This window comes from Azospirillum sp. Marseille-Q6669, from assembly GCF_965111635.1.
The window spans coordinates 318,820-373,764 of record NZ_CBCOOP010000006.1; the positions used below are offsets into that span (position 1 = coordinate 318,820).

Annotated in this window: 54 protein-coding genes (1 of these 54 only partly in view); 21 read left to right on the forward strand and 33 right to left on the reverse strand. The window is 69.6% G+C overall.

The features are described 5' to 3' along the window. Window positions 1-610: 610 nt before the first annotated feature. Window positions 611-1,573, forward strand: a complete 963-nt coding sequence (locus tag ACWPXE_RS30005; protein ID WP_237907760.1) for a replication initiator protein A — start codon at window positions 611-613, stop codon at window positions 1,571-1,573. A 10-nt stretch (window positions 1,574-1,583) separates the two neighbouring features. On the opposite strand, the gene ACWPXE_RS30010 is transcribed toward ACWPXE_RS30005, so the two are convergent. Further along, a complete protein-coding gene (locus ACWPXE_RS30010) occupies window positions 1,584-2,465 on the reverse strand; it encodes a LysR substrate-binding domain-containing protein (protein WP_454020744.1) in 882 nt (293 codons plus the stop codon). A gap of 114 nt (window positions 2,466-2,579) precedes the next feature. Between ACWPXE_RS30010 and ACWPXE_RS30015 the strand changes: the two genes are divergently transcribed. Beyond that, window positions 2,580-3,626: a YeiH family protein gene (locus ACWPXE_RS30015; protein ID WP_454020745.1), complete on the forward strand. Its 1,047-nt coding sequence runs from the start codon at window positions 2,580-2,582 to the stop codon at window positions 3,624-3,626. Here the strand turns inward: ACWPXE_RS30015 and ACWPXE_RS30020 are convergent. Both ACWPXE_RS30020 and ACWPXE_RS30025 read right to left on the reverse strand, forming a co-directional pair. Then, entirely contained in the window at window positions 3,619-3,849 is a 231-nt protein-coding gene (locus ACWPXE_RS30020) for an Ada metal-binding domain-containing protein (protein WP_454020746.1), read from the reverse strand. The two genes, ACWPXE_RS30015 and ACWPXE_RS30020, sit on opposite strands and share 8 nt — an antisense overlap. Window positions 3,850-3,993: 144 nt before the next feature. Further along, window positions 3,994-4,518, reverse strand: coding sequence for a hypothetical protein (locus tag ACWPXE_RS30025; RefSeq protein WP_454020747.1), 525 nt, complete (start codon window positions 4,516-4,518; stop codon window positions 3,994-3,996). Between the two features lie 280 nt (window positions 4,519-4,798). On the opposite strand from ACWPXE_RS30025, the gene ACWPXE_RS30030 reads away from it, so the two are divergent. After that, entirely contained in the window at window positions 4,799-5,452 is a 654-nt protein-coding gene (locus ACWPXE_RS30030; protein ID WP_454020748.1) for an HAD family hydrolase, read from the forward strand. Between the two features lie 97 nt (window positions 5,453-5,549). Further along, window positions 5,550-5,747: a hypothetical protein gene (locus tag ACWPXE_RS30035; protein WP_035683083.1), complete on the forward strand. Its 198-nt coding sequence runs from the start codon at window positions 5,550-5,552 to the stop codon at window positions 5,745-5,747. 71 nt (window positions 5,748-5,818) lie between these two features. Here the strand turns inward: ACWPXE_RS30035 and ACWPXE_RS30040 are convergent, their stop codons facing one another. After that, a complete protein-coding gene (locus ACWPXE_RS30040) occupies window positions 5,819-6,919 on the reverse strand; it encodes a lipid II:glycine glycyltransferase FemX (RefSeq protein WP_454020749.1) in 1,101 nt (366 codons plus the stop codon). A 444-nt stretch (window positions 6,920-7,363) separates the two neighbouring features. Next, the gene (locus ACWPXE_RS30045) at window positions 7,364-7,588 is read right to left on the reverse strand and encodes a hypothetical protein (RefSeq protein ID WP_454020750.1); all 225 of its coding nucleotides are present in this window, start codon (window positions 7,586-7,588) and stop codon (window positions 7,364-7,366) included. 179 nt (window positions 7,589-7,767) lie between these two features. Between ACWPXE_RS30045 and ACWPXE_RS30050 the strand changes: the two genes are divergently transcribed. Both ACWPXE_RS30050 and ACWPXE_RS30055 read left to right on the forward strand, forming a co-directional pair. Beyond that, window positions 7,768-8,790 carry an AAA family ATPase gene (locus ACWPXE_RS30050; protein ID WP_454020751.1) on the forward strand — a complete coding sequence of 341 codons (1,023 nt, stop codon included), beginning with the start codon at window positions 7,768-7,770 and terminating at the stop codon, window positions 8,788-8,790. Beyond that, window positions 8,780-9,637, forward strand: coding sequence for a ParB/RepB/Spo0J family partition protein (locus ACWPXE_RS30055; RefSeq protein ID WP_114861549.1), 858 nt, complete (start codon window positions 8,780-8,782; stop codon window positions 9,635-9,637). The genes ACWPXE_RS30050 and ACWPXE_RS30055 overlap by 11 nt, the downstream gene beginning before the upstream one ends. Window positions 9,638-9,900: 263 nt before the next feature. Here ACWPXE_RS30055 and xsc read toward each other — a convergent pair whose 3' ends face one another. From xsc to ACWPXE_RS30130, 15 genes are all read right to left on the reverse strand, one after another. Next, a complete protein-coding gene (gene xsc, locus ACWPXE_RS30060) occupies window positions 9,901-11,676 on the reverse strand; it encodes a sulfoacetaldehyde acetyltransferase (protein ID WP_454020752.1) in 1,776 nt (591 codons plus the stop codon). Between the two features lie 49 nt (window positions 11,677-11,725). After that, complete coding sequence (locus ACWPXE_RS30065) at window positions 11,726-12,094, reverse strand: hypothetical protein (protein WP_454020753.1); 369 nt, start codon at window positions 12,092-12,094, stop codon at window positions 11,726-11,728. 38 nt (window positions 12,095-12,132) lie between these two features. Beyond that, window positions 12,133-13,083, reverse strand: coding sequence for a dimethyl sulfoxide reductase anchor subunit family protein (locus tag ACWPXE_RS30070; protein ID WP_454020754.1), 951 nt, complete (start codon window positions 13,081-13,083; stop codon window positions 12,133-12,135). A 13-nt stretch (window positions 13,084-13,096) separates the two neighbouring features. Beyond that, window positions 13,097-13,852, reverse strand: a complete 756-nt coding sequence (locus tag ACWPXE_RS30075) for a 4Fe-4S dicluster domain-containing protein (RefSeq protein ID WP_454020755.1) — start codon at window positions 13,850-13,852, stop codon at window positions 13,097-13,099. Next, on the reverse strand, window positions 13,849-16,845 hold the full coding sequence (locus tag ACWPXE_RS30080; protein ID WP_454020756.1) for a molybdopterin oxidoreductase family protein: 2,997 nt from the start codon (window positions 16,843-16,845) through the stop codon (window positions 13,849-13,851). Before ACWPXE_RS30080 ends, ACWPXE_RS30075 begins: the two co-directional genes overlap by 4 nt. A gap of 104 nt (window positions 16,846-16,949) precedes the next feature. Then, on the reverse strand, window positions 16,950-17,858 hold the full coding sequence (locus ACWPXE_RS30085; protein WP_454020757.1) for a succinate--CoA ligase subunit alpha: 909 nt from the start codon (window positions 17,856-17,858) through the stop codon (window positions 16,950-16,952). Continuing rightward, a complete protein-coding gene (gene sucC / locus ACWPXE_RS30090) occupies window positions 17,855-18,979 on the reverse strand; it encodes an ADP-forming succinate--CoA ligase subunit beta (protein ID WP_454020758.1) in 1,125 nt (374 codons plus the stop codon). Before sucC ends, ACWPXE_RS30085 begins: the two co-directional genes overlap by 4 nt. An 11-nt stretch (window positions 18,980-18,990) precedes the next feature. Continuing rightward, complete coding sequence (gene sauS / locus ACWPXE_RS30095; protein ID WP_454020759.1) at window positions 18,991-20,418, reverse strand: acylating sulfoacetaldehyde dehydrogenase; 1,428 nt, start codon at window positions 20,416-20,418, stop codon at window positions 18,991-18,993. Window positions 20,419-20,464: 46 nt separating this feature from the next. Continuing rightward, window positions 20,465-22,033, reverse strand: a complete 1,569-nt coding sequence (locus tag ACWPXE_RS30100) for a tripartite tricarboxylate transporter permease (protein WP_454020760.1) — start codon at window positions 22,031-22,033, stop codon at window positions 20,465-20,467. A 24-nt stretch (window positions 22,034-22,057) separates the two neighbouring features. After that, window positions 22,058-22,594 (reverse strand): tripartite tricarboxylate transporter TctB family protein, encoded by a 537-nt coding sequence (locus ACWPXE_RS30105; RefSeq protein ID WP_454020761.1) that lies wholly within the window; start codon window positions 22,592-22,594, stop codon window positions 22,058-22,060. Window positions 22,595-22,646: 52 nt separating this feature from the next. After that, entirely contained in the window at window positions 22,647-23,636 is a 990-nt protein-coding gene (locus ACWPXE_RS30110; protein ID WP_454020762.1) for a Bug family tripartite tricarboxylate transporter substrate binding protein, read from the reverse strand. Window positions 23,637-23,687: 51 nt separating this feature from the next. Then, complete coding sequence (locus ACWPXE_RS30115; RefSeq protein ID WP_454020763.1) at window positions 23,688-24,686, reverse strand: bifunctional enoyl-CoA hydratase/phosphate acetyltransferase; 999 nt, start codon at window positions 24,684-24,686, stop codon at window positions 23,688-23,690. Between the two features lie 14 nt (window positions 24,687-24,700). Continuing rightward, window positions 24,701-25,573, reverse strand: coding sequence for an IclR family transcriptional regulator (locus tag ACWPXE_RS30120; RefSeq protein ID WP_454020764.1), 873 nt, complete (start codon window positions 25,571-25,573; stop codon window positions 24,701-24,703). Window positions 25,574-25,783: 210 nt separating this feature from the next. Continuing rightward, on the reverse strand, window positions 25,784-26,575 hold the full coding sequence (locus ACWPXE_RS30125; protein ID WP_454020765.1) for an IclR family transcriptional regulator: 792 nt from the start codon (window positions 26,573-26,575) through the stop codon (window positions 25,784-25,786). Window positions 26,576-26,940: 365 nt separating this feature from the next. Then, window positions 26,941-27,420, reverse strand: a complete 480-nt coding sequence (locus tag ACWPXE_RS30130) for an Lrp/AsnC family transcriptional regulator (protein WP_103040629.1) — start codon at window positions 27,418-27,420, stop codon at window positions 26,941-26,943. Window positions 27,421-27,624: 204 nt separating this feature from the next. On the opposite strand from ACWPXE_RS30130, the gene ACWPXE_RS30135 reads away from it, so the two are divergent. The 13 genes from ACWPXE_RS30135 (at window position 27,625) to ACWPXE_RS30195 (ending at window position 39,779) form a co-directional block, all read left to right on the forward strand. Continuing rightward, window positions 27,625-28,005, forward strand: coding sequence for a Rid family detoxifying hydrolase (locus ACWPXE_RS30135; protein ID WP_454020766.1), 381 nt, complete (start codon window positions 27,625-27,627; stop codon window positions 28,003-28,005). A gap of 7 nt (window positions 28,006-28,012) precedes the next feature. After that, window positions 28,013-29,164 carry a PLP-dependent cysteine synthase family protein gene (locus ACWPXE_RS30140; protein WP_454020767.1) on the forward strand — a complete coding sequence of 384 codons (1,152 nt, stop codon included), beginning with the start codon at window positions 28,013-28,015 and terminating at the stop codon, window positions 29,162-29,164. A gap of 75 nt (window positions 29,165-29,239) precedes the next feature. Then, window positions 29,240-29,737, forward strand: coding sequence for an L-2-amino-thiazoline-4-carboxylic acid hydrolase (locus ACWPXE_RS30145; protein ID WP_103040630.1), 498 nt, complete (start codon window positions 29,240-29,242; stop codon window positions 29,735-29,737). Window positions 29,738-29,769: 32 nt separating this feature from the next. Beyond that, window positions 29,770-30,894, forward strand: coding sequence for an ABC transporter substrate-binding protein (locus ACWPXE_RS30150; RefSeq protein WP_454020768.1), 1,125 nt, complete (start codon window positions 29,770-29,772; stop codon window positions 30,892-30,894). Between the two features lie 128 nt (window positions 30,895-31,022). Next, entirely contained in the window at window positions 31,023-31,940 is a 918-nt protein-coding gene (locus tag ACWPXE_RS30155; RefSeq protein ID WP_145626239.1) for a branched-chain amino acid ABC transporter permease, read from the forward strand. Further along, window positions 31,921-32,988, forward strand: coding sequence for a branched-chain amino acid ABC transporter permease (locus ACWPXE_RS30160; protein WP_454020769.1), 1,068 nt, complete (start codon window positions 31,921-31,923; stop codon window positions 32,986-32,988). Before ACWPXE_RS30155 ends, ACWPXE_RS30160 begins: the two co-directional genes overlap by 20 nt. An 8-nt stretch (window positions 32,989-32,996) precedes the next feature. Beyond that, window positions 32,997-33,764 (forward strand): ABC transporter ATP-binding protein, encoded by a 768-nt coding sequence (locus ACWPXE_RS30165; protein WP_094307113.1) that lies wholly within the window; start codon window positions 32,997-32,999, stop codon window positions 33,762-33,764. Next, the gene (locus ACWPXE_RS30170; protein WP_454020770.1) at window positions 33,754-34,491 is read left to right on the forward strand and encodes an ABC transporter ATP-binding protein; all 738 of its coding nucleotides are present in this window, start codon (window positions 33,754-33,756) and stop codon (window positions 34,489-34,491) included. The genes ACWPXE_RS30165 and ACWPXE_RS30170 overlap by 11 nt, the downstream gene beginning before the upstream one ends. Window positions 34,492-34,510: 19 nt before the next feature. Next, window positions 34,511-35,041 carry an L-2-amino-thiazoline-4-carboxylic acid hydrolase gene (locus ACWPXE_RS30175; RefSeq protein WP_454020771.1) on the forward strand — a complete coding sequence of 177 codons (531 nt, stop codon included), beginning with the start codon at window positions 34,511-34,513 and terminating at the stop codon, window positions 35,039-35,041. After that, window positions 35,038-36,237 carry a M20 aminoacylase family protein gene (locus ACWPXE_RS30180; protein WP_454020772.1) on the forward strand — a complete coding sequence of 400 codons (1,200 nt, stop codon included), beginning with the start codon at window positions 35,038-35,040 and terminating at the stop codon, window positions 36,235-36,237. Before ACWPXE_RS30175 ends, ACWPXE_RS30180 begins: the two co-directional genes overlap by 4 nt. Then, window positions 36,234-37,538, forward strand: a complete 1,305-nt coding sequence (locus ACWPXE_RS30185; protein ID WP_454020773.1) for an NAD(P)/FAD-dependent oxidoreductase — start codon at window positions 36,234-36,236, stop codon at window positions 37,536-37,538. The genes ACWPXE_RS30180 and ACWPXE_RS30185 overlap by 4 nt, the downstream gene beginning before the upstream one ends. 244 nt (window positions 37,539-37,782) lie before the next feature. After that, on the forward strand, window positions 37,783-38,577 hold the full coding sequence (locus tag ACWPXE_RS30190; RefSeq protein ID WP_454020774.1) for a tetratricopeptide repeat protein: 795 nt from the start codon (window positions 37,783-37,785) through the stop codon (window positions 38,575-38,577). After that, window positions 38,484-39,779, forward strand: a complete 1,296-nt coding sequence (locus ACWPXE_RS30195; RefSeq protein WP_454020775.1) for a tetratricopeptide repeat protein — start codon at window positions 38,484-38,486, stop codon at window positions 39,777-39,779. The genes ACWPXE_RS30190 and ACWPXE_RS30195 overlap by 94 nt, the downstream gene beginning before the upstream one ends. Window positions 39,780-39,785: 6 nt before the next feature. Here the strand turns inward: ACWPXE_RS30195 and ACWPXE_RS30200 are convergent, their stop codons facing one another. The 4 genes from ACWPXE_RS30200 to ACWPXE_RS30215 all read right to left on the reverse strand — a co-directional run bounded on the left by ACWPXE_RS30200 (window position 39,786) and on the right by ACWPXE_RS30215 (window position 42,119). Continuing rightward, window positions 39,786-40,898, reverse strand: coding sequence for an FkbM family methyltransferase (locus ACWPXE_RS30200; protein ID WP_454020776.1), 1,113 nt, complete (start codon window positions 40,896-40,898; stop codon window positions 39,786-39,788). Between the two features lie 138 nt (window positions 40,899-41,036). Then, entirely contained in the window at window positions 41,037-41,279 is a 243-nt protein-coding gene (locus tag ACWPXE_RS30205) for a hypothetical protein (RefSeq protein ID WP_040137885.1), read from the reverse strand. Between the two features lie 110 nt (window positions 41,280-41,389). Beyond that, a complete protein-coding gene (locus ACWPXE_RS30210; RefSeq protein ID WP_454020777.1) occupies window positions 41,390-41,818 on the reverse strand; it encodes a VanZ family protein in 429 nt (142 codons plus the stop codon). A gap of 100 nt (window positions 41,819-41,918) precedes the next feature. After that, window positions 41,919-42,119, reverse strand: coding sequence for a hypothetical protein (locus ACWPXE_RS30215; RefSeq protein ID WP_014200194.1), 201 nt, complete (start codon window positions 42,117-42,119; stop codon window positions 41,919-41,921). Window positions 42,120-42,425: 306 nt separating this feature from the next. Here ACWPXE_RS30215 and ACWPXE_RS30220 point away from each other — a divergent pair, with 306 nt between their 5' ends. Further along, window positions 42,426-43,106 carry a LuxR C-terminal-related transcriptional regulator gene (locus ACWPXE_RS30220; RefSeq protein WP_237908181.1) on the forward strand — a complete coding sequence of 227 codons (681 nt, stop codon included), beginning with the start codon at window positions 42,426-42,428 and terminating at the stop codon, window positions 43,104-43,106. Between the two features lie 46 nt (window positions 43,107-43,152). On the opposite strand, the gene ACWPXE_RS30225 is transcribed toward ACWPXE_RS30220, so the two are convergent. The 6 genes from ACWPXE_RS30225 to ACWPXE_RS30250 all read right to left on the reverse strand — a co-directional run bounded on the left by ACWPXE_RS30225 (window position 43,153) and on the right by ACWPXE_RS30250 (window position 51,022). Further along, window positions 43,153-44,757 carry a sensor histidine kinase gene (locus ACWPXE_RS30225; protein WP_454020778.1) on the reverse strand — a complete coding sequence of 535 codons (1,605 nt, stop codon included), beginning with the start codon at window positions 44,755-44,757 and terminating at the stop codon, window positions 43,153-43,155. Between the two features lie 143 nt (window positions 44,758-44,900). After that, the gene (locus ACWPXE_RS30230) at window positions 44,901-45,488 is read right to left on the reverse strand and encodes a DUF6655 family protein (RefSeq protein WP_454020779.1); all 588 of its coding nucleotides are present in this window, start codon (window positions 45,486-45,488) and stop codon (window positions 44,901-44,903) included. A gap of 267 nt (window positions 45,489-45,755) precedes the next feature. Further along, complete coding sequence (locus ACWPXE_RS30235) at window positions 45,756-47,498, reverse strand: fructose-specific PTS transporter subunit EIIC (RefSeq protein WP_454020780.1); 1,743 nt, start codon at window positions 47,496-47,498, stop codon at window positions 45,756-45,758. 35 nt (window positions 47,499-47,533) lie between these two features. Continuing rightward, entirely contained in the window at window positions 47,534-48,496 is a 963-nt protein-coding gene (gene pfkB / locus ACWPXE_RS30240) for a 1-phosphofructokinase (protein WP_454020781.1), read from the reverse strand. Continuing rightward, window positions 48,493-50,454, reverse strand: a complete 1,962-nt coding sequence (gene ptsP, locus ACWPXE_RS30245) for a phosphoenolpyruvate--protein phosphotransferase (RefSeq protein WP_454020980.1) — start codon at window positions 50,452-50,454, stop codon at window positions 48,493-48,495. The genes pfkB and ptsP overlap by 4 nt, the downstream gene beginning before the upstream one ends. After that, on the reverse strand, window positions 50,342-51,022 hold the full coding sequence (locus tag ACWPXE_RS30250) for a PTS sugar transporter subunit IIA (protein WP_454020782.1): 681 nt from the start codon (window positions 51,020-51,022) through the stop codon (window positions 50,342-50,344). The genes ptsP and ACWPXE_RS30250 overlap by 113 nt, the downstream gene beginning before the upstream one ends. 248 nt (window positions 51,023-51,270) lie before the next feature. Between ACWPXE_RS30250 and ACWPXE_RS30255 the strand changes: the two genes are divergently transcribed. After that, window positions 51,271-52,299, forward strand: a complete 1,029-nt coding sequence (locus ACWPXE_RS30255) for a LacI family DNA-binding transcriptional regulator (RefSeq protein ID WP_454020783.1) — start codon at window positions 51,271-51,273, stop codon at window positions 52,297-52,299. A 194-nt stretch (window positions 52,300-52,493) separates the two neighbouring features. Here ACWPXE_RS30255 and ACWPXE_RS30260 read toward each other — a convergent pair whose 3' ends face one another. The 3 genes from ACWPXE_RS30260 to ACWPXE_RS30270 form a co-directional block, all read right to left on the reverse strand. Next, the gene (locus ACWPXE_RS30260; RefSeq protein WP_454020784.1) at window positions 52,494-53,237 is read right to left on the reverse strand and encodes a TetR/AcrR family transcriptional regulator; all 744 of its coding nucleotides are present in this window, start codon (window positions 53,235-53,237) and stop codon (window positions 52,494-52,496) included. A 91-nt stretch (window positions 53,238-53,328) separates the two neighbouring features. Then, complete coding sequence (locus tag ACWPXE_RS30265) at window positions 53,329-53,943, reverse strand: isochorismatase family protein (protein WP_454020785.1); 615 nt, start codon at window positions 53,941-53,943, stop codon at window positions 53,329-53,331. Continuing rightward, window positions 53,940-54,945 carry the 3' portion of a 2,5-dihydroxypyridine 5,6-dioxygenase gene (locus ACWPXE_RS30270; protein WP_454020786.1) on the reverse strand. It continues 41 nt past the right edge of the window, so 1,006 of the gene's 1,047 nt are visible here — the last part of the coding sequence; its start codon lies off the right edge, out of view; the stop codon is at window positions 53,940-53,942. Before ACWPXE_RS30270 ends, ACWPXE_RS30265 begins: the two co-directional genes overlap by 4 nt.

Sequence of the window (54,945 nt, forward strand, 5' to 3'; positions counted from 1 at the left end):
GGTTGCGCCGATGCGGGGACGTGGAGTCAGTGGAATCAAGACCTTGAGCCCCCTGGAGCGGTGGCGGACCAGGTCTGGGTGTCGCCGTTCTGCCGAGAAACCGGGTGGAAAACGTCGCCGTTCTGCCGAAAGATTCCAGCGCACGGCGCGTCGTGCCGGGAGGTCGGAGTCCGCCGGATGTCGCCGTTCTGCCGAATAATCTGGGCTGTGGCCCCTCGGTGACTCCGGGAATCGGCCGAGAATCGGACTCCGACTCGCGCAACCGAGTGTCGCCGTTCTGCCAATGTGCTCCCCGCGCGGCGGCCTCCGGACCCCGGGGAGTCCGGAAAGAGTCAGGGAATCCAAGCCTTTCAACGCTGTTTTGTGGCTTGTCGGGAGTCCGGACCGTCAGAACGCGGACGCTTTCGGCAGCGAAACCCTCCGGCGTGGCACAGCGTCCGGGGGAACTGGCAGAACGGCGACATTCATCCGCACGGTCACAGCGTCGTTTCCGGCCGGTGAGGAATCTTTCGGCAGAATGGCGACGTTGGCGCCTGCGCTGTGGAACATGCGGGGCGTATCGGGAATCAATACCGTAACCGCCAGCGGCGGGGCCGGGGAGATTGGGTGCATGGACGACCACAAGACCGACCAGGAAAACGCCGAACTGCTGGACCGTCCGGTCCAGCTGGCGCTGCGGCTGGATTCGCCGCTGCGCGGCGACGTGAACAACGACCGGGCCCTGATGGCCTATTCGCTGTTCGGCCTGTCGAAGGACAAGGTGGAAAGCCTTCCCACCTACGACGACGGCAAGGTGAAGATCGAGGTGCGCGCCCCGCGCGACGTCGGCGTTGCGACGATCTGGGACAAGTCGGTGCTGATCTACGCCGTCTCGCTGCTGCGCGAGAAGATGGCGGAGGGCAAGATGGGGCCGGAGGTGGGAAAGCTGCACTTCACCACCAGCGACCTCCAGCGCATCGTCGGCAAGACCGCCGGGGGCAGCGCCTACGACAAGATCGAAGGGGCGCTGGAGCGGCTCCAGGGCACCCAGATCAAGACCAACCTTGAGGCCGGTGGCGAAGGCGAGAGCGGCGCCTTCTCCTGGATCTCCGACTACAAGCTGCTGTACCGCCGTGGCAAGAAGGACGGCGAGCGGCAGGTGCGCGGCCTGACGCTGGTCCTGTCGAACTGGGTGGTGCGCGCGGCGCTGGGCAACAACCTGCTGACCTATTCGGAAGACTACTTCGCGCTGAAGCCCATCGAGAAGCGGCTCTACGAGATCGCCCGCGCCCATCTGGGCCACGGCAACGCCTTCTGGATGGCGCTGGAGCCGCTGCGCAAGCGGGTCGGTTCTGACAATGACCTGCGCAAGTTCAAGAACGCGCTCGGCCCCGTGCTCCAGGCCGACCGCATTCCTGGCTACGGCGTGCGCATCGTCGAAGCCTCGGAGTACAAGGAGCTGATGACGGCGCGCGGCGCCTCCATCGCCCGCGTGCTGAACGCCGACCTGCCGGTCATCTTCTGGCGCAAGGACGCCGGCGAGCCGGAGAGCTGGATCGACATTCCCAGGGTCGAGTTCGACGAGGTGGTCTGATTCCCCTCCCCTATTCCGCCAGCAGAAGATCGCGGAAGGTCCGGGCGGCGTGGCTCAACCCGCGCTCGCGGTGGCGCAGCAGGCGGAAGGGCCGTTCGGGCAGCGGGAAGGGAACGCGGTGCAGATGCCCGGCCGCCAGCGCGCCGCGCGCCACCAGATCCGACAGGGCGGTGGCCCCCGCCCCGGCCATGACCGCCGACAGCACCGCCTCGTTCGAGGGCAGCTCCAACGCCACCGGCAAAGCTTCCGGCGCCCTCCCCTGTCCGCGCAGCGCCTCCTCGAACTCGGAGCGGGTGCCCGACCCGGCCTCGCGCAGGACCCAGGGGGAGCGGTGCAGTTCCTCCATCGGCAGGTCACTCCGCACGCGCCAGGGGTGACCGTTCCCCACCAGCAGCAGAAGACGGTCGCCGGCCAGTAGGTCCTGGTCGAGCAACGGGTCCGCCACCTCCCCTTCCACCAACCCCAGATCGGCGGCGCCGTCCAGCACGGCCTTGGCGACCTGGGCGGTGTTGGCGGCCTTCACCGCGACGTCGACGTCCGGATAGCGCTGGTGGAAGGCCACGAGCCGTTCGGGCAGCCAATAACCGGTGATGGTCTGGCTGGCGTGGATGGCGATGCGCCCGCGCTTCAACGCCGACAGGTCGGCCAGCATGCGCTCCGCCGCTTCGGCGCGGGCGAGCACCGCGACGGCCTCCCCCAGGAACAGGCGCCCGGCCTCCGTCAGCTCGATGCGGCGGCCCACTCGGTCGAACAGGCGGACGGCGTGCCGGGCCTCCAGGCTGGAGACGGCGGCGCTGACCGCGGACTGCGTCAGATTCAGGGAGGCGGCGGCCCGAGTCACATGCTGCTGCGTGGCGACCGACACAAAGATGCGGAGCTGTTCGAGAGTCATCCGGTCCCCTGCCCGTTCAAACGTTCGATTTTATCGAACGATTCGTCCACTATAATCCGTTGGAACGAACGGTCCAGAGGAGGCAGCTTCCCGGCATCGGAATTCGAGGACGCCATGCCGAATGATCTTCTTCCATCGCCCCGCCGGACCCTTGGTGCCCTGCTGCCGGGAATTCTGCTCTGCTCCGGCGTGAGCGGCGTGGCGCTGGCCCTGCAAAGCCTGGAGGTGCGGGTTTTCGGGCAGGCTTGGCTGGAGGCGCTGGTCCTGGCGATCCTGATCGGGGTGGCCCTGCGCAGCGTCTGGGCGCCGGGGCGGCGCTGGAAGGCGGGAACGGACTTCAGCGCCAAGACGTTGCTGGAGGTCGCGGTGCTGCTGCTGGGTGCTTCCATCGACCCGGAGACGATCTTGGCGGCCGGGCCGGGACTGGTGGCGGGGATCGCCGGGGTGGTCGCCCTGGCCCTGGCGGTCAGCTACGGCATCGGGCGCCTGCTGGGATTGCCACCGCGCATGGCGGTGCTGGTCGCCTGCGGCAACTCGATCTGCGGCAACTCGGCCATCGCGGCGACGGCGCCGGTGATCGGGGCGCACGGCGACGACGTGGCCGCGGCCATCGCCTTCACGGCGGTGCTGGGTGTTCTGGTGGTGTTGGGTCTGCCGCTGCTGGTGCCGCTGCTCGGACTCACCCCCATGCAGTATGGCGTGTTCGCCGGGCTGACCGTTTACGCGGTGCCGCAGATCCTGGCGGCGACGGCGCCAGTCGGTGCGCTGAGCGTCCAGGTCGGGACTCTGGTGAAGCTGCTGCGCGTGCTGATGCTCGGCCCGGTGGTGGTGGCGCTGGCCCTGATGGCGAAGCCGGAGGGGAGCGCGCCGGAGCACGCCAAAACCCGCGTGCCGCTGCGCCGGCTGGTGCCCTGGTTCATCCTCGGCTTCCTGGCGCTGGCCGGGCTGCGGGCGGCGGGGCTGATCCCGGACGCCGTCCTGACGGCCAGCCAGACCGCGGCGGGCATCCTGACGGTGCTGTCGATGGCCGCGCTGGGGCTCGGGGTGGATGTGCGGATGCTGTCGCGGGCGGGTCTGCGCGTCACCGCGGCGGTGGTGCTGTCGCTGGCGGCGCTCGGCGCCATCGGGCTGGGGCTGATCCGGCTGCTGGGAATTATGTGAGCGTGGATGGGGTAGCGGCAGGGCGGCAGCGCTTGCAGGGGCGGAAGCCCGCCGCCTCCGCCGCAGCGGCGTCGGGGTGGAAGGAGACGTTTTCCCGCTTGGCCCGACGCGATGGACAGGACGGCCGACAATAGACGCCGGTGGTGCGCACCGCGTAGACGAAGCGCCCGTCACCATCCCGCTCCCGGCGCATCACGGCGCTCCACATCGCGTCCTCGTCCATGGCGTCCTCCCGATTCTGATGGCGGGATCGTCGCGGATGCCGCGACGGAGGGCCACCCGTTTCCTGCGTCCCGCAAAAAGACGGCCGGCAGAGGTTCTGCCGGCCGCGAGGTTCGGGGAGGGAGGGACGCGAAGCGGGGGAGCCTTACTTCTGGATGCCGATGACCTGCTGCTGGGCCTTGTTGCCGATGCCGGCGGCGAGGTTGGAGACGGTGCCGAGGTTCTGGTTGAACAGGGCGCCCGGCGCGCCGAACTGCATGGCCTTGACCTGCTGCTGGGCGGTGTTGCCGATGCCGACCGCGCTGTTGCTGACGTTGCCGGCGTTGCTGTTGAAGCCGCCCAGAGCGAAGGGCGTCTTCACCCCGCCGCCCATCCCGCCGGCCTGCACGCCAACCACCTGCTGCTTGGCCTTGTTGCCGACGCCGGCGGCGAGGTTGGAGACGTTGCCCAGGTTGGAGGCGGTGCCGAAGGGACCGGCCAGCCCGCCACCGGCCTGCACGCCGAAGACCTGCTGCTGCGCCTTGTTCTGGATGCCCGCGGCGGTGTTGGAGATGACGCCCAGGTTGCTGGTGCTGCCCATCGGGATGCCGCCGGTCATCAGGTCGCCGGCGAAGGCCGGGGCGGAGCACAGGACGGCGACGGCGGCGGCGATCAGGGTGGTGCGGCGCATGGTGTGGTTTCCTTCCGGTGTCTGGGGGAGTTGGCTTCTGGGGGATTTGGCTGCCGGTTCCGTCTGCGTCGGGGCCCGGCCTGTCCGATGACCAGACAGTACGCCCCGCCGCCCTCCCCCGCTGTGGCCTGCGCCACACTGTGAGACAGCTTTTCCGAAAGGCTCTTTCTTCCGCCCGAACCGTTGAGGCACGGGGGATTTCCTGTACGATCCCCCGACGCCTTTTCCGGCACCCGCCCCTGTTCCGTGCGGGGCCACCACAACGATGCGAGACGGCGCAATGCTTCAGACACCCGACCGGCTGGACCCGGAGGTCGTGATCTTCGATTTCGACGGCGTCATCATCGACTCCGTACCCACCAAGAACGGCGGCTTCGCCATCCTCTACGGCATCGACGATGCGGAGACGCAGGAGCGGATGCGCCGGACGATCTGGCGCAACGGCGGCCTCAGCCGGTTCAAGATGCTGGCGATCCTGGAGCGGGAGATGTTCGGGCGCGACCCTGGTCCGGCGGAGATCGACGATTTGGCCCGCCGCTACGCCGAGATCGTCGATCCGCGCGTTCCCGATTGCGCGCTGATCGCTGGCGCGGAGACGGTGCTGGACCGGCTGGACGGCACGCCCTGCCACCTCGTCTCGGGCACGCCCCACGAGGTTCTGCTGGGCACTGTGCGCGCCAAGGGGCTGGAGCGGCATTTCCGCAGCATCACCGGCTCCCCCAACGTGAAGGCGGAGGTCTTTGCGCGCATCGTTGCAGAGGGTGGACACGACCCGGCGCGGGCGCTCGCCATCGGCGATTCCCTGACCGAACTGGAGGCCGCCCGCAAGGCCGGCACGGGCTTCGTCGGGGTGGTGTCTGAAGGGCTGCCGAACCCCTTCCCGCCCGACGTGACGGTGGTCGGCGACCTGCACGGGCTCGCCCAACGACTCTGAGCGGCGGATTTGCGGTAAACGGTCGCATTGGGGTATTGTTTATGGGGCCAACAATCCATAAATGATTATGGCATCCTATGACGAAAGGGAGGTCCGTATGCCCGTGCCGAAAGAGGCTGCCGAAGCCGCCCGTGACCGTTATCTGGCGATCCTCAGCGGGTACCCTGGTATGACCCGCGCCGAAGTCACGAAGCTGTCCGACGACTACGCCATCGCGGTCAATTTCGCGTCGGGCATCCCCGACGATCTTCCAAAGGATCTGGACGGCGTGCCGGTGATCGCACGCACCCAGTGACGCTTACCCGGTAACGCGCAAACGCGACGCCCGGTCCACTGTCTGGACCGGGCGTTTCGCATGTCCGGCGCTTACGCCGGGTTGGAGGGGGTGGTTGCGTCGGCGCGCTCCGCCGGACCCTTGTTCATCGCCATCGCCATCATCTGGCTCGCCTGCGCGGTGCAGGTCGCGGCCAGCGTGCGCACCGTCTGGCCGCCTTCGACGAGAAGCCGGCTGAGCATCGGGCCGGGCGCCTCGAAGGTGCCGATGAAGACCCGCTCCTCCTCCCCCTTGCCGGCGAAGCCGCGTTTGAACAGGTGGACGCCGGGGTTGGCCTGGGCGTTGACGCCGTGCAGGTCGTAGCGCTTCCCGCCGCTGGCCTTCACCCATTGCATGGCCTTCCAGTGGACGAGGAAGGCGGCGTTCAGCGGCAGTCCGGCCTCCGCGGTGGCCGAGTTCTGCATCAGCGCGGTGTCGCCGAGCAGCGACACCACCACGCCGGCCACCGGCTCGCCGTTGTGGGAGGCCATCACGGCGTGCATCTTCATGCCGTCGGGCAGGGCGCGGTGGACCTTCGTCAGGGTGCGGCTGTCGAAGGCGCGGAAGCCCTTGCGGCGCTGCGTCTGGATGAACAGGTCGTCGATGGCGTCGAGGATCTCCGGCGAAAAGCCCTCGACGATCTCCAGACCGGCCCCCTCGGCCTTGGCGAGGCCGCGGCGCCAGTGGCGGGACAGGTCCTTGTGGATCGTCGCCTCGTCGCGGGTCAGATCCATGATGAAGGTGCGGTAGGGGGCCTTGGCGTCGCTGTGCCGCATCCGTAGCGCCTCCATGGCGGACAGCGCGCGGGCGCCCTCTCCTGCCCCGTCCTCGACGCGCGGCAGGACGCGCAGAAACAGGCCGCGGCGGCCGCTGTATTCGGCCTTCATCGCTTTCATGATCGCCAGGAAGTCGGCTGGATCGGCTTGCCGGCCCTTGGGGCGCCACAGCGGTCCCCACATGACCAGCGCAATGCCGCCGATGCCCGGCACCCGGCGGACGAGAAGCTGCGCCGCGGCGACCGGCTGGCCGTCCCGGCGCAGCACGATGTGGCTGAGGTCACGGCCGGGATGGGCGATGCGCCCGAAATCCCAGGTCTGGAAGATGTTGGCGTCGTCGAAGCCGTTCATGACGGCGTACCAGCCGCCGCGGTCCATACGGTCGATTTCGACAGCCGGTGAAGCGTCCAGGCAATCGCCCCCAAATGCGTCGGTGTGAATCTGGCGTTTCCCCAGCGAAGTCACGTCGAGCCTCTCGCGTGGTTGGTCGAATGGGCGCAGTCGGGGCGGACGTGGAACCTCGCCCGTCCCGCTTCCCTGGCCGGAGGCCAGAGCCGTCGCATCGTCGAAGGTCGAAGCTCCGCGGAAGGTCTTAGACAATTCACGCGCGGCCTACGGTCTTTGCGATCGTCCACAAACAATAGGAGACGCACGGGAAAATCACACAAACCCTGATGGGTTCGCGCAAAATCCCACTGGATTATTCTCTGTGGCTAAGCGCTTTTTCTGAGGATTGTATGGGCTACGCCCGTATCGACGGTTATGTTGCGGCGCAATACGCCCAATTCGACGCCAATCGAGCGGGAATCCGTGCTTCGGCGTTTAAAACATCGTCAGTTGGATGATGCCGTCGGCGCGGGCGTGGCGTTCCGCCGCGTTGGCGGCGGCATCCTGGGCGCCGTCCTGCGATTGGGCGATCCCGACGGCAACGCGCTCCCCGGCCACCGACACGGTCCAGGTCCAGCGTCCATCGGTCCGCCACGACACGGCCAACTCGCAGCCATGCGCCTGACACACCAGTTGCCGCACCGACCAGTTCGCCGCCATTCGCGCAACCTCACAGCCCCGGCGCCGCCTCCGGCCCCGTATGCCTCAGTTATGCACCGGAGAGGCCATGTTCCGCCAGTGTCGGCTGCTCAGCACCGCGGGTAGACACCCATTGCGGGGGTTGGGACGACTTGATAGCTTCCCAGACGACTCCGGCACAATGGGGCGACGAGGGGGCAATGACCGGCGACGATTTGAAGCTGCTGCGCGAGAGGCGCGGCCTCACCCAGACGCAGATGGCCGCGTTCGTGAACGAACTGACCGGCCGCCGTTACGACAAGCAGCGGCTGAGCAAGTGGGAGACGGGGCGCGAACCCCTGCCCCGCGACGTGCTGGGCCGGTTGTTGCTGCTGTCGCTGGAGCAGCCGGCGACGGAGGCGCCGCGCGCCGGCACGACCATCGCCATCGGCCTGCAAAAGGGTGGCACGGCCAAGACGGCGACGTCGATCAACGTCGCCTTCATGCTGGCCCGGTCGGGGAACCGCGTGTTGCTGGTGGACGCCGATCCGCAGGGCAACGCCACGGTCCATGTCGGCGTGCCGCAGACCGACGTGGTAGCGCTGACCGAGCAGGGCAGGGTGCTCTACCACGCGCTGATGGGCAAGGCGAAGCTGGCCGAGGTCATCCGCCCGACCAGCGTGGAAGGGCTGGACGTCGTACCGTCGAGCATCGCGCTCGCCAGCGCCGACACCGAGCTGCCCGGCAACCTGACCAACGCCCAGACCGCCATGGCGGAGATGCTGGACGCGGTGCGCGGCGCGTATGATTTCATCCTGATCGACTGCGCGCCGAACCTGGGGGCGGTCACCATCAACGCGCTGACTGCGGCGGACTATGTGCTGATCCCCTGCCAGGCGGAGCCGCACGCCATCCTGGGCGTGAACGCCTTCCTGGACACGGTGACGAAGATCCAGCGGCGGCTGAACCCGAACCTGCGGGTGCTGGGCGTCCTGCCGACCATGCTCAATCCCCGCCAGACGCAGGACCGCTCCTCGCTGGAGGACATCGGCCGGCTCTGGGGCGAGGATTACCGGGTCTTCCCGCCGGTGCCGCGCGCGACCATCTACGCGCAGGCCGCCGGGGCCAATGTCATCACGCTGGACGCCGACATCGGCGCGCCGGGCGTGGAAAGCTACGCCGCCATCGCCGGTGCCCTTCTGAAGGCCACCGGACGCATCCGGGAGTCGTCCGATGCCGCCTAAGAAGCTGACCCGCCAGACCGCCGCCACGGTCCTGCAAGCGAAGAACACCGCCCCGGCCCTGGAGACCGACCGGCTGTTCGGGTTGACCGGCGCCTTGCCCCGGCTGATCGAGGCCGACGTCGCCGCCATCCGGACCGACCCCAACCAGCCGCGCACCGTCTTCGACGAGACCGCCCTCGCCTCGCTCGCCGCCTCCATCGAGCGGCACGGGTTGCAGCAGCCGGTGCTGGTGCAGGAGACGGCGGAGAAGGGCGTCTACCGCCTCGTGGCCGGCGAGCGCCGCCTGCGCGCCCACCAGATGCTCGGCCGCCCGACCATCGCCGCCATCATCACCAAGGGCAAGGCGGAGGAGATCGCGCTGATCGAGAACGTCCAGCGCGTGGACCTGGACGCCATCGATCTGGCCCGCGGCCTGACCCAGCTCATCGACAGCCACGGCTACGCCCAGGCGGAGGTCGCGGCGGTGCTCGGCTGCTCGGAGGCCGAGGTGTCGAAGCGGCTGAAGGTGCTGGACCTGCCGACCGACATCCTCCGCGAGTACCGGGAGAACCCCGACGCGGTGTCCCGCTCGGCCCTGGTCGAACTGGCCTTCGTCGGGGATGAAGGGGAGGTGCGGCGGCTGTGGCAGTCGGCGCGCACCGGCGGGCTGACGGTGCAGTCGGTGCGCGCGGCACGGGCGTCCAAGGCGCCGGGCTCGGTGGAGCCGATGCGCGTGCTGGGCCGCTCGATCAACCGCATCGAAAAGGAGCTGAAGGCCATCGACGCGGTCAGCACCGCGATGCAAAAGGAGCATCGCGAGCTGCTGCGGGACCTGCGGATGCGCATCGACGATCTGCTGGGGGAGTGAAGGGTTTCGAAATCGAAAGCGCCTCAAGGTTGTTGTTATTCGGATTTTAAACAACCTATGAGGGCTTTCGAAGTCGAAACGCGAAATGCCTTAGGGCGTCAAGTTTGGGCGGTATTGCCCCCACCCCGACCCTCCCCCGCTGTGCAGGGGGAGGGGGCAAAAAAGTTCCCTCCCCTGCGTCAGCGGGGAGGGCTAGGGTGGGGGCAAGGCCCCGCCGACAACTCATGCAAGGAAGCACCGCACAGGCGGCGCTGCGCCCAACCTTACAAGGCCTGCTGCGGGCGCATGTCCGACGGGTTGATGCCGGCGACCGCCACTGGCTTCTTCATGGCGTCGCGGCGGAACGGCTCGCCCAGCTCCTGGTTCAGGATGACCTCGACGAAGGTGGTGATGCCGCGGCCCTGGTCCTCGATGGCTTGGCGCAGGGCCGCGGTGACCTCATCCTGGGTGTGCGCGGTGACGCCCTTGAGGCCGCAACCCTCGGCCACCTTGGCGTAGCTGAGCTTGGGGTTCAGCTCCGTGCCGACGAAGTTGTTGTCGTACCACAGCGTCGTGTTGCGCTTCTCCGCCCCCCATTGGAAGTTCCGGAAGATCACCATGGTGACCGCCGGCCATCCCTCGCGCCCGATGGAGGACATTTCGTTCATCGAGATGCCGAAGGCACCGTCACCGGCGAAGCCGACCACCGGGGTGTTCGGACAGCCGATCTTCGCGCCGACGATCGACGGGAAGCCGTAGCCGCAGGGGCCGAACATGCCCGGCGCCAGATATTTCCGCCCTTCCTCGAAGGTGGGGTAGGCGTTGCCGATGGCGCAGTTGTTGCCGATGTCGGTGGAGAGGATGGCGTCGGCGGGCAGGGCGGCCTGGATTGCCCGCCACGCCTGACGCGGCGACATGCGGTCGGACTCGCGCTCGCGCGCTTCGGCGTTCCAGCTCGTTCCGGGATCGTCCTCCTCATGGTCGAGCGAGGACAGGAGTTGAAGCCACGCCGACTTGGTCTGGTGGATCAAGGCGCGGCGCTCCAGCCGGCCCGCGTCCCCGGCGCCGGGGGCAAGCTGCGCCAGGATCTGCTGGGCCACTTGGCGGGCGTCTCCGCAGATGCCGACCGAGACCTTCTTGGTCAGGCCGATGCGGTCGGGGTTGATGTCGACCTGGATGATCTGCGCGCCCTTCGGCCAATAATCGATGCCGTAGCCGGGCAGGGTGGAGAAGGGGTTGAGCCGGGTGCCGAGCGCCAGCACGACGTCGGCCTTGGCGATCAGCTCCATCGCCGCCTTGGACCCGTTGTAGCCGAGCGGCCCGACCGATAGCGGGTGGCTGCCGGGGAAGGCGTCGTTGTGCTGGTAGCCGCAGCAGACCGGCGCGTCCAGCCGCTCCGCCAGCGCGATGCTGTCCGGAATGGCCCCGCCGATCACCACCCCGGCGCCGTTGAGGATGACCGGGAACTTCGCCTCCGACAGCAGGCGCGCCGCCTCGGCGATGGCCTGCCGCCCGCCCGCCGGGCGCTCCAGCCGGACGATCTGCGGCAGCTCGACGTCGATCACCTGGGTCCAGAAATCGCGCGGCACGTTGATCTGTGCCGGGGCGCAGCCGCGCCAAGCCTTTTCGATGACGCGGTTCAGAACCTCGGCCATGCGGCTGGGATCGCGCACCTCCTCCTGGTAGCAGACCATCTCCCGGAACATGGCCATCTGCTCGACCTCCTGGAAACCGCCCTGGCCGATGGTCTTGTTGGCGGCTTGCGGCGTCACCAGCAGCATCGGCGTGTGGTTCCAGTAGGCGGTCTTGATCGAGGTGACGAAGCCGGTCACGCCGGGTCCGTTCTGGGCGATGGCCATGGCCATTTCCCCGGTGACGCGGCTGTAGCCGTCGCAGATCAGGGCGGCGTTGGTCTCGTGCGCGCAGTCCCAGAACCGGATGCCGGCCTTGGGGAAGAGGTCGGAGACCGGCATCATGGCCGATCCGATGATCCCGAAGGCGTGCCGGATGCCGTGCATCTGAAGGACCTTCACGAACGCTTCCTCGGTGGTCATTTTCATGGTGCGCATCCTCGTTGCATGAATGGGATGAAGGGGGAGGGCGGGGCGGTCAGCCGGCGATCACGCGCGGCATGGCCCGCTCGCCGGGGCCGGGACAAATGGCCGGCCGGTGCACGGCGATCAGGGGGGCGTAGCCGTCGTCCCCCTCCGGCATCGGCATGCTGAACCAGCGGTAATGGCGCCCGCTCCAGACGAGCAGCCCTTGGCTCAGGCCGTGGCCGTCCACCGCGAAACGGTCGACAAGGCGTCCGGCGAGGCTGGTGGACAGTGGCTCGTAGACGACGCCGGAGCCGGAGCGGAAGCCCACGCGGGGGCAGGAGGGCGAGCCGCAGATGTAGAGGCTCTGGGCATCCATCGCCTTGGCGCGGGTCATCAGGAAGGCCAGGGCGGAGCCGTGATCGGTGTGGTCTTGCGGCATGTCTGCTCCTTTCCCGATTGAGGGGTGAAGAGGCGGGCTCAGGCTTCCTCGGCGCCGTAAAAGAGGGTTACGGTGTGCTTCGCCTCGGCGAAGAAGAGCCAGCGCTCGGCGATCACCCCCAGGGCGGCGGCGGCGGCGGCCAGCAGCGCCAGCGTGCCGGAAAGGGCGCCGGGACCGGCGACCAGCGCGCCGAGGCTCAGCGCCGCCGGCAGGGCGAAGGCGGCGAGGCGGGTGATGAGGCGCAGGCGGACGGCGTGGCGGCGCCCGACGCGGAAGCCCATTTCCTTGAGCAGGTAGTTGTCCTCGCTGTGCGGGGCGTCGAGCAGGCGGACCCGCCCGATATGGCCCAGCCCGGTCGCCGTCTCCGCCGTGCTGACGGGGCGGGCGGTGGCGCAATGCCGCCAATGCCCTTCCTTCGCCGCCCAGGCCAGCGCCACCGACGCCAGCGCCAGCAGGGAAGACCAAGCCGGCGCCTGCCCCGCCACGCCGAGCAGCGCGTTCAGCAGCAGCGCCCCGGTCATCAGCGACAGCGCCAGATAGCTGCGAGGCACCCAGGGGTTGGCCCATTGGCGGATCGGCTTCAGAGAGGCGTAGATCATCGCCGTGCAATAGACGGTGACCGCCGCCATCGCCGCGGTGATCCAGCCGGCAATGCCGGTGATGACGCCGGTGGTCGCCAGGGCGATCCAGGCGATGGCGAAGACGCCCGCCGGCAGGAAGGTGGCAACCGCCGCCACGCCTTCGCGCGACAGCCAGGAACTGCGCCATTGCGACAGCGCCCGCCACGCCCGCTCCGGCCGGCCGAGATGGGCCAGCGAGGACAGCAGCCCGGCCACCACCAGCCCCAGGGCGAGGGCGAGGGCGGCGAGGCCGAACAGCGGGCTCGCCGGCAGCAGGCCGAAGGGCGCCAGCAGGCCGAGCAAGGCGAGCAGGCCGTAGCCGGCGCCCGCGGCGCTGGTGAAGAAGATGATGGAGAAGGCCGGATGCATGAGAATCCCTCCCTCAGCGCGCCAGGATGCGGTCGGCCCATTTCAGCAGGCCGTGGAGCGGCAGATCGTCGTTGGCGCTGTCCCTGGTGACGCGTTCGTCCAGCGCCAGGGTCGGGCGGGGACGGGGCGGCAGATACTTGTTGGTCGGCTCGTAGCCCAGCTCCGGCATGAGGTCGTAGCCGCCGCGCTCCGCCACCAGCTTCGACACGGCGGACGTGGGATCGGCGAGGTCGCCGAAATGCCGGGCCGAGGTCGGGCAGACCATGACGCAGGCAGGCACCCGCTCCGTCTCCGCCAACGTCTCGTTGTGGATGCGGTCGATGCACAGCGTGCATTTCTTCATCACGCCGACGTCCTGGTCGAACTCCCGCGCGCCGTAGGGGCAGGCCCAGGAGCACAGCTTGCAGCCGATGCACAAATCCTCGTTGACCAGCACGATGCCGTCCTCGGCCCGCTTGTAGGAGGCGCCGGTCGGGCAGACGGTCACGCAGGCCGGCTGTTCGCAATGCAGGCAGGAGCGCGGGAAATTGGTGGTGCGCGACCCGCAGCCGCCTTGCTCGGAACCGGCCTCGAAACTGTGGATGCGGTTGAACCACACCCCGTCCGGACCGGCGCCGTAGGCGTCGTAATCGGTCAGCGGCGCCATGTGGCCGCCGTCGTTCCACTGCTTGCAGGCGACCGCGCAGGCGTGGCAGCCGACGCAGGTGTCGAGGTCGATGACCAGCCCCAGCCGGGGGGCGCCGGGCTCGCGGTTGGGAAGGCTCGTCATGACCGGACCCCCCGAGACGCGGACCGGAAGGCGGCACCGGTGCGCAGGATGGCGGGCGGCGGCTCGACGCCCGGCGGCATGGCCTGGGCGGGGAAGCGCGGCATCGTCTCGGCCCGCTCCTTCGGCGATGCCTTCTCGACGCGGACGCGCAGGTCGTACCAGGCGGCCTGTCCGGTCACCGGATCGGCGTTGGAGTGGCGGTAGCCGTTGCGCTCCGGCAGCAGTTCCGAGATCAGGTGGTTGAGCAGGAAGCCCTTGGTCCCCTCCGGCGCGTCGGTGGACAGGTTCCAGGCGCCGGAGCGTTTGCCGATGGCGTTCCAGGTCCACACCGTCCCGGCCTCCACCCCGTCCATAAGCTGGACCGGCACCCGGATGCGCCCGGTCGGGCTGGTCACCCAGGCCCAGTCTCCGTCGGCGAGGCCGAGCGCCTCGGCCGTCTGGCGGGCGATGTAGAGGCTGTTGCGCGCCAGGATCTGCCGCAGCCAGGCGTTCTGCGACCCCCAGGAATGGTACATGGGCATCGGACGCTGGGTGACGGCGTGCAGCGGGAAGGCGCCCTCGTCCAGCCCCTCCTCCTCCAGCGGCGGGTACCAGAAGGGCAGGGGGTCGAAGTAGGTCTCCACCCGCTGCCGCTTGTCGGCGGGCGGCACCACCGCGCCGTGCCCGCGCGCGGCGAGGCGGAATTTCTGAAGCGGCTCGACGTAGAGCTGGAGGATCACCGGCTCCGGCTTGTCGAGGAAGCCCATGCGGGTGGCGGTTTCCAGATAGGCCTGGTTGGCGTGCTTGAAATAGTGCTGCTCCGGCGGCAGCTCGAAATGCCAGAAGCAGCCGTTGCGAACGTAGCGGTCGAGCTGGTTCGGGTTGGGCGCGCCCTTGCCGGCCTCTTTCCCGTCGGCGCCGCGCCAGCCGGCCAGCGGGCCTATGCCGGGCTTGCGCTCGTGGTTGGTCATGTAGTCGGGATAGCCGCCGGGGTAGCGCGGGCTGCCGTCCTCGCGGACGAAGGCGGGCAGGCCGAGCCGCGCGCCCAGCTCGATCAGCACGTCCTGGAAGGGCCGGACGTCGCGGTCGGGGGTCAGCACCGGCTGGCGGATGGAATCGCCGGGGCCGTGCGCGCTGCCGATCGGGCGGTCGAGCAGGGAGATGCAGTCCCACCGCTCCAGGTAGGTGGTGTCGGCCAGCACGAGGTCGGCGTAGGCCACCATTTCCGAGGCGTAGGCGTCGCAATAGACGATGAAGGGGATGCGGTGCTCGCCGGTGTCCGGGTCCTTGTCGGCCAGCATCCGCATCGTCTCGGACGTGTTCATCGACGAGTTCCAGGCCATGTTGGCCATGTACATGAACAGCGTGTCGACGCGGTACGGGTCGCCCTCCCAGGCGTTGGCGACCACCATGTGCATCAGCCCGTGCACCGATAGCGGCGCGTCCCAGCTGAAGGCCTTGTCGATGCGCAGCGGCTGCCCGTCCTCGCCGACCAGCAAGTCCTCCGGCCCCATGGGGTAGCCGAGCGGCATCCCGGCGATGGCCTTGCCGGGGCCGGTCTCGCCGCGCTTGCCGGCGGGCTTGGGGCCGGGCGGGGCGGGGCGGGGGTAGGGCGACTTGTAGCGCCAGCCCCCCGGCACGTCGATGGTGCCCAGCAGGATCTGCAGGATGTGGATGGCCCGGCAGGTGTGGAAGCCGTTGGAATGAGCGGAGATGCCGCGCATGGCGTGCATGGCGATGGGACGCCCGACCATCCGCTCGTGGCGCCGCCCCGCCCAGTCGGTCCAGGGCTGCTCGATGGTCAGCGTCTCCTGGAAGGCGAGGTGGGCCATCTCGGCGGCGATGCGGCGGATGGTGTCGGCGGGAACGCCGCAGCGCTCGGCCACCGCCTCCGGCGCGTGCTGCGGATCGAGGTAGCGTTCGGCCAGCAGATGGAAGGAGGGCACGGCCCGCCGCCCGTCCGGCAGGGTGACGGCGCCGACCAACGCCGGGCGGATGCCGGCCGCGGTCGCCGGAACGGCGCGCTGCTCCACCGCGTCCCAGGCCAGCGGGGCGCCGTCGGCGTCGCGGGCGAACAGGCCGTCGTCGGGCGCGCCGGGGTCCTGGATGACCAGCCAGGGGGCGTTGGTGTAGCGGACCAGATACTCGGCGTCGATGCGGTCGGCGCGCAGAAGCTCATGGATCAGGGCGAAGACGAACAGCCCGTCGCTGCCCGGCCGGATGCCGACCCACTCGTCGGCGATGGCGGAATAGCCGGTCTTGATCGGGTTGACGGAGACGATCTTGGCGCCGCGCGCCTTCATCTTCGACAGGCCGATCTTGATCGGGTTGCTGTCATGGTCCTCGGCCACCCCGAACAGCAGCAGGTAGCGGGTGTGGTCCCAGTCCGGCTCCCCGAACTCCCAGAAGCTGCCGCCCAGCGTGTACATGCCCGCCGCCGCCATGTTGACGGAGCAAAAGCCGCCGTGCGCCGCGAAGTTGGGCGTGCCGAACTGCGCCGCCCAGAAGCCGGTCAGCGACTGGCTCTGGTCGCGCCCGGTGAAGAAGGCGAGCTTGCTGGGGTCGCTGTTGCGGATCTTGCCGAGACGCTCGGTCAGGATGGTCAGCGCCTCGTCCCACTCGATCTCGCGGAACTCGCCGGTGCCGCGCTCCCCGGTGCGCAGCAGGGGCTTGCGCAGCTTGGCCGGGGAGTTCTGGGTCATGATGCCGGCGGACCCCTTGGCGCAGATCACGCCGTGGTTCACCGGATGGTCCTTGTTCCCCTCGATGAAGCGGAGCTGGCCGTCCTTGATGTGCACTTTGATGCCGCAGCGGCAGGCGCACATGTAGCAGGTGGTGTATTTGACCGTGTCGGAGACGGTCGGCGAGGGGTTCAGCTCCTCGCGCGGCGACTGGTAGCGGTCGAGCCAGCCGCGCGCGTCCTCGGGCGCCGCCGGCCCGGTGCTTCGCTGGAAGCCCTGGGTGAAGGCGAACCCGCGTGCGCGCTGGCCGCCGACGTCGTCGATCTTCGCCATCCTGTTCCGTTCCCTTCCGGAATGCCTCCCCCGTTCTCTCCCGGCGGGGGGCCGGGAGAGGGGGCGGTGCTGCCGTGTCGTTCTTCAAAAAGGCGGCTGCGCGGTCAGTCCGCGAGCCGCTGCGCGCCCGACCGTTTCGCGGCCTCGGCCATCAGCGCGTCGAGGGCCGCCGGCAGGTCGCCGGGCACATCGACGACGACGGCCCCGGCGCGTTCCAGCGCGCCGCGCTTGGAGGCGTAGCTGCCGCGGTTGCCGGTCACGATGGCGCCGGCGTGGCCCATCTTCTTGCCCGGCGGGGAGGCGCGGCCGGCGATGAAGGAGACGACGGGCTTGTCCGTCTTCGCCACCAGCTCCGCCGCCTCCTCCTCCATGCTGCCACCGATCTCGCCGACCAGCGCGATGGCGTCGGTGCCCGGATCGTCGATCAGGGCGGCCAGCGCGTCCTTGGTCGTGGTGCCGATCATCGGGTCGCCGCCGATGCCGAGGAAGGCCGACTGGCCATGGCCGCCGCGCACGAGGTTCAGGCAGACCAGCGTGCCCAGGCTGCCGCTGCGCGAGATGACGCCGACCCGGCCCGGCTGGAAGACGCGCGGATTGAAGGCCGGCATGATGCCGACGAAGCCCTCGCCCGGCGTTACGATGCCGGCGGTGTTCGGCCCGATGATGCGGGTGCCGTGCTCCGCCGCCGCGGCGTGCATCTCCATCACGTCGTGGGCGGGGATGTGCTCGGTCAGGCAGACGACGGTCTTCGCCCCCGCCTCGATGGCGTCGATGGCGGCGGCCTTGGCGGCGGCGGGCGGGATGAACATCACCGACACTTCGAAGCCGCCGTTCGCCATGGCCTCCTTCGCGGTGGCGAAGATGGGCACGCCGCAATGGCTCTGCCCGGCCTTCTTCGGGTTCACGCCGCCGACCACGGTGGTGCCGTAGGCTTGCATCTGTTCGGTCCAGAAGGTGCCCTGCTTGCCGGTGATGCCCTGCACCAGGACCCGGTCGCTCTTGCGTACGATCATCGCGCGGCCTCCACGGCTGCCGAGATGGCGTCTTCCATCCGGTCGTAGGGTTCGATCCCCAGTTCCTCGCGCACCATGCGCACGGCCTCGTCCTCGCCGGTGCCGTGGATGGAGAAGAAGACGGGGATGGTGGGGTTCAGCGTCTTCCAGGCCTGGATCACGCCGCCGGCCATCACGTCGGTGCGGGCGAAGGCGCCGCAGAAATTGACGACGAGGCTTTTGACGCCGGGGTTGGACAGCACGAGGTCCAGCGCCTCCGTCCCCTTGGTGTAGGCCTCGCCGCCGATCTCCAGGAAATTGGACGGGCGACCGCCGGCGTGGCTGACCACGTCCATCGTCGTCATGGTCAGCCCGGCGCCGTTCGCCAGGACGCCGACATTGCCCTCCAGCTCGATGTATTTGAGGTCGAGCGCCCGCCCGCGCTCCTCCAGCGCCGACAGAGGTTCCTTCGCACCCAGCCCGGCGATGTCCGTCTGCCGGTAGAGGGCGGAATCGTCCACCGTCAGCTTGCAGTCCAGCGGCACGACGCGGCCGTCGGCGAGCAGGGCCAGCGGGTTGATCTCCAGCAGCTCGGCGTCGTGCTGGCGATAGACGCGGTAGAGATCGACCAGCATCGCCGCCACCGGCACGGCGGCCTCGCCGAGGTCCAGCCCCAGCAGCAGGCGGCGCGCGTCCGCCGGGCCGAAGCCCTTGCGGATGTCCACCGCCATGCGGCGCAGGGATTCGGGCCGGGTCGCCGCGACCTCCTCGATGTCCATGCCGCCCTCGGTGGAGAACAGCACCAGCGGGCTGCGGCTGGCCGGATCGTTCAGCACCGCGGCGTAGAATTCGCGGGCGATGGCCGCCTGTTCCTCGACCAGGACGCGGGCGACCGGGAAGCCGCCGATCTCCATGCCCAGGATGGCCTGTGCGGATGCTGCGGCCTCCTGCGGCGTGGCGGCCAGCTTGACGCCGCCCGACTTGCCGCGCTTGCCGGTCGGCACCTGCGCCTTGACCACCACCGGCCCGATGGCGCGGGCGGCCGCTTCGGCCTCCTCCGCGCTGGCGCAGAGGCGCCCCTGCGGAACGCTCACCCCGGCGCGGGCGAGCACGGATTTTCCGGCATGTTCCTCGAAATTCATCGTCGCCTCCGTCAGCGTCCGTGGCGGGACCAGAAGGGGCCGAACAGGGCCTCTTCGCTCGGCTTGTCCTCCGGGATCGGGCGGACGAGGTGGGTGATGTTGACGAAATGCTTCCAGTTCAGGTTTTCGGAGATGGAGTTCTTCTGCCAGCTCCCGCAGCCCATGGAGAGGGTGAAGTTCAGCCCGCTGTCGAAGCCGCCGCCATTGCCGAAGGTGTGGGCGAAGTTGACCAGCACGCGCACCACGTCCAGCTCGTCGGCCAGCCGTTTGGCGTGGGCCTCGTCCCGCGTGTGGATGCCGCAGGAATGGCCGCGCCCCTGGTGGTCGAGGATCCGGCGCACCTGATCGACCGCCGCGTCGAAGTCCGGTACCCGGTAGACCGCCAGCACCAGCGACAGCTTCTCGCCGGAGAAAGGATGCGCCTTGCCGACGCCGGTCTCCTCCACCAGGAAGAAGCGGGCCTCGCGCGCCTTGGGCGACAGCTCGAACGCCTCGGCGAGGATGGCGGGGTCCTTGGCGATCAGCTTGCGGTTCAGCTTGCCGTTCTCCCACAGGCGGGACTGCACGCGCTCCCGCTCCTCCGCCGTGCAGAAGTAGGCGCCGGCTTCCTCCAGCGCCGCGATGGTCGCGTCGTAGACGGAGTCGAGAACGACCAGTGCGTTCTCCGACGAGCAGGAGGTGGAGTTGTCGAAGGTCTTGGAGGCGCAGATCTTGCGCGCCGCGTCGGCCAGATCGGCGCTCTCGTCCACGATGACCGGGACGTTGCCGGCCCCGACACCGATGGCCGGGGTGCCGCTGGAATAGGCGCGGCGCACGTTGTCCTGCGAGCCGGTGACGACGACGAGGTCGACCGCCTCCATCAGCGCCTGGGTCAGGCCCTTGGTGATGGGAGTGGGGATCATCTGCACCAGATCCTCCGGCGCGCCGATGCGCGCCAGCTCGGCCCGCATCAGCTCGACCGTGCGGCCGGTGGCGGCGGAGCCCATGGGGGAGGGGGCGATGATGATGGCGTTGCGGCCCTTGACGGCCATCATCGCCTTGTTGACCGGCGTGGCCGCCGGGTTGGTGGAGGGGGTGACGGCGCCGACGACGCCCAGCGGCTTGGCGATCTTGACGATGCCCTTGGCGGTGTCCTCCTCGATCACGCCGACGGTGCGCACCCGCATCAGGTCGCGCAGCGTGCCGAAGGTCTTGCGCTGGTTCTTGGTGACTTTGTCCGCGACGTTGCCGAGGCCGGTGTCGGCCACCGCCAGCTCCGCCAGGGCGCGGGCGCGGCCCGGCTCGTAGATCGCCCAGGCGAGGGCGGCGACGGCGTCGTCCACCCGCTCCTGCGTGGCGTCGGCGAAGGCGCGCTGGGCGGCGCGGGCGCGGGCGACGAGGGCGGCGACGGCCTCCTGGTCGGCGCTGGCCGGCGTTCGGTCGAGCATGATGTTGTCCATGGTTGCTTGTCTCTCTCCCTGAAGGTTCGTTCGTTGGTTCGGACGGTCAGGCTTTGAGCACCCGCTGCGGCGGTTCCTTGCGGGGCGGGTTGCCGTGGGCCGGATCGCCGTGGGCCGGGTCCTTGGGCGGGCGGCGGAGCAGCGGCTTGCCCGACGGCCACATCGACCAGACGAGGAAGGCGGCGGCCAGGGCCAGGATCGTGCCGCTGATCGGGCGGCTGAAGAAGACCGCCATGTTGCCGTCGTAGTTGGCGAGCGAGGTGAGGAAGTAGCGCTCGCACAGCGGCCCCAGGATCACGCCGACCACCAGCGGAGCCGGCGGGAAGCCGGTGCGCTTCATGACGTAGCCGGCGATGCCGAAGGCGAGGCAGACATAGACGTCGAAGAGGTTGTTGCGCACGCCGTAGGCGCCGACGACGCTCAGCACGATGATGAAGGCGCCGAGAATGGCCGGTGGTACGCGCATCAGCGTGGAGAAGACCCGCGCCACGCCCATCGCCGCGACGATCATCAGCAGGTTGGCGATCAGCATGCTGGCGAAGATCGTGTAGACCAGCGAGGCGTTCGAGGTGAAGAGGAGCGGGCCGGGGTTCAGCCCGTGGATCAGCATGGCGGCCAGCATGATCGCCGTGGCGGCGCTGCCGGGGATGCCCAGCGTGAGCAGCGGGATCATCGCGGTGCCGGTGGTGGCGTTCTTGGCCGCCTCCGGGGCCGCCAGCCCTTCCTCCACGCCGGTGCCGAAGCGGTCGCCCTTGCCCGACGCCTGCTTCTCCACGCTGTAGGCGATGACCGATCCCACCGTAGCCCCGGCGCCGGGGATGACGCCGATGGTGCAGCCGAGGCCGGTGCCGCGCAGGATGGAGGACTTGATCCGCCACAGATCCGCCAAGCCGATCTGCTTGCCGGGCTTCGTGGCGATGGAGCGGGCGCCGCCGGCCCGCTTGCAGATCAGGTCCACGACCTCGCCGATGGCGAAGAGGCCGATCATCACGACGGTGAAGTTGATGCCGCTCTCCAGGTCGGGAACACCCAGCGTCAGGCGGGGCATGCCGTACATCGGATCGACGCCGACCGTCCCGATCAGCAGGCCGAGGAACATCGAGACGGCGCTCATCAGCGGGGCGTCCTTGGCGATGGCGATGACGCTGACGAGGCCGAGGATGGTGGCGGCGAAGAACTCCGGCTGGTCGAACTTCAGCGCGAAGCTGGCGAAGGGCGGGGCGCCGAAGGTCAGCAGCAACGCGCTGGCCAGCCCCCCGAAGGCGGAGGCGGTGATGGCGATGCTCAGCGCCCGCGAGGACAGGCCCTTGCGCGTCATCGGGTAGCCGTCCCAGCAGCTGGGCAGCGAGGCCGGCGTGCCGGGGATGTTGATGAGGATCGAGGAGATCGAGCCGCCGAACACGCCACCCACATAGATGCCGCCGAGGAACGACATCGCCGTGACCGGCGGCAGCAGGTAGGTGAAGGGCAGGGCGATGGCCATGGCGTTGACGAAGGAGATGCCCGGCAGGGCGCCGGCCACCACCCCGATCATCAGGCCCGACACGAGGAGGACGAAGTTGTACGGGTCGAGGGCGCCGGCGAAGCCACCGGCCAGATTGGCGAGGATATCCATGGGACGATCCTTCCGGTGGCCGGCTCAGTAGATGCCGAGCAGGCGGTAGAGCGCGACGGTGAAGTCGTCGAAGACGCCGTGGCCGCGGTTCAGCGGCATCTGGGCGAGCAGGACGAAGACATAGAGCAGCACGACGCAACCGATGCCGGTGACCAGCGCCAGCGTGAGCGGTCGCCGGATGCCGCCGATGACGCACCACAGGGCGACGAAGGCCAGCGTGGCGATGGGAAAGCCGAGCTGCGGCAGGGCGATGCCGTACAGGACGACCAAGCCCAGCCCGATCATGGCCCGGCCATAGGCGTAGCCTTCGTATTCCTCGTCGACCGGCATGTGCCGCTGGGCCGCGCGCCGCAGCGCCAGGAGTTCCTTGCCGATCCAGATCAGGGCGCACAGCCCGACCGCGCCCAGCATCAGCCGAGGCCATCCCGTCGGTCCCACCGGGTCCGGCAGGCTGGCGATCATGGTGCTGTCGCGCACGATGTGTTGCGAGAGAAGAAGCGACCCGAGGAGCAGGGCCGCGGGTGTCGCCAGTCGGCGAAGACCGTGGGACAGGGGAGTCACGGTTTCCTCCCTGAGGAGCGATGAAACGGATGGAGCGGCGTCGGAACCGGACTTAGCCCGGTGTCTGGCCGACGGTCTTGGTCGCGAAGCGGTCCAGATAGCCCTTCACCGTCTCATAGAAGGCCTTGACCTCCTCCTTGGCCTGGTCCGGCGTCACCAGCGTGTCGACGCAGGTGAAGGTGTCGGCGCAGAAGGTCTTCCATTCCGGGCTCGCCAGCACCTTGGCGGCGGCCTCGTGCAGCTTCTGCACGCGCTCGGGCGGCGTGCTGGCGGGTACGGCCAGCGTGCGGAAGTTGGGCAGGTCGCCGATGTCCAGACCCAGCTCCGCCGAGGCCGGCACGTCGGGGAAGGAGGGGTGGCGCTGCTTGTCGAACACGACGATCGGGCGCAGGTCGCCGGACTTCAGGAACTGGGCGACGTCGCCCGGCTCCTCGTAGATCGCGTCGGTGTGGCCGCCGATCGGCGAGGCGTAGCGCTCCGACGGGCGGGCGAAGGGGACGTTGGTCACCGGCACACCCTGGGTTCCGAGATACTTCAGCGTGATGTCGTCCTGCGTGCCGTAGCCGGAGGTGGCGACGCGCAGCTTGCCGGGGTTGGCCTTGGCGTGGGCGGCAAACTCCTCGTAGGTCTTGAAGGGGCTGTTCTTCGAGACGTAGAGCATCGATGGCGAGTTCTGCATCATCGCCACATAGACGAAATTGTCCGGCTTCGCCGTGCCCAGGCCCGACGCCCAGGAGGAGACGGACAGCGCGATCAGCGTGCCGACCGTGTAGCCGTCGGCCGGGTTGGTCAGGACCCGCGTCAGGCCGGCGTTGCCCGACGCCCCGGACACGTTCACGACGGGCATGGCGACGCGGAGATGCGGTTCGGCGAGGCGCGCGAACTGGCGCGCCATCAGGTCGGCGCCGCCGCCAGCCCCGAAGGTCGCGATGACCTCGATGGGGCGCGACGGGTAGTCGTCGGCGCGCGCGGTGCCGGATGAAAGGACGGGTGTCAGCAGCGCGACCACCGCCGCGGTGAGCGTCAAGGCGTTGCGGAGCATTTGCATTCCCTCCCAGGGCTTATTTTTTGGCGGGGTTTGTTTTTTTGACTGTCAGGCGTGCAGGCCGGGTGCGGCGCCTCCCTTGGCTGCGGTGGTGGCGTAGGGCGCGCCCGGCGTGACGGAGCGGCGGCGCCCGGCGACGATCTGGGCGATGGCGGCGGCGGCGATTCGAGCCGCCGGCGGGTCGGCGCGCGAGGTGAGGACGATCGGCACCGCAGCGCCCAGCACGATGCCCGCGGCGACCGCGTCCAGGAAGTGCACCAGCGCCTTGAACAGGGCGTTGCCGGTTTCGATGTTCGGCACCACCAGGATGTCGGCGGCCCCGGCGCAGGGGTGGGACAGGTTCTTGATCCGCGCCGCCTCGGCGGACACCGCGAGGTCGAGCGCCAGCGGCCCGAACACCGTCGCCCCCGGCACCTCCTGCCGGCACAGGCGGGTCAGCCGGTCGGCGTCCATGCTGGAGGGCACGCGTTCCGTCACCTCCTCGGTGCAGGACAGCAGCGCCACGCGCGGATCGGCGCCGCCGACCAGCCGCCACAGCTCCACGGCGTTGCGGATGATGTCCAGCTGGGTCGTCAGGGACGGCGCCACGTTGATCGCCGCGTCGGTGATGACCAGCTCACGGCCCGACCCCGGCAGCGTCATATGGAAGGCGTGGGTGAAACGGCGCCCGGTGCGCAGCCCGTTTTTCGGGTCGAGGGCCGCCAGCATCAGCGTGTCGGTGTGGATGTGCCCTTTCATTAGCGCGCCCACGTCGCCGGAGCGGGCGAGCGCCACCGCGATCCGCGCCGCCGCCGCGTCGTCCCTGGCCGGAACCACGCAGGCGCCGTGGAGTGTCCAGCCGATGCGGCGGGCGCTGTCGGCGATGGCCGCGGAGTCGCCGACGAGGACCGGCTCGATGAGGCCGAGGGCGGTGGCACGCCGCGCGCTTTCCAGCGCGACCGGCGATCCCGCGGCGACCACCGCCGTGGGAACCGGCTCCAGGGTGGCGCTGCGCGCCATCAGCCGGGCCGGGCATCCGGCGGCGGTCGTTTCAAGCGTCCTTGCCATGGCGTCCGTCTTCCTTAAGGTGAGAGGGCCGGCTCGGCCGGGGCGGCGTCGATGCCCAGCGCGTGGGCCATGTCGCTTGCGGCGCGGTGCAGGACCGGCAGCCGGTCGGCCACCGATTCCCGCGACAGCCGGACCTTGGGCGCCTGCACCGCCAGGGCGGCGACCATCCGCCCGGCGCCGTCGCGGATCGGCACCGCCGCGCAGAAGACGCCCGGCATGTATTCCTCGTCGTCGAGGGAGTGGCCGCAGGCGGCGATGCGCTCCAACTCGGCGCGGAACAGCGCCGGGTCGCACAACGTCGCCGCCGCCATCCGGGGCAGTGGCAGGCAATCCAGCAGGCGCCGCCGCGGCAGGTCCGGCAGGAAGGCAAGGAACAGCTTGCCCATCGCCGTGCAATGCAGCGGCACCCGCGACCCGACGCCGAATTCCAGCCGCAGCGGCCAGTTTTCCACCTCCACGCGGTCGAGATAGACGACGTCGCCGCCCTCCAGCACGCCGATGTTGCAGGTCTCCCCCAACTCCAGGCTGAGCGCCCGCAGCCGGGCGTGCGACGGCGCCTGGGCCAGGGAGCTGCGCAGCGTGTTGAGCGCCAGAGTGCGCAGTTTCGGGCCGACGGTCACCAGCCGGCCGTCGAACGGGCGGGCGAGGAAGCCGCGTTCCTCCAGCATGGCGATCAGCCGGTGCGCGGTCGGCTTCGGCAGGGCCAGCTTCTCGGCGATGTCCTTGACGGCCATCGGCTGCCCTGCCCCGGCCACCGCGTCCAGCAAGGCCAGGACGCGGTCGGCGAGCGGCCGGCGGTCACCAGAGTTCGTATCGGCGGCGTCTTCGGTTGTTGGTTCGCGAGGCTCCCGCAACGGAGCGGAGCCCAAGGCGATCTTCCGCGTCATCGTTCCTCCCCGTGACTGGAAGCGTATCGCTCGGCCTCTTGGTCTCATTCAGCGATACGATTTGTATCATTAACTCACAGGACCCTGAGTCGCGCAAGCCCAAAAAGTTCGTGTACCCAATTATCCATGCATACGGGGGCATGCCCGGCCGGCATTCCGCGGCTCGGGCGATGAAACGTCCGGTTTTGAAGAACGATGGGGGTAGGAGGGCTATCCGAACTGCGCGGACAGGGCCTGGGCGCCGCGGCGGAGGATGGGCAGGACCTGCTCGACACGGTCGTGCGACAGCCGGACCTTCGGCGCCTGCACGGCGATGGCCGCCACCGTGCGGCCCGTGGAGGAGAGGATCGGCACCGCCACGCAGAACACGCCCACCACATACTCCTCGTCGTCGAGCGAGTAGCCGCGCGCGGCGATGCGCTCCAGCTCGGCGGCCAGCGCGTCCGGATCGGTGAGGGTGTGGGTGGTCTGCGCGGAGAAGGGGCCGGAGGCCAGCAGGCGGCTCCGCATGCCGTCCGGCAGGGTGGCGAGGAACAGCTTGCCCATGGCCGTGCAGTGCATCGGCACGCGCGATCCCGCGCCGAACTGGAGGCGCAGGGGCCAGTGCTCGACCTCCACGCGGTCGAGATAGACGACGTCGCCGCCGTCGAGGACGCCGACGTTGCAGGTTTCCCCCAGTTCGGCGCTGACCGCGCGCAATACGGATCGGACCGGCGCGCGGGACAGCGAGGCGCGCAGGATGCCGACCGCCAGCCGCGCCGCCTCGACGCCGATGATGACGTCGCGCGTTTCCAGGTCCCGCGCCAGAAGCCCCTTGTCGATCAGGCTGTTGACGAGGCGGTGGGCGGTCGGCTTGGGCAGGCCGAGCGTCGCCCCGATGGTCTTGACCGCCAGCGGGCCGGAGGCCGACGCGACCAGCTCCAGGATGGCGAAGGTCCGGTCGGTGGCGGCGGCCTTCGGCTTGGCCGCGTCGTCAGGAATCTGCGTGCTGCGCGTTTTCAAGGTTCGCCTGCCCTGGCGGTTTCAGCGTCTCATTGAGTGAGACGTGACGCATATAGATCGGCCGCTTTGCGCAGGCAATAGGCAACGGGTGCTGAGCGCGGGGTGACAGCATTTGAAGTCCCCTCTCCCCTCGGGGGAGAGGGTTATAGAGGCCAAACGCCCGATCCATTCGCACACCGGCAGCCACGAGAAATGAATTTTCTATGAGATGCTTTTAACGTGGAAATATTTTCTACAGCGAAACGCCTTCTCAGCCAAAAAAGTAAAAAATTCTCATACGAACCATGCGATATTGAGAATCACTACAGGGGCTTCGCAGAAATTGCCTAAGTGAGAGTCTAAAAAGAAGACTAACAAGTAAAATCCTAGCTTGTCTGGGTTTTTACGTAAGAAAGGGGGACTTCCGTTGTCGACTTCATTTCCTCCATGGCGAACATTGACGAGACATCCTGAAGCTCGATGCGCTCGATGAGCTTTCGATAGAAAGCGTCGTAGGCCTTGATGTCCGGAATGACCACCCGCAGCAGATAATCGATTTCGCCGCTCAAACGGTAGAGATCGACAACCTCCGGTATGTCGGCCACCACGCGGCGGAACTCCTCCAGCCATTCCGCCGAGTGTTTGCTGGTTCGGACGGCCACGAAGACGGTCACGTCGACGTTCAGCTTGGCCCGGTCCAGCAACGCCACGCGGCGGCGGACATAACCTTCCTGTTCAAGGCGTTGCACGCGGCGCCAGCAGGGGGTGGCGGACAGGCCGACCTGCTTGCCGAGGTCGGCGAGCGACAGGGTCGCGTCAGCCTGAAGGGCGGCCAGGATCTTCCGGTCGGTAGCGTCGATGGTCATTGGGGTTGCTCGGGGCCTTCGAGGTTGGGACGGATGATTTTGCTCGTTTGGCCGGCCTGGAGAAAAGCTTTTTCGTTTTGAGGAATTTGCATGCACCCGCATGCCGTCCCCGCGGGCAGACCGCCCAGCCTTTGAGCACCGGCGATGGTCGCCACCACAGGGCCAGAACAGGGCCGAGACAGGGCCAACACAGGAAAGATCAGGATGATGACCGACACCATCGCCACGGACAAAGCCCCGGCCGCCATCGGCCCCTACGCCCAGGCCCGCGTCGCCGGGGGGCTGCTGTTCGTCTCCGGCCAGCTGCCGATCGACCCGGCCACCGGGGCCTTCGCCGGCCCGGACGCGCCCACCCAGGCGGCGCGCAGCCTGACCAATATCGCGGCGATCGCCGAGGCCGCCGGAACCAGCCTGGCGAAGGCGGTGAAGATGACCGTCTACGTGACCGACCTCAGCCAGTTCAAGGCGGTGAACGAGGTCTATGCCGGCTTCTTCCAGGCGCCGTTCCCCGCCCGCTCGACCGTCGAAGTGTCGGCGCTGCCGCTCGGCGCGTCGGTCGAGATCGACGCCGTCATCGCGCTTTGAGGGTGACATGACCGCTTCCGCGCAGACCGTGCCGTTTCCTCCCAACGCCGGTTCGATCCGTCAGCCGTTCCGCCTCGAACACACCCCGCTGCCCGAGGCCACCGGCCGCGACTGGACCCGGCGCGCGATCGAGCTGCTGGAAACCGAGGCGGCGCGGTCGCCCGACACGCCGCTGCTCAAGCTCGACGCGCTGGAGCTGTCGGGGATCGACGTCTATCTGAAGGACGAATCGACCCACCCCACCGGCAGCCTAAAGCACCGCGTCGCGCGGTCGCTGCTGCTGTTCGCCATCTGCAACGGGCGGATCGGCGAGGGCACGCCGGTGATCGAGGCGTCGTCGGGCTCCACCGCGGTGTCGGAAGCCTATTTCGCCCGACTGCTCGGCCTGCCCTTCCACGCGGTGATGCCGCGTGGCACGTCGGACGAGAAGGTCGCCGCCATCGAACTGCACGGCGGGCGCTGCCACTTCGTCGAATCCTCCAAGGCGATCTACGCCGAAGCGGCGGCGCTGGCGGTGCGGCTGGGCGGCGTCTATCTCGACCAGTTCACCTACGCCGAGCGCGCCACCGACTGGCGCACCGACAACATCGCCCAGTCGATCTTCGGCCAGATGCGCAGCGAGCGCCATCCGGTGCCCGACTGGATCGTGATGAGCGCCGGCACCGGCGGCACCGCCGCCACCATCGGGCGCCACATCCGCTACCGCCATCTGCCGACCCGGCTGTGCGTGCCCGACGCCGAGCATTCGGTCTTCTACGAGAGCTTCGTCAACCGCGACGCCGCGCTGACCTGCGAGCGCGGATCGCGCATCGAGGGCATCGGGCGGCCCCGCGTCGAGCCGTCCTTCATCCCCGAGGTCGTCGACCAGATGATCAAGGTGCCCGACGTGGCCTCGCTGGCGGCGATGCGGGTGCTGTCGCGGCGTCTGGGCCGGATGGTCGGCGGGTCCACCGGGACGAACTTCTTCGGGCTGTGCTGGATCGCCGGACAGATGCGCGACGCCGGGCGGGCCGGGTCGCTGGTGACGCTGATCTGCGATTCCGGCGAGCGCTACCGCAACACCTACCACGACGACGCCTGGATGGCGCGGGCCGGTTTCGACACCGCCGCCGACGAGGCGCGGATCGAGGCCTTCCTTCAGGGCGGCCCGTCCCTCTGACGCAAGAACAAGCGCTTTCAAAAAACAAAAATCGCCACCGCAAGACACTTGGCAAAAAAACAGGAGCATTCACCGATGGATGAGTTTCGCACACTTCTGCGCAACGCGATGAAGAGCCGCGCGATGGTCTATGAGGCGGCCTTCGACGAGATGCGCAAGGAGATCGGCGAGGAGAAGGCCCGGGAGATCATGGCGCGCACCATCTATCGCCGGGGTGCGGCCATCGCCCACAATTTCGCGCCCCACGCCCCGGCCGATCTGGCCGGCCTGCGCGACTCCTTCCTGAAGTTCATCCCCGACGCCGAGGTCCAGTTCGGTCCGGAGGTCGTGCGCTGCACCGACGAGGTGCTGGAGATCCGCTTCCACACCTGCCCGCTGAAGGAAGCCTGGCTGGAAGCCAACCTGCCGGCGCAGACGGTGGAGACGCTCTGCGAACTCGCCGGCGCGGTCGACAAGGGCACCTTCGAGACCGCCGGCTTCGAGATCGAGGTCGACACCTGGAAGCCGGGCCGCAGCACCTGCTGCCACCTGACGATCACGCCGGGCGCCGCCGCTCCGGCCGCCGCGAACTGACCGTCCAGCCTCGCCGACAGGGGAATCGAATCATGAGGAAGAACGCCATTCTCGGCGCCGTTCTGGGCGCCATGCTGGTCACCGGCACCGCCGTCCAGGCCGCCGACCGCGAGATCGTCATCGGCTATCAGGCGCCGCTCAGCGGCGACCGCAGCCAGTATGGCGAGATGTTCCGCAACGCCGCGCAGATCAAGCTGGAGGAGTTCAACGCCTCGGGCAAGCTGGCCGGCGCCAAGGTCGCCATCACCTTCGAGGACAGCAAGGACGATCCCAAGGAGGCGCGCAACATCGCGCACAAATTCCTCGACAATTCCAAGATCGTCGGGGTGATCGGCGACTTCTCCTCCACCGTGTCGATGGCGGCGGGCGAGATCTACGCGGCCGAGAAGATGCCGCAGCTCTCCCAGACCGCCTCGCACCCGGATTTCACCAAGCTCAGCCCCTGGCAGTTCCGCAACATCACCACCCAGGCCTTCGAAGGCCCATACAACGCCGACTGGATCATCGCGGCGGGCAAGAAGACGGCGGCGGTGATCTACATCCAGAACGACTGGGGCATCTCGGCGCTCGACGGTTTCGTCAGCGGTTTCAAGGCCAAGGGCGGCAAGATCACCGCCACCGAGGCCTTCAACCCCGGCAACCGCGATTTCCGCTCCATCCTGACCAAGGTCGCCCGGCAGAAGCCCGACGTGATCTACCTCGCGATGTTCTACGAGGAGGGGGCCGCTTTCGCCCAGCAGCGTGAGCAACTCGGCATCAAGATCCCGCTCTACGGTACCAGCTCCCTCTACTCGCCCAAGCTGATCGAGCTGGGGCGTGAATCGGTGGAGGGGCTGCACCTCGCCACCACCTTCACGCCCGACAACCCCGATCCGGCGGTGCAGACCTTCGTGAAGGAATACGCCGCGCGCTTCAAGTCGGAGCCCGGCATGTTCGCCGCCCAGGCCTATGACGCGGTTGGCATCATGCTGGACGCCGTCGCCAAGGCCGGACCGTCGGTGACGCGCGAGAGCCTGCGCGACGCGCTGGCCGCCACCACCAACTATCCCGGCGTGACCGGCGCCACCAGCTTCGACCCCGTCACCCGCGAGCCGGCGAAGGCGCTGGCGAAGATGATGGTGAAGGACGGCCGCTTCCAGGTCGTGACCGGTCCCTGACCGGTACCGTCTAAGGACGCCCCAGGGACGCCCCAGGGCTTTCCACACGATCCTCCTTTCGGGACTCACGCCGTGGTGCGCGCTCCGCCGGGACCGGCGGGCGCGCTCCCCGAAGCCTGGAGCACGCCATGGTCTTCGATGTCTTCTTCCTTCAGCAGGTCATCAACGGCCTGTCCATCGGGTGCGTCTACGCCCTGATGGCGATCGGCTTCACGCTGATCTTCGGCGTCCTGAACGTCGTCAACTTCGCCCATGGCGAGGTCTACACCATCGGCGCCTTCGTCGGGCTGATGGTCATCACCGCGCTGGCCCCGCCGCTGCTGGCGGTGGTGCCGCTGGTCCTGGCGGTGGGTGCTGTGTCCGGCGTCGGGCTGGAGCGCATCGCCTTCCGCCCCTTCCGCCGCTTCACCGACGAGGCCAGCCAGAAATCCCGCGCCATGCGCGAGGCGACGCTGCTCTCCTCGCTCGCCGTGTCGATCGTGACGCGCGAGATCATGATGCACATCTTCGGCGGCGACATGCAGGGCATCCCGTCCGGCTACCTGCTGCAGCAGCCGGTCGCCATCGGGCCGATCATGGTCGCCAGCGGCAGCCTGGTCATTTTCGCCACCTCCGCCGTCATGCTGGGCGCGCTGCAGTTCCTGCTCTACCGCACCCAGACCGGCCTCGGCATCCGTGCGGTGTCCAACAACCAGCTCGGCGCCCGCTACGTCGGCATCAACACCGACCGCACCATCGTCACCACCTTCGCGGTCGGCTCGATGCTGGGCGCCACGGCGGGAATCCTGGTCGGCCTCTACGACGGCGCCATCTCGCCGCACATGGGCTTCGCGCCGGGCGTCAAGGCCTTCGTCGCCATGGTGATGGGCGGCCTGTCGAGCATCCCGGGGGCGGTCGCCTGCGCCCTGCTGCTCGGCGTGTCGGAGAGCATCGCGACCGAGTTCCTGTCGAGCGGCTGGAAGGACCTGATCACCTACAGCCTTCTGGTCATCACGCTGGTCTTCTTCCCGCAAGGATTGTTCGGACATGGACGTGAACGTGCCTGACGCCCGGCTGATGCCGGCCACCCTCGCGCCGCCCGCCGCGTTTTCCGGGCGAGGCCGGCGGTTCGCCTGGACCCTTCTCCTGCTGGCGGTCGCCTTCGGCGCCGTGCCCGCCGCGATCGTCGGCACCGGGTCCAGCTACCTCGCCCAGATCGCCATCACGACGATGATCTTCGTGATCCTGTCGGCCAGCCTGAACCATGTGACGGGCACCGCCGGGCTGCTGTCGATTGGCCATGCCGCCTTCTACGGCATCGGCGCCTACGCCGCGGCTCTGCTGTCCACGAAGCTCGGCCTGCCCTTCATCGTCACGCTGCCGGCGGCGGGGCTGATCGCCGCGTTGTTCGGCTTCCTGGTGGCGCTGCCGACCATGCGGCTGGTCAGCATCTACTTCGCCGTCGCCACGCTCGGCATCGGTGAGATGATCTACGTGGTCCTGCTGAACTGGGTGGACGTGACGCGCGGCCCGATGGGCATCCGCGGCATCCCGCCGATCGAGCTGTTCGGCTGGTCGGCCGACACGCTGCTCAGCCGCTATCTGGCGGTCGCGGTCATCGCCGTCGCCTGCGTCTGGGTGCTGCACCGGCTGACCCACTCCTACTACGGCAACGCGCTGCGGGCTCTGCGCGAGGACGACCAGTGCGCCGACAGCATGGGCATCAACGTGGAGCGGCTGAAGATCGAGTCCTTCGTCGTCGCCACCTTCTTCGCCGGCATCGCCGGGGCGCTGCTCGCCCACACCTCCGCCTACATCGCGCCGGACAACTTCCGCTTCATGGAATCGATCCTGATCCTGGCGATGGTGGTGGTCGGCGGGCTGGGCAGCCTTCCCGGCGCGGTCGTCGGCGCCCTGTTCATGATCGTCCTGCCGGAGGCGCTGCGCGACATCGGCGATTACCGCATGATCGCCGTCGGGGCGACCATGTTCCTGTCCATCCTGCTGCTGCCCAAGGGCATGCTGGCCGAAGGCACCGCGCTGGGCTTCGTCCGCCGCTCCTTCTCCCGCGGCTGGGCCACCATCGCCGGCGGCACGCCCGTCGGCTGGAAGTGAGGCGGATCATGAGCAACACGCTTCTCTCCATCCAGGGGCTGACCCGGCGCTTCGGCGGCCTCCTGGCGGTCAGCGACGTCAGCGCCACCATCGCCAAGGGCGAGCTGGTCGGGCTGATCGGCCCCAACGGCGCCGGCAAGACCACCCTGTTCAACCTGATCACCGGCTTCACCCCGCCGTCGGACGGCACCGTGACCTTCGACGGGCAGGACGTCACGGGGCGCAAGCCCTGGCAGATCGCCCGCATGGGCATGGGCCGCACCTTCCAGAACCTGCGCGTCTTCCCCAACATGACGGTGTTCGACAACGTGTCCGTCGGGGCGGTCGGCGCCTTCGGCCAGTCGCCCTGGCGGGCGCTGGTCAACGGCGGCGCCCACAGCCGTGCGGTCAGCGAGCGGAGCTGGGAGGCGCTGGAGCGCGTCGGCCTGACCGCCCAGGCCGGGGACATCGCCGCCAACCTGTCCTACGGCAAGCGCAAGTATCTGGAGATCGCCCGCGCTCTGGCGACCGCGCCCCGCCTGCTGATCCTCGACGAGCCGGCGGCGGGCCTGAACGACACCGAGACGGCGGAGCTGGCCGACTTCATCCGCCGCCTGCACGCGGGCGGCGTCACCGTCCTGCTGGTGGAGCACGACATGGGGCTGGTGATGGGAAGCTGCAGCCGCGTCATCGTCCTGGCGTCCGGCCGCAAGATCGCCGACGGCACGCCGGAGGCGGTGCAGCGCGACCCCGCCGTCCTCGAAGCCTATCTGGGAGTGGAAGACGATGCCGCTTGACGCCGCACACACCGTCGCCACCCGCCGCATCCTGGAGGTCCGCGACCTGACGGTGCGCATGGGGCCGCAGGAGATCCTGCGCGGCGTCTCGCTCGACGTGGCGGAGGGGGCCATCGTCGCCGTTCTGGGCGCCAACGGCGTCGGCAAGACCACGCTGATGCGCGCCTTGTCGGGCATCTACCGCACCAGCGGTGGCGCCACCGTCTTCGACGGCGAGGACATGACCGACAGCCCCAGCCACGAGGTGGTGCGCCGCGGCCTCGCCCAGGCGCCGGAGGGGCGGCAGATCTTCGGCACCATGACGGTGCGGGAGAACCTGCTGCTGGGCGGACGGACGCTGCGCCATGACCGCGCCGCCCGCATGGAGCGGATGCTGGAGCTGTTCCCCCGCCTGCGCGAGCGGCTGACCCAGAAGGCGGGATCGCTGTCGGGCGGCGAGCAGCAGATGCTGTGCATCGCCCGCGCCCTGATGTCGAAGCCCCGCCTGCTGCTGCTCGACGAGCCGTCGCTCGGCCTCGCGCCGATGGTCGTGAAGCAGATCTTCGACCTGCTGGTCCAGATCCGCGGCGAGGGCACCTCGATCCTGCTGGTGGAGCAGAACGCCCGCGCCGCGCTGCGCGTCGCCGATCACGCCTATGTCATGGAGGCGGGAAGGGTGACACTCTCGGGCAGCGCCGCCGATCTGGCCGCCGACCCGCGCGTGCGGGCGGCCTATCTCGGCGGCTGACGGAAAAAGGATCGCAGCGATGACCACCGACACCGAAAACGCCGCTCCCGCGTCTGCCCCCCTGCCCATCCTGGAGCGGCGGCGCATCGAGGCGGCCTTCGCCAAGGTGCTCTACGACCAGCTCCTGCCCGAGATCGGGCGGGAGCGGGCGCGCGCCGTGCTCGCCCGCGCCATCGAGGTGATGGCCCGCGAGGCCGGCGCCGCCATGGCGGCGGAGGACCGCGCCACCCGCGGCACCGCCGACCTCGCCACCTTCCACGAGCGGCTGGCCCTGTGGACCGCCGGGGACGCCCTGCGGCTGGAGGTGATCGAGAGCGCGCCCGACCGGCTGGGCTTCAACGTCACGCGCTGTCGCTACGCCGAAAGCTACCGCGCCATGGGCGTGGAGGAGATCGGCGACATCCTGTCCTGCAACCGGGATGGCGAGTTCATGTGCGGCTACCGCCCCGACGTCCGCTTCACCCGCACCCAGACCATCATGCAGGGCGCCAGCCACTGCGACTTCCGCTACAGCCTGCCGGCGGGCGGACCCCAGGAGTCTCCGGAATGACCATCCCCGCGAACGTCCGCCTGCATCCCGCCGCCGAGGCTCTGGCCCCGGAGATGCGGCAGTGGCGGCACCATCTGCACGCCCATCCCGAAACCGCCTTCGAGGAGCACGAGACCGCCGCCTTCGTCGCGGACAAGCTGCACGCCTTCGGGCTGGAGGTGGCGACGGGGCTGGGGCGCACCGGCGTGGTCGGCACGCTGAAGGGCCGCCGCCCCGGCGGCCGGGCCATCGCGCTGCGCGCCGACATGGACGCGCTGCACATCCACGAGACCAACGACTTCGCCCACCGCTCGGTCAATCCGGGGCGGATGCACGCCTGTGGCCACGACGGTCACACCACCATGCTGCTGGGGGCGACCAAGGTCCTGGCCGACGATCCCGACTTCGCCGGGACGCTGCACGTCATCTTCCAGCCGGCCGAGGAGAACGAGGGCGGCGCCCGCGAGATGGTCGCGGAGGGGCTGTTCGAGCGGTTTCCGGTGGACGGCGTCTACGGCATGCACAACTGGCCGGGCCTGCCGCTCGGGCAGATCGCGCTGCGGCCGGGGCCGATGATGGGCAGCTACGACATCTTCGAGGTGACGGTCCACGGCAAGGGCAGCCACGCCGCCATGCCGCATCTCGGCCACGACCCGATGACCGCCGCCGGTCATCTGCTGACCACCCTGCAGACCATTCCGGGGCGCAGCCTGCACCCGCTGGACAGCGCCGTGGTCTCGACCACCTGGATCACCGGCGGCGACACCTGGAACGTCATCCCGGCGGAGGTGACGCTGCGCGGCACCGTCCGCGCCTTCAAGGAGGGGGTGCAGGACGTGGTCGAGGCGCGGCTGCGCGCGCTCGCCGAGCACACTGCCGCCGCCTTCGGCTGCACCGCCAGCGTGCGCTACGAGCGGCGCTACCCGGCGACGGTCAACAGCGCCGCCGAGACCGCGCTGTGCGCCCGCGTCGCCGCATCGCTGGTCGGCGAGGAGAACATCGACCACGACCCGATGCCCTCAATGGGGGCGGAGGATTTCGCCTTCATGCTGAAGGAGCGGCCGGGCTGCTACGTCTGGCTGGGCAACGGGCCGACGGACGGCGGCTGCCTGCTGCACAACCCCGGCTACGACTTCAACGACGCCAACCTGGCCATCGGCGCCAGCTACTGGGTGGCGCTGGCCAAGACGCTGCTGGTGGAGGAGGGGGCGCGATGAGCGCGCTTCTCAAACCGCTGCTGGACGCGCCGCTGCCGGAGTCCCACTGGGCGGCCAGCGCCGTGGCTGGCCCGGAGAGCGGCCCGCTGGACGGGGCGATCCGGGTGGACGTGGCGGTGGTGGGGGCGGGCGTCACCGGCCTGTCCACGGCGATCCACCTGGCCGAGCGGGGCGTACGCGTGGCGGTGCTGGAGGCGCGCGAGCCAGGCTTCGGCGGGTCGGGCCGCAACAACGGCCAGATCATCCCGACTCTGTCGCGCCTCGACCCCGTCAACCTGACGGCGGCCTACGGCGAGGCGAAGGGATCGGCGCTGGCCCGCATGGTCGGCGGCTCGGCGGCGCTGGTCTTCGACCTGATCGAACGCTACCAGATGCGTTGCGACGGCGTGCAGAAGGGCTGGATCCAGCCGGCCCACCGGCCGGGCCGCATGGCGGCGGCCGAGCAGCGGGTCGCGCAGTGGCGGGCGCTGGGGGCCGAGGTCGCCTTGCTCGACGCAGCGCAGACGGAACGGGCGCTGGGCACGCGCTTCTGGCACGGCGCCATGGTCGCCCCGACCGGCGGCCATGTGAACCCGCTGTCGCTGGCCCGCGAGATGGCGCGTGCCGCCCTCGGGCTGGGCGTCGCCATCCACAGCGACACGGCCGTCGCCGCCATCGACCGCGTCGGAACCGCTTGGCGGCTGACCACGCCGCGCGGCAGCGTGACCTCCGACCGCGTCGTTCTGGCGACCAACGCCTACACCGACGATCTGTGGCCAGGGCTGCGCCGCTCCATCGTGCCGGTGCTGAACTTCCAGATGGTGACGGAGCCGCTGCCCGCCGCCCTGCGCGCCAGCGTGCTGCCCTCCGACATGGCGTGCAGCGACACCCGCGGCGACCTGCATTTCTTCCGCTGGACCGCCGACAACCGGCTGGTCTCCGGCTGCACGCTGGTGCGGTCGGCGGACGCCGAGCGGCGGGCGCGGGAGCGCACGCGGGAACGCATCCGCCGCGTCTTTCCCCAGATCGGCAACCCGGCCATCGCGCGGAGCTGGAGCGGGCATCTGGCGATGACCGCCGATTTCCGGCCCCATTTCCACGAGCTGGCGCCCGGCGTGACCGGGGCGGTCGGCTACAACGGGCGCGGCATGGCGCTGGGCACCGCCGTAGGCCGCGAACTGGCGCGCCACGCCGTAGGGACGGGCGCGCAAGAGCTGGCCTTGCCCTTCACCCCGGTGAAGCCACTGCCGTTCCACGATCTGGTGACGCGATTCTCCCGGCTCTACATGCTGCATCTGCGCCGGTTGGACCGCACGGGCTGAGGGTTGGGCGAAAATCCCTCTCCCCTCTGGGGAGAGGGTGGCCCGAAGGGCCGGGTGAGGGGGGTGCGCTTGTGCCGGACGCTCCGCCACGCGCAAACCCCCTCACCCTAACCCTCTCCCCAGAGGGGAGAGGGGATAGAGCAGGCGATGGCCTTGGACAAAACCTCCGGCGGTTGACAGTGCGGGGTTGGCCCGGCCACTGTGGCGCCATCCCGAAGCGGCCCCACGCGGATTGCCCCGGCTCATGGCCACCGTCTCCGAAGCCCTGTCCATCGCGCTCGACCATCACATCGCCGGGCGGGTGGCGGAGGCGGAGACTCTCTATGGCCGGATACTGGAGGCGGTCCCCGGTCATCCCGACGCCAGCCATCTGATGGGGCTGCTGCTCGCCCAGACCGGGCGGGTCGCGGCGGCGCTCGCCCATCTCGACGCCGCCGTGGCCGGCGATCCGGCGTCGCCGCCCTACCATCTCAACCGCGGCAAGGTTCAGGACGCGCTCGGGCAAACCGCGGAGGCGGCGACGAGCTGGCTCGCCACGCTGCGCCTGCAGCCGGATCATGGGGAGGCGGCGGAACGGCTGGCTCCGGCGCTCCGCCTGTTGGCCGAGACCGCCTTCGATTCCGGCGCCCTGGCCTCCGCCGCGGCGCTTTACGAACGGGTGCTGACCCTCGATCCGCAAAACCTGTCTGCCGCCTTCGACGCGGCGATGGCCGCCAAGGGGTTGGGACGGTCGGAAGAAGCCGCCCGGCTGGCCGGGCTCGCAGCCCGGCTCGACCCGGCGCTGTTGCGCGCCCGCATGGTTGAGGCGGAGGCATGGCAGGTGCTCGGCCAGACGGAACGGGCCATTGCGGCGCTTCGTCCGGCGGTGGCCCTGGACCCCGCGCAGGGCGGTTGTTGGGCGAGCCTCTGCCTGCTGCGCAACGAACTGGGTCAGCGCGGCGCGGCTTGTCGCTCGACCCCGCCTCGGCGGAACTGCACCTCGCCCTCGGCGCGGCGCTCGACGCGTTGCATGCCCTGGAGACGGCCGGGCGGGTGCTGAACCGCGCCGGTCGGCTGCGTCCGGGCGACGCGGCGGCGCTGGCCGAGCGTGGCCGCCTGTGCGAGCGCGCCGGCTTGCCGGAGCGGGCGGCGGCACTGCTGCAACGGGCGCTGGCCGCGCGTCCGGACGACGGGGACTCGTGGGTGGCGCTCGGCCGTGCCGCGCTGCGGCGGGGTGATGCGGCGTGGGCCGGACGCTGCGCGCGTCGGGCGCTGCGGCTCGCCCCCCGCCTGCCCGCAGCCCTGCTGCTGGCCGGTGAAGTCCGTGAGGCGCAGGGGGCCGACGGCGAGGCGCTGGCGGTCTACGACCAGGCGATCGCCGCGGCACCGGGCATCGGCACGGGCTTCTCGCGCCGGGCGATATTGCTGCTGCGCCGGGCTGTGGGCGACGCCCCGTCGCCACGCCGAGCGTCAGGCAAGCGGCGCCTGTCGATGTCCACGCTCGGCCATGTGGGGCGGTTCGGCAATCAGCTCCTGCAATACGGGTATCTGCGCGTCTGCGCGGAGCGGAACGGGATGGAGTTGGAAACGCCAAAGTGGATCGGGCGTCATCTCTACGGCCTGGACGACCCGCTCCCCGGCCCGCCGCTGCCCAGCCTGCACGAGGAGGACTGCGGCGTTCAGGCGCTGCTGGACGGGCGGGCGCTGGCGGGCGCGGACGGTCACGACGTGGTCGGCTACTTCTGTGGCGACACCACGCCCCTGGCGCCGCACCGCGCGCGGTTCCGCGCCCTCTTCACGCCGGTCGGCGCGGTGGCGGAGCGCGCCGCGGCGGCGCTGGACGGGTTGCGGGCGCGCGGGCGGACCCTGGTGGCGATCCATCTGCGCCGCGGCGATTTCGGCCGGAACGACCGGTTCTGGATCGCGCCGGAGGGCTGGTATCTCGATTGGCTGGCCGACCTGTGGCCCAAGCTGGACCGGCCGGTGCTCTACCTCGCCACCGACGCGCCGGAGCTGGCGGAGCGCTTCAGCCGCTATCGCCCCGTCCTCGCCGGCGATCTGGGGACGCCGCTGCCGGGGGCGGAGTTCTTCACCGACCACTGGATTCTGTCGCGGGCCGACCGGGTCGCCGTGTCCAACAGCTCCTTCTCGGTGACGGCGGCGATGCTGAACCCGGCTCTGCGCGCCGCCCTGCGTCCGGATCGCGAAAGGGCGCGGCTGGTGCCCTTCGATCCCTGGTGCGGGCCGGTCCTGCTTCCCTGAGCGATATCAGCCGGGACGGCGCACGTAGAGCGCGTCGCCCCAGCTGTGATGGTAGGGGCTGACCTCGGCGACGCGGGCGAAGCCGTGGGCGAACAGGATGTCGTCCACATCGGCGGCGAGGCCCGAGCCCTCATACAGCTCCGCGTAGCTCACCTCGGTCACCACCGCGTCGAACCGGGGCAGCAGATCGCCGCAGCCGTTGAGAATCCGGCGTTCCGAGCCCTGCGCGTCGATCACCAGCACGTTGAAACCCTCCGGCGCGAGGCCGTTGGACGCCAGCAGGTCCGGCAGGGTCCGGGTTCCTACCTCGATGACTTCGTCGACGGTGATGTGGGGATAGACGGTCAGATGGCCGGTCGGCTCCAGCAGGGAGCTGGACTGGCGGCTCGACATGCGGGAAAAGCGCGCCCGCCCGGCGGTGTCGGAGACTGCCGCGTTCAGGCAGACGACGTCGCCGTGGTCAGCGAAACTGGCCTGGAGCGTGGCGAAGGTTGCCGGGTCCGCCTCGACGAACAGGACGCGGGCACCGCCAGCCTCCTGGTAGTTGGCGTATTCCTCCCCCTCATGGGCCCCGACATGGATGATGCCGCGCGGCACGACGCCGTGGCGGGGAAACAGGTCCTTGTAGCGGAACATGCCCTGGCTGCGCGCGAACAGCCGGTTCCAGTGCCGGGGGGCGACCGCCATGTGCGTGCCGCCGCGCCCGTCCTTCGGTGGCGTGCTGCGGAATTCCAGATTGCGGTCGGCGAAGCGGAACAGCGAATAGCCGCTGGCCTGCAGGCGCGCGTAGAGCGCGGCCAACTGCCCTCCGGCCTCGGCCTCTTCAAACTGAAGGAAGTCGATGCGGCGCAGGCGCAGCAGATCGGCCGCGCCGTCCAGCACCGCCAGGGCGTCGCCGCAGCCGTCCAGAACCAGCCAGTCGATGTGGCGCGGCCCAACCGGACCACACCACGCGTCGAGTTCCGGTTGGGAGGTCGGCAGGGCGAAGCATGTCCGGCCAGGGGCGGCGGAGTCCGTCCAGCGCCCCGCACCATTTCCGACCGCCACCAGAGTGGCTTCGGGTGGCAGGAAGGCTTTCTGAAGCGCAAGGCCGGGAAGGGGGAGCGTCTCGTGCTGCATCTCATCACCGTCATGGGCCTGATTGACAGTCCCAAGGGATGATCGCAGCCGCTTCCCGTCGCCTTGGCACGGTGGCCATTGTGGAAGCGGACGCGGGGCGGGTCAACGGCACCGCCCCGATCGCAATGGTTGATGCCCTCAGGCCGCGCGGTGGAGGAAGCCCAGATGCTGCGGCGCCAGGGTGGAGGCCCACTCCTCCGCCGCGTCCTGCGCCTCGCGGCGGGTGGCGAACCAGCGGGCGTCGGGGGTCCAGCTCAGCCCCTCATGCTCCGCGTGCCAGTTCCACCAGCCGTCGGTGGCCTCGCAGACCGTCAGCATCACGCCGAACGCGGATTCCAGGGCGCGGGCGCCGGTCTTAGCCTTTTCGTTATGCCAGTCCATAAGCGTTACTCCAGATGTCCTGCCTTTCGGCATAGCATAGTTCGGTAGACGAACAAAACCAAAAAACGGAGAAGGATGCTCGGGATTGTCGCTCCGGACGCTGTGTCCCCTCACTCCGGTAAGGACGCAAACGCCGCGGGCTGCGTGACTATTCCATGGCGCGCGCGGCGCGCGCGTTCGGCGGCGCGATGCCCCAGCTGGACGGTCATGATTCCCAGGGTGATTCCCATGGCGTCCCCGGCCAGATCGGACAGGCTGGCCTCGCGTCCCGGAACGAAGGATTGCGCCACCTCGATCGCGGCGCCGAGCGCGAAGACCGCCAGCACCGCCAGGACGGCGGTGCGCCGGCTGGCGCTGGCCAGGATGCCGAGCAGAGTGAGGAGCCCGAAGGCCCCGGCGTGCACCAGCTTGTCGAAGCCGTAAAGGCCGCTGGGCGCCAACTGCGGTTGCAGCGCGGCCCAGAAGGCGATCCCCGTGAGACCGAGAAGGGCGCAGAGCGCGAGCCGGCGCCAAACAAGGGGAAGTGGGCGGAACGTCATGACGGCCTCCTGCGACGAAGGCCATCCTGCGCGGAACAGTCTCAAGAGCCGGTTAACCGCCCGATGTCCGCGCTGTGACATCAGGCGGGCAAGGCTCGTTTCAGGAACCGGTCGCCAGCCCCATGGCAATGCCGCGCGCTTCAGTGAAGGCCGCGCGCTGCTGCACCAGCGTCCCGTCGGCGTAGACGCCCCAGCCGCTCTGCGAGCCGGTGGCGTGGTAACGGATTTCGATCCGGCGGTGACAGTCCTGCATCACGAAGTGACACGGACTGATCTTCTTCCACATGGACACCATCGGCATGTCGGGCACCCATCCAAGCGATGAATTACGATGACTGTACCAATGGCCGATTATGGTTGCCGTGATATTAACGAGACGGCGTTCGATTCCCGCGCAAAATGGGTAGTGGCCTGTTCAGACGTGGTTTTTCCGAGTTTCCAAGCATCCGGGAGCGACCTGGACCGGCTTTCCGGGGAGGGGCATATGCCCGATGGGAGGACGTGCCTCGGACTTCATTGGTTAATATTCTACTAACGGACGGGTAGCCGGCCCGCCAACGATAGGGTAGGGTTGCTCATCTCAATCACCTTCGAGAGTGACTGGACGATGCAATCGGTCTCCATCTTTCTGATCGACGCCAACAAACTTTTCCGCGAAGGCATGAAGGCCCTCTTCTCGGAAGGGGAGTTCCGCATCACGAAAGAGGCCGCCAGTTTCAGCGACGTACCGCCGCCGGGCATGATGGAGGGCGACATGCCCGAGCTGATCATGATGGACCCGGCTTCCGCCAACGGCACGGTCCAGGCCGTCACCGTCCTGCGGGAGCAGTATCCGAGCGCGCGGCTCGTCCTTCTGGCCAGCCACCTCGACGCCCAGGAAATGGCCAACGCCATCCAGGCCGGCGCCGACGCCTTCCTGATGAAGGACATTTCCCCGGCCGCGCTGGCGCAGTCGCTGCGTCTGGTGATGATCGGCGAAAAGGTCTTCCCGACCCATCTCGCCGCCCTTCTCATCACCGGCAAGGCCGGCGCCAACACCAGCGCCAACGGCCCGACCGCGGCCAAGGGCCTGTCGCAGCGCGAGACGCAGATCCTGGAGCGCCTGCTTCAGGGGGACAGCAACAAGATGATCGCCAATCATCTGAACATCACCGAAGCGACGGTGAAGGTTCACCTGAAGAGCCTGCTGCGCAAGATCAACGCCTCCAACCGCACCCAGGCGGCCATCTGGGCGCTGGAGAACGGGTTCGGCGGCAAGGTGGAAAAGCCGATGGAAGCCGTCGCCTAAGGTTCAGGACGCCGCGCCATCCCGGAATCCGGTGGCTTCAAAGCCGTCAGGCTGGAAAAGTCAGAACGAAGCGGGTTCCGGGGCGGCCGCCCTGATCGGGGCGGTCGATCTCCATCTTTCCGCCGAGCTGGCGCACCAGACCGTGCACCAGCGTCATGCCCATGCCCTGCCCCGACCCGGCGGGCTTCATGGTGCCGGCGCCGTCCGGCAGGCCGGCCCCGTCGTCGGTCACCGTCAGTCGGCGGTCGTCGCCGCAGGCTTCGAACCGCACCGTCACCGTCCCCTGCTGGTGCGCGCCGAAGGCGTGCTTCAGGGCGTTCAGCACCAGCTCCGTCACGATCAGCCCCATGGACGAGGCCTGCGCGGCGGGCATCGGGATGCCTTGCGCGGAGTCGATGACCAGCGTGCAGCGGCCCGAATCGATGAAGGCACCGGTCAGGCTTTCCCCCAGCCGTTGCAGATAGTCGGCCGCGTCGAGCGTGGCAAGGTCGTTGCGCGTCGCCTCGAACAGGCGGCGCTGCACCAGCGCCATCGCCTGGATTCGTGAAAAGGCCTGTTCCACCGCCTTGCGCGCCGCCGGGTCGGTGACCGTGGCGGTCTGCATCGACACCAGCCCGTGCAGAAGCTGGAAGCTGTTCATGATGCGGTGGCTCATCTCATGGGCCACCAGCTCGCTGCGGCGGGCCTCCTCCAGCGCCGCGGCCAAGCCCTGCGCCGCCCGCTTTTCCGCGTCGATGTCGCTGACCACGGCGACCACGCCGGTGATCCGCCCCTCGCTGTCGCGCAGCGGGGCCGCCGACACGCGCGTCCAATGCTCCGTCCCGTCGGCGGCGCGGTGCAGGAAATCCATGCCGGGCACCACGATCTCGCCCCGCAAAGCGCGCGCGCCCGAGAAATCCTTGCGCTCGACCGGCCGCCCGTCGGGGTGGAAGGCGCGCCAACGCGCCGCCTCCCGGTCGTCGGCGGAGGGCAGGGAACCGTTGGTGTAGTCGCGCATCAGCCGGTTGTTGCGGGTGGTGCGGCCCTGCGTGTCGTAGACGGCGACGCCGACCGGCAGATGCTCCAGAACCGAGGACAGCAGCGCTTCGCTGGAGTGGCGTTCCCGCTCCGTCCGGTCCCGCTCGATCAGCAGGGCGGCGGTGTGCGTCAGCAGATCCACCGACTCCAGGTCCAGCGGGCCGGGCGCGCAGGGGGTGGCGTGGTAGATGGTGAAGGCGCCCAGCACCGTCCCATTGACCGCGCGGATCGGGGTGGACCAGCAGGCGGCGATGCCATGCTCCCGCGTCAGCGCGTGGTAGGGCGCCCAGCGCGGGTCCAGCGCCACATTCTCGACCACGACCCGTTCCCCGCTGTGGGCGGCCAGACCACAGGAGGGGGCTTGCGGCCCGATCTCGAACCCATCCACCACCCGCGTGTAGGTGTCCGGCAAGCCCGCCGCCACGCCGAAGCGCAGGCTGAGACCACCCTCGTCCACCAGAAAGATGGCCGCCCGCGCGCCGAGCTGTTCGGCGCCCGCCCGGACCAGCAAGGCCAACACCTCGTCCAGCCCGGCGCCGCCGATTGCCCGCTCCAGGGCGGTCTTCTGGGCGAGCAGCAGCCGTTCCGATCGTCGGACGCCGCCGCTGTCCCGCTCCGCCCCATGATCGTCCACTGTGCCGTCGCCTTTGCGCTTGATGCCGCGCCCCGCGGGGCCACGGCATGGTACGCGTCCACCCCCAGCCGCGCCAGAGGATGCGGCTATGGCTTTGGTTGGACGCAAAATTTGTGCGGAAATGCCCGCGTCGGTCGGTGTCGTCAGTTGGTGTCTTCGGGGTAGGGGGGCGAGGTGCGCCAGGAGAACAGCGTCATCGCCCGGTAGCTCTGCTCCCCCGACAGGCCGTAGGCCGGCTCCGTCGAGGCGACCAGGGCGCCGCTCTGGTTGTCGTAGGCGAAGGCGGAAAACTTCGCGACCGCCTGGTTCTCGGTGGAGCTGTAGACCGACGCTTCCGGCAGGGTGATCGTGCCGGGCAGGGTGATGGGTGGAATGCCCAGCACCGTCTTGCTCTGGTTCACCGACAGGGCGCCCAGCCGGATCTCGATGATCGTGTCGGCGGCGGCCCGGTCGGGGACGAGGCGGATGCCCTGGCGCAGCAGCGATTCCTTGATCGCGCTGGCGGCGTATTTGGAGTCGGTGCCGTCGAAATTGCCGGTGTCGAGGAAGGCCCGCTTGTCCGCCGGCAGATCCAGCCGCAGGCGGTTGGCGGCGTTGTCCGCAGCGCTGGAAATCAGGAGCTGTTCGGTGGCGGTCCGGGACGGAAGGCTTTCCTTCACATCGGTGCATCCGGCGGCCAGGGCCGCGGTGGCCGCCAGCGCTGCAAGGATCATCGGTCTGTTGCGGGGCATTCGGGTCCTCGTGCTTTTCGCCTCCGGCTTCTCAGGTTCGCCCAGTCTGGGCAAGGGAGAGATTTGGGACCAGCCCCACACGCCGAACAAACGAAACGCGCCGGACAAAAAAAAGCCACGCACGGGAACCGCGCGTGGCCTGAGTCTAGGGAGGAAACGCCCTATAGAGCGTGCTGCCGAGGCAGCAAAAGAAAGATAGGGTCGACGAGGCGTTCTGTCCAGGGGTTATGTAAACGTTTTCATCTCAACGACGCTTTCGCAGCGCTGTTACGCCGTCACGGCGGTACTGACCGGACGCTTCAGGAATCGCAGCGCGACCGCCGTGGTGACCGTCCCGGCGACCAGCGCCACGACGTAACCCGCCAGATGGGTGACGGCGTTGGGGATGGGCAGGACGAAGATGCCGCCGTGCGGAACCTTCAGCTCGGCCCCGATGCCCATGGAGATGGCGCCGGTCAGCGCCGCGCCCAGCACCAGCGCCGGGATGACGCGCAGCGGGTCGCGGGCGGCGAAGGGGATGGCGCCCTCGGTGATGAAGGCGATGCCCAGGATGCCCGCGGCGTTGCCGGCCTCCCGCTCCTCCCGGGTGAAGCGGTCCGCGAACAGCTTGGTGGCGAGCGCCAGGCCCAGCGGCGGCACCATGCCGGCGGCCATGGCGGCGGCCATAGGCGTGTAGACCTGGGACGCGATCAGGCCGGTGGAGAAGGCGTAGGCGGCCTTGTTGACCGGCCCGCCCATGTCGAAGGCCATCATCGCGCCGATCAGCAGGCCGAGCAGGATCGCGCTGCTGCCCTGCATCCCCTTCAGCCAGGCGCTCAGCGCCGCCAGGGCCTCCGCCACCGGGGCGCCGACCACGTAGATCATGGCGAGGCCGGTGACCAGCGAGCCGAGCAGCGGCAGGATCAGCACCGGCTTCAGCCCCTCCAGATTCTTGTGCAGCTTGATGTTGCGGTTGAGGAAACTGGTGGCGTAGCCGGCGATGAAGCCCGCGACGATGCCGCCGAGGAAGCCGGCGCCGAGGTTGGCGGCCAGGATGCCGCCGATCATGCCCGGCGTGATGCCCGGACGGTCGGCGATGGAGAAGGCGATGTAGCCGGCCAGCGCCGGAACCATCAGCGCGAAGGCGCCCTTGGCCCCGATCTGGAACAGTGCGTTGCCCAGCGTGCCCTGCTGGCTGTCCTCGAACACGTAGATGCCGCCGAGCGCGAAGGCGATGGCGATCAGCAGGCCGCCGGTCACCACGAAGGGCAGCATGAAGGACACACCGGTCATCAGATGCTTGTAGGGGCCGCTGCGCTGAGCCGCTACGTGCTCCGCCTTGGCGGCCTTGCCCGCCGCCACGCCGTCGGCCAGCGCCGGGGCGGTGCCGTGGGGCTGCGCCTCGGCCAGGGCGCGTTCGACCAGGGCGCGCCCGTCGTTGATGGCGGGCTTGGTGCCGCTCTTGAAGACGCGCTTGCCGGCGAAGCGGGCGAGGTCCACCTGCGTGTCGGCGGCGATCAGCACGACGTCGGCCTCGCGGATCTCCTGCTCGGTCAGCGTGTCGCGCGCGCCGACCGAGCCCTGGGTCTCGACCCGAACGGCGTGGCCCAGCGCCCGGGCGGCCTGCTGGATGCCCTCCGCCGCCATGAAGGTGTGGGCGATGCCGGTGGGGCAGGAGGTGATGGCGACGATCTTCTTCGTCCCCGCCTGCGCCGGAGCTTGGGCCGGGGCGGACGCGAGCGCCTGCTCCAGCACGGCCCGCGCGTCGCGCAGCACGGCGTCGAGCGCCGCGGCGCTGCGCTTCAGACCGGCGAAGCGCTCCTCGCCCAGATCGCCGGAACCGACGAGAATGACCCCCTGCGCGCCCTGCGCCGCCCCGGTGGGCAGCGTGTTGCGCACGCCGAGGCTGGAGCGCACCTCCACCTGGATGGTGTGGCCGAGCGCTGCCGCGGCCTTGCGCAGCGCTTCGGCGGCCAGGACGGCCTGGGTGCTGAGATCGCCCGCCGCGATCACGGCCAGCATGTTCGCCATGGTTTCCTCCCGAGCGGTCGCCCGCTCCCCGTTCATTAAAGCGTTGATATCTCCACCTGTCCGGCCAGCGCGCGGACCGCGTCCGTCCCCGGCAGGTTGGGTCCGAAGCAGCCGAGCTTCGCCGTGGCGAAGGCCACCGACAGGCGGGCGACGCCCTCCAGCGGCAAATCCGCGCCGAAGGCGGCGATCAGCCCCGCCACCATGGCGTCGCCGGCCCCCACCGTGCTCAGCGCGTTGACCGCTGGCAGCCGGGCGTGCAGCGCCGGGCCGTCGGCCACGAACAGCGCGCCGTCCGCCCCCAGCGAGACCACCACGACCGCCACGCCGTTCCGGTGCAGGCCGCGCGCCGCCTTCAACAGGTCGGCGGTGGCGGGCAGGGGGGCGCCGGCCCAGGCTTCCAGTTCGTGCCGGTTCGGCTTGATGCAGAAGGGCAGGTCCGGGGCGGCCAGCGCCGCCGCCAGCGGCGGGCCGCTGCTGTCCAGCACCACGCAGGCGCCCTGGGCGCGCAGGTCCGCCGTCAGCGTCGCGTAGCTGTCCGCCGGCAGCCCGTCCGGCAGGCTTCCCGCCAGCAGGACCGGCGTGCCGGGCAGGACCAGCTCCCGCAGGGTGCGGCGCACGCGGTCGAGCGCGTCGGCGTCGGCGGTCAGGCCGGGCAGGTTGAGGTCGGTGGTGTCGGCGGCGGCGCGGTCGGCGATCTTGACGTTGACGCGTGTCTCTCCGGGCAGCCGGACGAAGCGGTCGGCGATGCCCTTGGCGGCGAACAGCGCCTCGAAGGCCGCGGCGTTGCCGCTGCCCAGCAGGCCGGTGGCGACCACCGGCGTTCCCCAGTCGGCGAGGCAGCTCGCCACGTTCACGCCCTTGCCGCCGGCGTTGCGCCGCACGGCGCTCGCCCGGTGGACATGGCCGGGGCGCAACGCTTCGACCGTGATGGTCTGGTCGATGGCCGGGTTCAGCGTGACGGTGACGACCGGCTGGATGTCCTCTTTGGGCGTGTTCATGCCTCGCCCCTGTCGAGCGCACGCACCGCGTCGGCGGTCTCGCAGTCCAGCGCCCGCCGCGCGGCCTCCTTCAGGGCGGACAGGTCGCTGCCGCGCAGCCGGTCCTTCACGGCGGGGATGTCGCGCGGCGTCATCGACAGCTCGCGCACGCCGAGCCCGGTCAGCAGCGCCGCGCCGAACGGGTCGCCGGCGATGCCGCCGCAGACGCCGACCCAGCGCCCGTGCCGCTCCGCCCCTTCCACCGTCAGGCGGATCAGCCGCAGGACGGCGGGGTGCAGGCTGTCGGCCTCCGCCGCCAGTTCGGGGTGCTGGCGGTCGATGGCCAGCGCGTATTGCGTCAGGTCGTTGGTGCCGATGGAGAAGAAGTCGACATGGCGGGCCAGGACGTCGGCCTGGATGGCCGCCGCCGGAACCTCGACCATGATGCCGAGCGGCACGGCGGGGGCGTCCAGCTCCGCCCGGATGCGGTCGCAGGCGGCGCGCAGGGCCTGCACCTCGCCCAGCGCCGTGATCATCGGGAACATGATCGACAGGGCTCCGCCGCCCTTGGCGGCGCGATAGAGGGCGCGGAGCTGAGTCTCCAGAAGCTCGGGCTTGCGCAGCAACAGGCGGGCGCCGCGCACGCCGAGGAAGGGGTTCTCCTCGTGCGGAAGCTGAAGGTGCGGCACCTGCTTGTCGCCGCCGATGTCCAACGCGCGGACGATCAGCGGACGGCCTTCCAGGGCGGTCAGCATGCCGCGGTAGGTCTCGTACTGCTCGTCCTCGCCGGGGGCGTCGCCGCGCTCCAGGAACAGGAATTCGGTGCGCATCAGGCCGACGCTCTCCGCCCCTTGCGACAGGGCGACCGCCACCTGATCGGGGCGGTTGACGTTGGCGCCGATCTCAACCTCGTGGCCGTCGCGGGTGCGGGCGGGCAGGCCGCGCCGGGCCTCCTCCTCGGCCTTGCGGGCCTCCTCCCGCGCGATCCAGGCGCGGGCGTTGGCGGTGTCGGCCTCGGCGGGGGACAGGTGCAGACGCCCGGTCTGGCCGTCGAGGATGGCCGGGGTGCCGTTCGCCAGCTCCATCAGCGCCGCCCCGCCCGCCACCATCGCGGGAAGCCCGAGCGTGCGGGCCAGGATGGCGGTGTGGGAGGTCGGGCCGCCCTGCGCCGTCGCCAGCCCGATCACCCGCGCCATGTCCAGCGCCGCCGTGTCGGAGGGCGACAGGTCCTCGGCGATCAGGATGCAGGGGGTGTCCGGCAGGTCCGGCGCGCCGCCGGTGCGCAGAGCCGGGTCGATCCGCGCCAGGACGCGCTGACCGACGTCGCGCAGGTCGGCGGCGCGGGCCGCCAGCACCGGGTTGTCGAGCGCGGCCAGCCCGGCGGCGGTGCGCTCCACCGCCCGATGCCAGGACCAGGCGACGCCGTGCCCCTCGACCATGAGCTGGCAGGCCAGCGTCACGAGGTCGGTGTCGTTCAGGATTTCCGCCTGGGCGGTGAAGATCGCCGCCTCCGATGGCCCGAGCCGGCGGGCGGTGTCGTCGGCCAGCGCCTTCAGATTTTGGCGGGTCAGGCTCAGCGCCTCGTGCAGGCGGTCGCCGCCCTCGATCAGCGGGACCGGCTCGTCGGGAACGGACACGACGGCGCGCGGCAGCACATGCACCGGGCCGATGGCGAGGCCGGGGCTGGCGGCGATTCCCGGCACGGCGGGCAGCGGGTTCGGCGGCGTCCAGCCGCGCGCGGGCGCGCGGGTCTTCTGCGCCGCGGCGGCCGCGTCCGCCTTCTCCCGCGCGGTCAGGCGGGTGATGGTCGCCTTCATGCGGGCGAGCGCCGCCACGGCGTCGTCTCCCTCCGCCGAGACGACCACGCTATCGCCGGCGCGCAGGCCGAGCTGGAGCAGCGCCACCAGCGCCTTGGCGTCGGCCACCAGATCGCCGTGGCGGACCTGGATGCGGGCGGCGGACGTGCGCGCCGTCTCCACCCAGGCGGTGGCCGGGCGGGCGTGCAGGCCGGTGGGGTAATCGACCACCCAGTCGAACCGCTCCTCCAGATCGCTGCCCGGCGTGGTGGGGGCAGCGGCGGGGGCGTCCTCGCTGAGGGCGGCGGCGAGGGCGGCGGGGTCGGTGACGGTGAACAGGGCGGTCAGCCAGTCGCCACTCCTCCCGCAGCCGCCGGGGCAGGCGGCGCAGCACGGCGATGTGGGCGTCGGACTGGGCGGCGATGGCGACCACCAGATGGGCCGTCTGGCCGGGATTCCATGCGATGCCGCCCGGCACCTGGAGGACGGCGATGCCGCTGCGGCGGACCATGCCGCGATCCTCCACCATGCCGTGGGGGATGGCGACGCCATGGCCGAGGAAGGTGTTCGCCACGGCTTCCCGGCGCAGCATGCTTGCGGCGTAGGCCGGATTGATGCAGCCGGCGGCGATCAGCAGCTGGGCGGCCTCGCGGATCGCCTCCTCCTTGCCGGCTGGGCTGGCGTTCAGTCGCAGCAGATCGGGCCGCAGCAGATCGGGCCGCAGCAGATCGGTGGGCAATCCGGTGGGCATAATGGCGGTGTTGGCGTCGGGGGCCATGGCGGGTCCGTCTCCTCCGTTCGGTTTAGCGCCGGGCGGTCTTAGGCGTCGTCCTTGCAGCGCTGTTATTGAAAACGATTACATCGGGCTCTGTCAACGGAGTTTGCATTGAATCCGCGGACTCCTTCGGGCAGACTGTGCCGTATGGGGCGGTGGATTGGCCCTAAGGGATGGAAACGATTTCAAAAACACTTTCAAGACGGATCGGTGACCGGATCATCATGAGCGACAGCGTCAAAGCCACCGGAATCAAGGCTGTCGGAATCAAGGACGTCGCCCGTGAGGCCGGCGTCTCGGTCGCCACGGTGTCGCGGGTGCTCAGCAACGGCCCGGTCAGCGACGCGCTGCGCGCGCGGGTGGAGGACGCGGTGCGGGCCACCGGCTACCGCCCGAACCTGTCGGCGCGGCGGCTGCGCTCGCAGCATTCCCAGACCATCGGGCTGATCGTCTCGGACATCCGCAACCCCTTCTTCACCGCGGTCAGCCGCGCGGTGGAGGACGCCGCCTTCCAGGCCGGCATGCGGGTGATCCTGTGCAACACCGACGAGAACCCGGAGCGGGAGGCCATGTACCTGCGCCTGATGCAGGAGGAGCGGGTAACCGGCCTGATCTTCGCGCCAACCCGCGCGACTCTGGCGCAGCTCGACCGGGCCGACCTGGATTTTCCCGTCGTGCTGATCGACCGCAGCGCGCCGGCCGGGCGGTTCGATTCGGTGGTGCTGGACAACCCGCAGGCCGCCGCCCTTCTGGTCGATCACCTGCACGGCCAGGGCTACCGCCGCATCGCCGGCCTGTTCGGCAACACCAGCACCACGGCGGTTGAGCGCCACGCCGGCTATCAGGCGGCGCTGGCCGCCCACGGTCTGCACGCGGAGGCCCGCTTCGTCCCGCCGACCGCCGAGGCGGCGGAGGCGGAGATCGCCCGCTGGCTGGCGGAGGCGCGGCGCTCCGGCGCCATGCCGGACGCGGTGATGGTCAGCAACAGCCTGCTGCTGATGGGGGTGGTCAAGGCGACGCGGACGCTGGGGCTGGCGATTCCCGGCGATCTGGCGGTGGCCGGCTTCGACAACGAGCCGTGGACGGAGCTGGTCGGCCCCGGCCTGACGGTGATCGAACAGCCGGTCCACGAGATCGGGCGGGCAGCCATGACGCTGCTGTTCGAGCGGCTCGACGACCCGGAGCGGGCGACACGCAAGGTCGTGCTGTCAGGAACCTGCGTGGCGCGCGGGTCGACGGGTGGGGTGGGGTGAGTGGTTGCGGCGGTGCCCCCCCCGACCTCCCCCGCTTCGCAGGGGGAGGAGAAAAAGCCCTCCCCTGCGGAGCTCTCGCGCAAGCGAAGCTTGCGCTGACGCGCAGGCGGACCTTCGGTCCGCCGAGAGCGGGGAGGGTTGGGTGGGGGCGCACCGCAGCCACTTTCCAAAAACTACCCCCGCTTCCCCCGCCCCTACCCCCGCACGGGGTCCGGCACCGGGGCCAGCATGCCGGCGCTGACGAAGCTGCTGATTTCCGTGATGATCTCGTCCGGGTCGCCGGGGTTGCAGATGCCCGGCGCCAGCTCCTCCAGACGGTGGGTGTCGGAGAAGGCGTAGAGATAGGCGCCGATCATCAGCGTCATCCGCCAGTAGACGTCCCGCTCCGACAAATGCGGCAACGCTTCCTTCAGCGCGGCGGCGAAAATGCGGGTCGAGGCGTCGTAGGCCTCGTTGCGCAGCTTGTAGGAAATCTCCGGCGGCTCGGTGTGCAGCCGGGCCTGGAGCCGCATGAAGGTGCGGCCCCCCTCCGTCTCGCGCATGGCCAGCGCCGGCATCAGGAAGGCGTAGACGATGTCGCGCACCGGCGGCGGCGCGGGGCCGCGGCGCAGCGCCTCCAGCCGCTCCATGCGCTCGTCGGCGATCTTCCGGCCGCGGCGCAGGAAGACCTCCTCGAACAGCCCGTGCTTGGACCCGAAATAGTAGCTGATGAGGGCTTGGGTCACCTCGGCCCGGTCAGCGACGTTGCGCAGGCTGGTGCCGGCGTAGCCGAGGTTGGCGAACTCCAGCTCCGCCGCGTCCAGGATCTGGTCGCGCACGTTGCTGGTGCCCTCCGGACGGCCCGGCCCGGCCCGGCGGCCGCGCGCGGGGCGGCCCCGCGCCGGTCCGCTTTCCGGCGCGGTGTCGGCGACGGGCGCGCTGTCCTGGACTTTGCTCATCGGTCGGCTCATTTCACTCCCGGCGGCACTCTTCGGATGGAAAGTCTAACATGGTGCAACGCCTGATCCTCTTTTCAACCCTGACCGCGTCTCACAAGGCGAGAATGCGCTCCGCCGGAACCACGTCGCCGTATTTCTGGCCGATGTCGAACAGGTTGGCCTCGTGCGGCGCCAGGGCGCGGTCGCCCACGCAATCGGCCATGACGACCGGGCGGAAGCCGTGGCACATGGCGTCCACCACGCTGGCCCGCACGCAGCCGCTCGTCGTCGCTCCGGCGATCAAAAGAGTCTCGACGCCGCGCTGTGTCAACCACGGCGCCAGCCCGGTCCCGAAAAAGGCCGACGGGACCGTCTTGCGCACCACCAGCTCCCCCGGGACCGGAGTCAGCTCCGGCACGATGGCGCTGATGGCGGCGTGCTCGGTCAGGGTCTGCATGCCTGGCACCTTGATGGAGAAGACGTTCCCGTCCGATCCGTCGTCGGCGTAGACGATCCGGCTGTGGGCGACGAACCAGCCGCGCTGCCGGGCCTTCTCCAGCACCTGCGCCGTGCGGGCGATGGCCGGCGCGATGTTGCCGCCGCCGAACACAGCCGGATCGGCGAAGCCGTTGACGAAATCGACGATCAGCAAACCGATCTGACCCTGGATGCCCAGCGACCGGCCGAAGCCCTGCCGCTCGTAGACGGCCTGTTCCGAAACACTCATGCCAGTTCCTTTCCGGCCAGCAGCTTGCCCTCGCGGACAACCGCGCGCCCGTCCAGGCTGACGGTGCAGTTCCGCATGGGGATGTCGATGTGGCAGGCGGTGGTCCGCGACCCGCCCGCCTCGTTGTTGGGGCCGAGCGAGAAGAGGAAGTTCCCGGCGAAGGCCCGCGCGTCCATGCCCAGCGTCTGTTCCCGGTCGTAGAGGCCGAGCGTCGACCAGCGCGCCCGCTTCTGCGTGCCCCAGCCGATGTGGGAGATGGCGTAGGCCTCCGGGTCGGCGAAGGCGTCCATGTAGTCGTTCAGCAGATCGGCGTCCAAGCCGCCAGTGATGGCGGTGACGTAGCCCTTCTCCACCGTCATCTCGATCTGCGAGGTCAGGTAGCACTTCATCGGCAAGAGGATGTCGCCCTTGTCGAGGACGATCCGCCCGCTCGCCTGCCCCTCGTTGGGGAAGGTGAAGCCGAAGCCGCTCGGCCAGTGGTCCCAGCGCCCCGGCTCGTCGACGAAGCCGTATTCCTGCACCGTCGGGAACTCCCCGATGGGCAGGCGCAGGTCGGTGCCGGCGCGCGAGGTGACATGCATCTCCTTCGCCGCCTTCAGCAGCGCGGTCGCCTCGCCGACGGTCGCCTTGTCCTCCAGGCTGGGCAGCAGACGGACCAGCACCTCCGGCGGTTCGACGGCCAACAGGATCTTGGTGCCGCTCTCTAGGATCTCCATCTGCTCCGGCGAGAAGAGCAGCGTCATCAGGTCCAGCACCAGATCGCTTTCCTTCAGCGCGGCCATGGCGGCGCGGTTTCCGGTCAGCGGGGTGGTGCCGAGATAGGCAAGGCTGTCGCGGCTGTGGGCGTGCTCCGCGTTCACCGGCGGCAGGTCCAGCCGGTTGACCCGCGCCCCCAGGTTGGAGGCGGCGATCAGGGCGGTGCGCAGGGTTTGCGGGTGGGTGCCGTCGCTGGTCAGGACGGTGACCACCTCCTGCGGCTTCAGCTTCGACAGGGTCAGAACA

Bases quoted from the DNA above. Each gene is read 5' to 3' on its own strand.
- ACWPXE_RS30005 (WP_237907760.1), top strand. From the start codon at position 611: ATGGACGACCACAAGACCGACCAGGAAAACGCCGAACTGCTGGACCGT.
- ACWPXE_RS30010 (WP_454020744.1), bottom strand. From the start codon at position 2,465: ATGACTCTCGAACAGCTCCGCATCTTTGTGTCGGTCGCCACGCAGCAG.
- ACWPXE_RS30015 (WP_454020745.1), top strand. From the start codon at position 2,580: ATGCCGAATGATCTTCTTCCATCGCCCCGCCGGACCCTTGGTGCCCTG.
- ACWPXE_RS30020 (WP_454020746.1), bottom strand. From the start codon at position 3,849: ATGGACGAGGACGCGATGTGGAGCGCCGTGATGCGCCGGGAGCGGGAT.
- ACWPXE_RS30025 (WP_454020747.1), bottom strand. From the start codon at position 4,518: ATGCGCCGCACCACCCTGATCGCCGCCGCCGTCGCCGTCCTGTGCTCC.
- ACWPXE_RS30030 (WP_454020748.1), top strand. From the start codon at position 4,799: ATGCTTCAGACACCCGACCGGCTGGACCCGGAGGTCGTGATCTTCGAT.
- ACWPXE_RS30035 (WP_035683083.1), top strand. From the start codon at position 5,550: ATGCCCGTGCCGAAAGAGGCTGCCGAAGCCGCCCGTGACCGTTATCTG.
- ACWPXE_RS30040 (WP_454020749.1), bottom strand. From the start codon at position 6,919: ATGGACCGCGGCGGCTGGTACGCCGTCATGAACGGCTTCGACGACGCC.
- ACWPXE_RS30045 (WP_454020750.1), bottom strand. From the start codon at position 7,588: ATGGCGGCGAACTGGTCGGTGCGGCAACTGGTGTGTCAGGCGCATGGC.
- ACWPXE_RS30050 (WP_454020751.1), top strand. From the start codon at position 7,768: ATGACCGGCGACGATTTGAAGCTGCTGCGCGAGAGGCGCGGCCTCACC.
- ACWPXE_RS30055 (WP_114861549.1), top strand. From the start codon at position 8,780: ATGCCGCCTAAGAAGCTGACCCGCCAGACCGCCGCCACGGTCCTGCAA.
- xsc (WP_454020752.1), bottom strand. From the start codon at position 11,676: ATGAAAATGACCACCGAGGAAGCGTTCGTGAAGGTCCTTCAGATGCAC.
- ACWPXE_RS30065 (WP_454020753.1), bottom strand. From the start codon at position 12,094: ATGCCGCAAGACCACACCGATCACGGCTCCGCCCTGGCCTTCCTGATG.
- ACWPXE_RS30070 (WP_454020754.1), bottom strand. From the start codon at position 13,083: ATGCATCCGGCCTTCTCCATCATCTTCTTCACCAGCGCCGCGGGCGCC.
- ACWPXE_RS30075 (WP_454020755.1), bottom strand. From the start codon at position 13,852: ATGACGAGCCTTCCCAACCGCGAGCCCGGCGCCCCCCGGCTGGGGCTG.
- ACWPXE_RS30080 (WP_454020756.1), bottom strand. From the start codon at position 16,845: ATGGCGAAGATCGACGACGTCGGCGGCCAGCGCGCACGCGGGTTCGCC.
- ACWPXE_RS30085 (WP_454020757.1), bottom strand. From the start codon at position 17,858: ATGATCGTACGCAAGAGCGACCGGGTCCTGGTGCAGGGCATCACCGGC.
- sucC (WP_454020758.1), bottom strand. From the start codon at position 18,979: ATGAATTTCGAGGAACATGCCGGAAAATCCGTGCTCGCCCGCGCCGGG.
- sauS (WP_454020759.1), bottom strand. From the start codon at position 20,418: ATGGACAACATCATGCTCGACCGAACGCCGGCCAGCGCCGACCAGGAG.
- ACWPXE_RS30100 (WP_454020760.1), bottom strand. From the start codon at position 22,033: ATGGATATCCTCGCCAATCTGGCCGGTGGCTTCGCCGGCGCCCTCGAC.
- ACWPXE_RS30110 (WP_454020762.1), bottom strand. From the start codon at position 23,636: ATGCTCCGCAACGCCTTGACGCTCACCGCGGCGGTGGTCGCGCTGCTG.
- ACWPXE_RS30115 (WP_454020763.1), bottom strand. From the start codon at position 24,686: ATGGCAAGGACGCTTGAAACGACCGCCGCCGGATGCCCGGCCCGGCTG.
- ACWPXE_RS30120 (WP_454020764.1), bottom strand. From the start codon at position 25,573: ATGACGCGGAAGATCGCCTTGGGCTCCGCTCCGTTGCGGGAGCCTCGC.
- ACWPXE_RS30130 (WP_103040629.1), bottom strand. From the start codon at position 27,420: ATGACCATCGACGCTACCGACCGGAAGATCCTGGCCGCCCTTCAGGCT.
- ACWPXE_RS30135 (WP_454020766.1), top strand. From the start codon at position 27,625: ATGATGACCGACACCATCGCCACGGACAAAGCCCCGGCCGCCATCGGC.
- ACWPXE_RS30140 (WP_454020767.1), top strand. From the start codon at position 28,013: ATGACCGCTTCCGCGCAGACCGTGCCGTTTCCTCCCAACGCCGGTTCG.
- ACWPXE_RS30145 (WP_103040630.1), top strand. From the start codon at position 29,240: ATGGATGAGTTTCGCACACTTCTGCGCAACGCGATGAAGAGCCGCGCG.
- ACWPXE_RS30150 (WP_454020768.1), top strand. From the start codon at position 29,770: ATGAGGAAGAACGCCATTCTCGGCGCCGTTCTGGGCGCCATGCTGGTC.
- ACWPXE_RS30155 (WP_145626239.1), top strand. From the start codon at position 31,023: ATGGTCTTCGATGTCTTCTTCCTTCAGCAGGTCATCAACGGCCTGTCC.
- ACWPXE_RS30160 (WP_454020769.1), top strand. From the start codon at position 31,921: ATGGACGTGAACGTGCCTGACGCCCGGCTGATGCCGGCCACCCTCGCG.
- ACWPXE_RS30165 (WP_094307113.1), top strand. From the start codon at position 32,997: ATGAGCAACACGCTTCTCTCCATCCAGGGGCTGACCCGGCGCTTCGGC.
- ACWPXE_RS30170 (WP_454020770.1), top strand. From the start codon at position 33,754: ATGCCGCTTGACGCCGCACACACCGTCGCCACCCGCCGCATCCTGGAG.
- ACWPXE_RS30175 (WP_454020771.1), top strand. From the start codon at position 34,511: ATGACCACCGACACCGAAAACGCCGCTCCCGCGTCTGCCCCCCTGCCC.
- ACWPXE_RS30180 (WP_454020772.1), top strand. From the start codon at position 35,038: ATGACCATCCCCGCGAACGTCCGCCTGCATCCCGCCGCCGAGGCTCTG.
- ACWPXE_RS30185 (WP_454020773.1), top strand. From the start codon at position 36,234: ATGAGCGCGCTTCTCAAACCGCTGCTGGACGCGCCGCTGCCGGAGTCC.
- ACWPXE_RS30190 (WP_454020774.1), top strand. From the start codon at position 37,783: ATGGCCACCGTCTCCGAAGCCCTGTCCATCGCGCTCGACCATCACATC.
- ACWPXE_RS30200 (WP_454020776.1), bottom strand. From the start codon at position 40,898: ATGCAGCACGAGACGCTCCCCCTTCCCGGCCTTGCGCTTCAGAAAGCC.
- ACWPXE_RS30205 (WP_040137885.1), bottom strand. From the start codon at position 41,279: ATGGACTGGCATAACGAAAAGGCTAAGACCGGCGCCCGCGCCCTGGAA.
- ACWPXE_RS30210 (WP_454020777.1), bottom strand. From the start codon at position 41,818: ATGACGTTCCGCCCACTTCCCCTTGTTTGGCGCCGGCTCGCGCTCTGC.
- ACWPXE_RS30215 (WP_014200194.1), bottom strand. From the start codon at position 42,119: ATGCCGATGGTGTCCATGTGGAAGAAGATCAGTCCGTGTCACTTCGTG.
- ACWPXE_RS30220 (WP_237908181.1), top strand. From the start codon at position 42,426: ATGCAATCGGTCTCCATCTTTCTGATCGACGCCAACAAACTTTTCCGC.
- ACWPXE_RS30230 (WP_454020779.1), bottom strand. From the start codon at position 45,488: ATGCCCCGCAACAGACCGATGATCCTTGCAGCGCTGGCGGCCACCGCG.
- ACWPXE_RS30235 (WP_454020780.1), bottom strand. From the start codon at position 47,498: ATGGCGAACATGCTGGCCGTGATCGCGGCGGGCGATCTCAGCACCCAG.
- pfkB (WP_454020781.1), bottom strand. From the start codon at position 48,496: ATGAACACGCCCAAAGAGGACATCCAGCCGGTCGTCACCGTCACGCTG.
- ACWPXE_RS30250 (WP_454020782.1), bottom strand. From the start codon at position 51,022: ATGCCCACCGGATTGCCCACCGATCTGCTGCGGCCCGATCTGCTGCGG.
- ACWPXE_RS30255 (WP_454020783.1), top strand. From the start codon at position 51,271: ATGAGCGACAGCGTCAAAGCCACCGGAATCAAGGCTGTCGGAATCAAG.
- ACWPXE_RS30260 (WP_454020784.1), bottom strand. From the start codon at position 53,237: ATGAGCAAAGTCCAGGACAGCGCGCCCGTCGCCGACACCGCGCCGGAA.
- ACWPXE_RS30265 (WP_454020785.1), bottom strand. From the start codon at position 53,943: ATGAGTGTTTCGGAACAGGCCGTCTACGAGCGGCAGGGCTTCGGCCGG.